The 55,635-nt window shown below is 62.2% G+C and carries 56 protein-coding genes and 1 tRNA gene (2 of these 57 only partly in view); 38 read left to right on the top strand and 19 right to left on the bottom strand.

The genetic code is table 11. The features are described 5' to 3' along the window. From M3N55_RS07265 to M3N55_RS07250, 4 genes are all read right to left on the bottom strand, one after another. Nucleotides 1-380 carry the beginning of a homoserine O-succinyltransferase gene (locus M3N55_RS07265; protein WP_249057855.1) on the bottom strand. 538 nt of this gene lie to the left of the window's left edge, so 380 of the gene's 918 nt are visible here — the first part of the coding sequence; it begins with the start codon at nucleotides 378-380; its stop codon lies beyond the left edge, outside the window. Nucleotides 381-384: 4 nt separating this feature from the next. After that, entirely contained in the window at nucleotides 385-1,239 is an 855-nt protein-coding gene (locus M3N55_RS07260; RefSeq protein ID WP_249057854.1) for an ATPase, read from the bottom strand. Between the two features lie 131 nt (nucleotides 1,240-1,370). After that, the gene (locus M3N55_RS07255; protein ID WP_249057853.1) at nucleotides 1,371-2,459 is read right to left on the bottom strand and encodes an OmpP1/FadL family transporter; all 1,089 of its coding nucleotides are present in this window, start codon (nucleotides 2,457-2,459) and stop codon (nucleotides 1,371-1,373) included. Nucleotides 2,460-2,633: 174 nt separating this feature from the next. After that, nucleotides 2,634-5,096: a penicillin acylase family protein gene (locus tag M3N55_RS07250; protein WP_249057888.1), complete on the bottom strand. Its 2,463-nt coding sequence runs from the start codon at nucleotides 5,094-5,096 to the stop codon at nucleotides 2,634-2,636. A 104-nt stretch (nucleotides 5,097-5,200) separates the two neighbouring features. Here M3N55_RS07250 and M3N55_RS07245 point away from each other — a divergent pair, with 104 nt between their 5' ends. The 12 genes from M3N55_RS07245 (at nucleotide 5,201) to M3N55_RS07190 (ending at nucleotide 18,319) form a co-directional block, all read left to right on the top strand. Next, complete coding sequence (locus M3N55_RS07245) at nucleotides 5,201-6,079, top strand: NAD(P)-dependent oxidoreductase (RefSeq protein WP_249057852.1); 879 nt, start codon at nucleotides 5,201-5,203, stop codon at nucleotides 6,077-6,079. After that, nucleotides 6,079-6,606, top strand: a complete 528-nt coding sequence (locus tag M3N55_RS07240; RefSeq protein ID WP_249057851.1) for a gamma carbonic anhydrase family protein — start codon at nucleotides 6,079-6,081, stop codon at nucleotides 6,604-6,606. The genes M3N55_RS07245 and M3N55_RS07240 overlap by 1 nt, the downstream gene beginning before the upstream one ends. Before the next feature lie 4 nt (nucleotides 6,607-6,610). Further along, nucleotides 6,611-7,768 carry a hypothetical protein gene (locus M3N55_RS07235; RefSeq protein WP_249057850.1) on the top strand — a complete coding sequence of 386 codons (1,158 nt, stop codon included), beginning with the start codon at nucleotides 6,611-6,613 and terminating at the stop codon, nucleotides 7,766-7,768. Nucleotides 7,769-7,871: 103 nt separating this feature from the next. Further along, nucleotides 7,872-8,840 (top strand): UDP-N-acetylmuramate dehydrogenase, encoded by a 969-nt coding sequence (gene murB / locus M3N55_RS07230; RefSeq protein ID WP_249057849.1) that lies wholly within the window; start codon nucleotides 7,872-7,874, stop codon nucleotides 8,838-8,840. 39 nt (nucleotides 8,841-8,879) lie between these two features. Next, nucleotides 8,880-9,794 (top strand): D-alanine--D-alanine ligase, encoded by a 915-nt coding sequence (locus M3N55_RS07225; RefSeq protein ID WP_249057848.1) that lies wholly within the window; start codon nucleotides 8,880-8,882, stop codon nucleotides 9,792-9,794. After that, a complete protein-coding gene (locus M3N55_RS07220; RefSeq protein ID WP_249057847.1) occupies nucleotides 9,782-10,960 on the top strand; it encodes a cell division protein FtsQ/DivIB in 1,179 nt (392 codons plus the stop codon). The genes M3N55_RS07225 and M3N55_RS07220 overlap by 13 nt, the downstream gene beginning before the upstream one ends. Next, nucleotides 10,960-12,291: a cell division protein FtsA gene (gene ftsA, locus M3N55_RS07215; RefSeq protein WP_249057887.1), complete on the top strand. Its 1,332-nt coding sequence runs from the start codon at nucleotides 10,960-10,962 to the stop codon at nucleotides 12,289-12,291. The genes M3N55_RS07220 and ftsA overlap by 1 nt, the downstream gene beginning before the upstream one ends. A gap of 185 nt (nucleotides 12,292-12,476) precedes the next feature. Beyond that, a complete protein-coding gene (gene ftsZ, locus M3N55_RS07210; protein WP_249057846.1) occupies nucleotides 12,477-14,189 on the top strand; it encodes a cell division protein FtsZ in 1,713 nt (570 codons plus the stop codon). Nucleotides 14,190-14,413: 224 nt separating this feature from the next. Then, entirely contained in the window at nucleotides 14,414-15,325 is a 912-nt protein-coding gene (lpxC, locus tag M3N55_RS07205) for a UDP-3-O-acyl-N-acetylglucosamine deacetylase (RefSeq protein ID WP_249057845.1), read from the top strand. A 97-nt stretch (nucleotides 15,326-15,422) separates the two neighbouring features. Then, on the top strand, nucleotides 15,423-16,265 hold the full coding sequence (locus tag M3N55_RS07200; RefSeq protein ID WP_249057844.1) for an outer membrane protein assembly factor BamD: 843 nt from the start codon (nucleotides 15,423-15,425) through the stop codon (nucleotides 16,263-16,265). A 37-nt stretch (nucleotides 16,266-16,302) separates the two neighbouring features. Then, entirely contained in the window at nucleotides 16,303-17,958 is a 1,656-nt protein-coding gene (gene recN, locus M3N55_RS07195) for a DNA repair protein RecN (protein WP_249057843.1), read from the top strand. 13 nt (nucleotides 17,959-17,971) lie between these two features. Beyond that, complete coding sequence (locus tag M3N55_RS07190) at nucleotides 17,972-18,319, top strand: hypothetical protein (protein ID WP_249057842.1); 348 nt, start codon at nucleotides 17,972-17,974, stop codon at nucleotides 18,317-18,319. Between the two features lie 13 nt (nucleotides 18,320-18,332). On the opposite strand, the gene M3N55_RS07185 is transcribed toward M3N55_RS07190, so the two are convergent. After that, nucleotides 18,333-18,542, bottom strand: a complete 210-nt coding sequence (locus M3N55_RS07185; RefSeq protein WP_249057841.1) for a DUF6324 family protein — start codon at nucleotides 18,540-18,542, stop codon at nucleotides 18,333-18,335. Between the two features lie 115 nt (nucleotides 18,543-18,657). Between M3N55_RS07185 and M3N55_RS07180 the strand changes: the two genes are divergently transcribed. From M3N55_RS07180 to dacB, 3 genes are all read left to right on the top strand, one after another. After that, nucleotides 18,658-18,734, top strand: a tRNA-His gene (locus M3N55_RS07180). Between the two features lie 80 nt (nucleotides 18,735-18,814). Then, the gene (locus M3N55_RS07175) at nucleotides 18,815-19,453 is read left to right on the top strand and encodes a nicotinate-nucleotide adenylyltransferase (RefSeq protein WP_249057840.1); all 639 of its coding nucleotides are present in this window, start codon (nucleotides 18,815-18,817) and stop codon (nucleotides 19,451-19,453) included. 132 nt (nucleotides 19,454-19,585) lie between these two features. Further along, on the top strand, nucleotides 19,586-21,055 hold the full coding sequence (gene dacB / locus M3N55_RS07170) for a D-alanyl-D-alanine carboxypeptidase/D-alanyl-D-alanine endopeptidase (RefSeq protein WP_249057839.1): 1,470 nt from the start codon (nucleotides 19,586-19,588) through the stop codon (nucleotides 21,053-21,055). 4 nt (nucleotides 21,056-21,059) lie between these two features. Here the strand turns inward: dacB and accC are convergent, their stop codons facing one another. Both accC and accB read right to left on the bottom strand, forming a co-directional pair. Then, nucleotides 21,060-22,409, bottom strand: a complete 1,350-nt coding sequence (gene accC, locus M3N55_RS07165; protein ID WP_249057838.1) for an acetyl-CoA carboxylase biotin carboxylase subunit — start codon at nucleotides 22,407-22,409, stop codon at nucleotides 21,060-21,062. Nucleotides 22,410-22,422: 13 nt separating this feature from the next. Next, on the bottom strand, nucleotides 22,423-22,902 hold the full coding sequence (gene accB / locus M3N55_RS07160) for an acetyl-CoA carboxylase biotin carboxyl carrier protein (protein WP_249057837.1): 480 nt from the start codon (nucleotides 22,900-22,902) through the stop codon (nucleotides 22,423-22,425). Nucleotides 22,903-23,079: 177 nt separating this feature from the next. On the opposite strand from accB, the gene M3N55_RS07155 reads away from it, so the two are divergent. The 4 genes from M3N55_RS07155 to M3N55_RS07140 all read left to right on the top strand — a co-directional run bounded on the left by M3N55_RS07155 (nucleotide 23,080) and on the right by M3N55_RS07140 (nucleotide 27,931). Beyond that, nucleotides 23,080-24,399, top strand: coding sequence for a helix-turn-helix domain-containing protein (locus tag M3N55_RS07155; RefSeq protein ID WP_249057836.1), 1,320 nt, complete (start codon nucleotides 23,080-23,082; stop codon nucleotides 24,397-24,399). Nucleotides 24,400-24,558: 159 nt separating this feature from the next. Continuing rightward, entirely contained in the window at nucleotides 24,559-24,927 is a 369-nt protein-coding gene (locus M3N55_RS07150; RefSeq protein WP_249057835.1) for a response regulator transcription factor, read from the top strand. Beyond that, the gene (locus M3N55_RS07145) at nucleotides 24,924-25,217 is read left to right on the top strand and encodes a hypothetical protein (protein ID WP_249057833.1); all 294 of its coding nucleotides are present in this window, start codon (nucleotides 24,924-24,926) and stop codon (nucleotides 25,215-25,217) included. Before M3N55_RS07150 ends, M3N55_RS07145 begins: the two co-directional genes overlap by 4 nt. Nucleotides 25,218-25,222: 5 nt before the next feature. After that, a complete protein-coding gene (locus M3N55_RS07140; protein WP_249057831.1) occupies nucleotides 25,223-27,931 on the top strand; it encodes a sensor histidine kinase in 2,709 nt (902 codons plus the stop codon). Nucleotides 27,932-27,935: 4 nt separating this feature from the next. Here the strand turns inward: M3N55_RS07140 and pepN are convergent, their stop codons facing one another. Further along, the gene (gene pepN, locus M3N55_RS07135; protein WP_249057830.1) at nucleotides 27,936-30,494 is read right to left on the bottom strand and encodes an aminopeptidase N; all 2,559 of its coding nucleotides are present in this window, start codon (nucleotides 30,492-30,494) and stop codon (nucleotides 27,936-27,938) included. Nucleotides 30,495-30,548: 54 nt separating this feature from the next. Next, nucleotides 30,549-30,992 (bottom strand): CAP domain-containing protein, encoded by a 444-nt coding sequence (locus tag M3N55_RS07130; protein ID WP_249057829.1) that lies wholly within the window; start codon nucleotides 30,990-30,992, stop codon nucleotides 30,549-30,551. 116 nt (nucleotides 30,993-31,108) lie between these two features. On the opposite strand from M3N55_RS07130, the gene M3N55_RS07125 reads away from it, so the two are divergent. Next, entirely contained in the window at nucleotides 31,109-32,623 is a 1,515-nt protein-coding gene (locus M3N55_RS07125; RefSeq protein WP_249057827.1) for an FAD-binding domain-containing protein, read from the top strand. Here the strand turns inward: M3N55_RS07125 and M3N55_RS07120 are convergent. Next, nucleotides 32,620-33,057, bottom strand: coding sequence for a DsrE family protein (locus M3N55_RS07120; RefSeq protein ID WP_249057825.1), 438 nt, complete (start codon nucleotides 33,055-33,057; stop codon nucleotides 32,620-32,622). The genes M3N55_RS07125 and M3N55_RS07120 overlap by 4 nt on opposite strands. A gap of 159 nt (nucleotides 33,058-33,216) precedes the next feature. Between M3N55_RS07120 and M3N55_RS07115 the strand changes: the two genes are divergently transcribed. Beyond that, a complete protein-coding gene (locus M3N55_RS07115; RefSeq protein WP_249057823.1) occupies nucleotides 33,217-33,384 on the top strand; it encodes a DUF2256 domain-containing protein in 168 nt (55 codons plus the stop codon). Here the strand turns inward: M3N55_RS07115 and M3N55_RS07110 are convergent. Beyond that, nucleotides 33,360-34,178, bottom strand: a complete 819-nt coding sequence (locus tag M3N55_RS07110; RefSeq protein ID WP_249057821.1) for a helix-turn-helix domain-containing protein — start codon at nucleotides 34,176-34,178, stop codon at nucleotides 33,360-33,362. The genes M3N55_RS07115 and M3N55_RS07110 overlap by 25 nt on opposite strands. A gap of 135 nt (nucleotides 34,179-34,313) precedes the next feature. Beyond that, nucleotides 34,314-35,210, bottom strand: a complete 897-nt coding sequence (miaA, locus tag M3N55_RS07105; protein WP_249057819.1) for a tRNA (adenosine(37)-N6)-dimethylallyltransferase MiaA — start codon at nucleotides 35,208-35,210, stop codon at nucleotides 34,314-34,316. Nucleotides 35,211-35,308: 98 nt separating this feature from the next. On the opposite strand from miaA, the gene pyrH reads away from it, so the two are divergent. The 13 genes from pyrH (at nucleotide 35,309) to lpxB (ending at nucleotide 47,522) form a co-directional block, all read left to right on the top strand. Next, nucleotides 35,309-36,046: a UMP kinase gene (gene pyrH, locus M3N55_RS07100; RefSeq protein ID WP_249057817.1), complete on the top strand. Its 738-nt coding sequence runs from the start codon at nucleotides 35,309-35,311 to the stop codon at nucleotides 36,044-36,046. A gap of 84 nt (nucleotides 36,047-36,130) precedes the next feature. Next, nucleotides 36,131-36,694: a ribosome recycling factor gene (gene frr / locus M3N55_RS07095; RefSeq protein WP_249057815.1), complete on the top strand. Its 564-nt coding sequence runs from the start codon at nucleotides 36,131-36,133 to the stop codon at nucleotides 36,692-36,694. A gap of 36 nt (nucleotides 36,695-36,730) precedes the next feature. Further along, entirely contained in the window at nucleotides 36,731-37,474 is a 744-nt protein-coding gene (gene uppS / locus M3N55_RS07090; protein WP_249057814.1) for a polyprenyl diphosphate synthase, read from the top strand. Nucleotides 37,475-37,476: 2 nt separating this feature from the next. Continuing rightward, nucleotides 37,477-38,256, top strand: a complete 780-nt coding sequence (locus M3N55_RS07085) for a phosphatidate cytidylyltransferase (protein ID WP_249057812.1) — start codon at nucleotides 37,477-37,479, stop codon at nucleotides 38,254-38,256. Beyond that, nucleotides 38,253-39,419: a 1-deoxy-D-xylulose-5-phosphate reductoisomerase gene (dxr, locus tag M3N55_RS07080; RefSeq protein WP_249057886.1), complete on the top strand. Its 1,167-nt coding sequence runs from the start codon at nucleotides 38,253-38,255 to the stop codon at nucleotides 39,417-39,419. Before M3N55_RS07085 ends, dxr begins: the two co-directional genes overlap by 4 nt. A gap of 26 nt (nucleotides 39,420-39,445) precedes the next feature. Further along, a complete protein-coding gene (rseP, locus tag M3N55_RS07075; protein ID WP_249057810.1) occupies nucleotides 39,446-40,780 on the top strand; it encodes an RIP metalloprotease RseP in 1,335 nt (444 codons plus the stop codon). A gap of 85 nt (nucleotides 40,781-40,865) precedes the next feature. Continuing rightward, complete coding sequence (locus M3N55_RS07070) at nucleotides 40,866-41,021, top strand: hypothetical protein (protein ID WP_249057809.1); 156 nt, start codon at nucleotides 40,866-40,868, stop codon at nucleotides 41,019-41,021. A 299-nt stretch (nucleotides 41,022-41,320) separates the two neighbouring features. After that, nucleotides 41,321-43,606, top strand: coding sequence for an outer membrane protein assembly factor BamA (gene bamA, locus M3N55_RS07065; RefSeq protein WP_249057807.1), 2,286 nt, complete (start codon nucleotides 41,321-41,323; stop codon nucleotides 43,604-43,606). Nucleotides 43,607-43,623: 17 nt separating this feature from the next. Beyond that, nucleotides 43,624-44,211 (top strand): OmpH/Skp family outer membrane protein, encoded by a 588-nt coding sequence (locus M3N55_RS07060; RefSeq protein ID WP_249057805.1) that lies wholly within the window; start codon nucleotides 43,624-43,626, stop codon nucleotides 44,209-44,211. A 69-nt stretch (nucleotides 44,212-44,280) separates the two neighbouring features. Continuing rightward, nucleotides 44,281-44,748, top strand: a complete 468-nt coding sequence (fabZ, locus tag M3N55_RS07055; RefSeq protein ID WP_249057803.1) for a 3-hydroxyacyl-ACP dehydratase FabZ — start codon at nucleotides 44,281-44,283, stop codon at nucleotides 44,746-44,748. A gap of 10 nt (nucleotides 44,749-44,758) precedes the next feature. Beyond that, entirely contained in the window at nucleotides 44,759-45,559 is an 801-nt protein-coding gene (lpxA, locus tag M3N55_RS07050) for an acyl-ACP--UDP-N-acetylglucosamine O-acyltransferase (protein WP_249057801.1), read from the top strand. After that, entirely contained in the window at nucleotides 45,556-46,371 is an 816-nt protein-coding gene (locus M3N55_RS07045; RefSeq protein ID WP_249057800.1) for an LpxI family protein, read from the top strand. Before lpxA ends, M3N55_RS07045 begins: the two co-directional genes overlap by 4 nt. Next, nucleotides 46,368-47,522 (top strand): lipid-A-disaccharide synthase, encoded by a 1,155-nt coding sequence (gene lpxB / locus M3N55_RS07040; RefSeq protein WP_249057798.1) that lies wholly within the window; start codon nucleotides 46,368-46,370, stop codon nucleotides 47,520-47,522. Before M3N55_RS07045 ends, lpxB begins: the two co-directional genes overlap by 4 nt. On the opposite strand, the gene M3N55_RS07035 is transcribed toward lpxB, so the two are convergent. Genes M3N55_RS07035 through M3N55_RS16700 form a run of 3 tightly spaced genes read right to left on the bottom strand, consistent with a single transcriptional unit; the run spans nucleotide 47,479 to nucleotide 50,113 of the window. Continuing rightward, the gene (locus M3N55_RS07035; RefSeq protein WP_249057796.1) at nucleotides 47,479-48,408 is read right to left on the bottom strand and encodes a tyrosine recombinase; all 930 of its coding nucleotides are present in this window, start codon (nucleotides 48,406-48,408) and stop codon (nucleotides 47,479-47,481) included. The two genes, lpxB and M3N55_RS07035, sit on opposite strands and share 44 nt — an antisense overlap. Nucleotides 48,409-48,410: 2 nt before the next feature. Continuing rightward, the gene (locus M3N55_RS07030) at nucleotides 48,411-49,982 is read right to left on the bottom strand and encodes a hypothetical protein (protein WP_249057795.1); all 1,572 of its coding nucleotides are present in this window, start codon (nucleotides 49,980-49,982) and stop codon (nucleotides 48,411-48,413) included. Continuing rightward, on the bottom strand, nucleotides 49,979-50,113 hold the full coding sequence (locus M3N55_RS16700; protein ID WP_283163901.1) for a hypothetical protein: 135 nt from the start codon (nucleotides 50,111-50,113) through the stop codon (nucleotides 49,979-49,981). The genes M3N55_RS07030 and M3N55_RS16700 overlap by 4 nt, the downstream gene beginning before the upstream one ends. 105 nt (nucleotides 50,114-50,218) lie before the next feature. Here M3N55_RS16700 and M3N55_RS07025 point away from each other — a divergent pair, with 105 nt between their 5' ends. The 4 genes from M3N55_RS07025 to M3N55_RS07010 all read left to right on the top strand — a co-directional run bounded on the left by M3N55_RS07025 (nucleotide 50,219) and on the right by M3N55_RS07010 (nucleotide 52,869). Continuing rightward, nucleotides 50,219-50,806 carry a shikimate kinase gene (locus M3N55_RS07025; RefSeq protein WP_249057793.1) on the top strand — a complete coding sequence of 196 codons (588 nt, stop codon included), beginning with the start codon at nucleotides 50,219-50,221 and terminating at the stop codon, nucleotides 50,804-50,806. Next, nucleotides 50,803-51,915, top strand: coding sequence for a 3-dehydroquinate synthase (gene aroB, locus M3N55_RS07020; protein ID WP_249057792.1), 1,113 nt, complete (start codon nucleotides 50,803-50,805; stop codon nucleotides 51,913-51,915). The genes M3N55_RS07025 and aroB overlap by 4 nt, the downstream gene beginning before the upstream one ends. Nucleotides 51,916-51,973: 58 nt before the next feature. Then, nucleotides 51,974-52,498: a DUF3833 family protein gene (locus tag M3N55_RS07015; protein ID WP_249057790.1), complete on the top strand. Its 525-nt coding sequence runs from the start codon at nucleotides 51,974-51,976 to the stop codon at nucleotides 52,496-52,498. Nucleotides 52,499-52,602: 104 nt separating this feature from the next. Next, the gene (locus tag M3N55_RS07010; RefSeq protein ID WP_249057788.1) at nucleotides 52,603-52,869 is read left to right on the top strand and encodes a hypothetical protein; all 267 of its coding nucleotides are present in this window, start codon (nucleotides 52,603-52,605) and stop codon (nucleotides 52,867-52,869) included. Nucleotides 52,870-52,884: 15 nt separating this feature from the next. Here M3N55_RS07010 and M3N55_RS07005 read toward each other — a convergent pair whose 3' ends face one another. From M3N55_RS07005 to ilvC, 4 genes are all read right to left on the bottom strand, one after another. Continuing rightward, nucleotides 52,885-53,220 carry a cupin domain-containing protein gene (locus tag M3N55_RS07005; protein WP_249057786.1) on the bottom strand — a complete coding sequence of 112 codons (336 nt, stop codon included), beginning with the start codon at nucleotides 53,218-53,220 and terminating at the stop codon, nucleotides 52,885-52,887. 3 nt (nucleotides 53,221-53,223) lie between these two features. Beyond that, nucleotides 53,224-53,568: a DUF427 domain-containing protein gene (locus tag M3N55_RS07000; RefSeq protein ID WP_346429260.1), complete on the bottom strand. Its 345-nt coding sequence runs from the start codon at nucleotides 53,566-53,568 to the stop codon at nucleotides 53,224-53,226. Between the two features lie 54 nt (nucleotides 53,569-53,622). Further along, nucleotides 53,623-55,440, bottom strand: a complete 1,818-nt coding sequence (locus M3N55_RS06995) for an aminopeptidase P family protein (protein WP_249057784.1) — start codon at nucleotides 55,438-55,440, stop codon at nucleotides 53,623-53,625. 133 nt (nucleotides 55,441-55,573) lie between these two features. Then, nucleotides 55,574-55,635: the end of a ketol-acid reductoisomerase gene (gene ilvC, locus M3N55_RS06990; protein WP_249057782.1), read on the bottom strand. 961 nt of this gene lie beyond the right edge of the window; 62 of the gene's 1,023 nt are visible here — the last part of the coding sequence; the start codon falls outside the window, past its right edge; its stop codon occupies nucleotides 55,574-55,576.

The raw sequence follows: 55,635 nt of genomic DNA, 5'->3' as shown, positions 1-55,635 counted from the left end.
ACCTCGGTCAATTCGTCCCAATAGGTGACGTCGGTGTAGTCCAAATGCTCTATCGGCGCACCGGTGATGATAAGCCCGTCGAATTTTTCATCCTTTACCGCTTGGAAGGGGCGGTAGAATTCCTCCATATGCGCGGCGGCGGTGGTCTTTGTTTCATGCTCCGTCATGCGGATGAGCGAGAACTCAATCTGCAAGGGTGTCGCACCGATCAGCCGGGCAAACTGGTTTTCAGTCTGGATTTTTTTGGGCATCAGGTTCAACAGCCCGATGCGCAGGGGGCGAATATCTTGCAAGGACGCGGCACTGTCCGACATGACCATAACGCCTTCGCGCGACAGCACGTCATAGGCGGGCAGGGTTTCGGGCAGTTTGATGGGCATTTTATCAGTCCAGCTTGGTGGCGATCAGGGCGTTGAAACTATCGCAACCGGTGATCTTGGCCACCTCTTCGGCGGTCACGGTCACGCCCCATGTGGCTGCCATGGCCCGGTAGCGCGGCGCGCGGTGTGCAAGCGCGCGCGCATAGGTCCAGCGTACGAAAGCGTCGGGGTCGACCGCGCCTTCGGGCTGGCCGGTTTGTGACAGGTAGTCGGCCCACGCGGCGGTCAGAAAATCGGGCTGATAATACATGGGCTTGGGCGCGCGATCAAAACGGCGGATCAGTTCTGCCGTATGCGCATCCGACCCTTCAATCCAGACCGGCAGCACATGCTCGGCCAACTCGTTCATCAAGGTGTCATGCGGGTCGAACGGGTCAATCACCTCGCAGATGGACCCGCCGGTGTCGCAGACGAAATTGTGATAGCCATACAGATCCTCGGCCCGCGCAATAAACGGCACCGTGTCGCGCAACGCCGCGATCTCGGCAGCGCGGTGCTGGTCTTGGCGGCGCATGTATTCGTCAAAGGGCAACCCGCCTTTGTCGGGGTCGCCGGGCTTGCCCAGATAAGTCGAGAGCGGGGCCAGGTTGTCGAAGGTGATGTTCGACGAGATATAGACCGAATCCGTCAGCAGCAATTCGCGCAGCAGCGGTACGCGCATGGCTTCGCGCTTGAAGTTGTCGGCGATATATTCGCCCATGTAGCGCGTGCCGATCCGGTAATCTACCGAGTAATGGAACCAGTCGCCGCCATCGCGCAGCAGTTTTGCCAGATGTGTCTTGCCCAAGCCCGACATGCCAAACAGCATGACGCGACGCGCAGGCGCGTGGGTCCAGTCATGGGCAGAGGGTAAGGGCATCGGGCAGCTTCCTGAACAAGGTTGCGTCTTGCTATCCCGTGCCTTGTGGCGCGTCAATCAAGCCGCGCGACGAAAAAACCCTGCCCATGCAGGTGCATGAGCAGGGCTGATGATACTGAAACACAGGTTACTCAGAAACGGAAACCGACCCGCATGCCGGCGCCGACCGCGGAATTGTCGTCGAATGTGCTGCCCAGCGTGGTGGTGGCGGACCCGATGTGGGAATACTGAACACCGGCGCTTATGGTCATGGCGTCGCGCGTGTAGGACACGCCCAACCCAATGGAATTGCGCTTGCCGACCGGGCCAAGATTGCTGGTGGGGTTGCCGGTGCCGGTGTCATGCGACACGCTGATCGACCCTGACCAGTTTTCGGTGAACTTGCGGCCCACACCAAGCGTGTAGGTGATCGAGTTCTTCGGGTAGCTGACGATGTTCACGCCAAGTGCCGGGGCCGGGATCACGAAATCCTTCCAGTTCACCCAGCGCACAGACCCGAACACCAGCGTATCTTTTGCCACGCCGCTGCGAAAATCCAGTGTCAGAGAATCGGGGATCGTGCTGCTGAAGCCGGTCGCGGGCAGCGGTGCCCCGCCAAAGCTTTCTTGCGCGGTAAAGCCATGCTCTATTTCTGATTGGTATGTCAAAGCCACGCGCAGGGCGATTTCGGGTTTTTCATAGGCCACCCCAACCAGATAGCCAAAGGCTTGATCGGTGTTGCTGGTCATGACGTAATCTGCCGCAGGGCCACCCAGCGCACTTACGACAGCCGCTGGAATGGACACAGCACCACTGGTCCAGACAGAGCGCAGACCGGCATAGGCAGACACCCCGCCGCCGAACTTGTAACGCAGGACGCCGGTTAGCGCCTTGCTCTTGATCTCACCGCTGAGCGTGGCAAGCGCGGACCCGGCGGGGTAGACGACATCCGCCCCGATGGGTTCGTCAAAGATGATCGCATAGGACAGCTTGTCGTTGATATCGGCCTTGTAACCGATGGCACCGGTGAAAAAACTTTTGGCGATGTTCCCGGTCGGGCTGCTACCGAAGCCAGCGGCAAGGTTGCCGGTCAGGCTTGGGCTGCCAAAACTTGCGCCCGCTTCCAGATAACGCCCCTCTTCGAACAGAATCGACATTGGCTGTGTCGACCGTTCTACGCCACCTGCCAACGCAGGCGACGCCACAGCACAGGCCAAAGCTGCCATCAGACCATTACGCATCTTACCTTCCTCCCACGCTCGGCGCGAATCCCCTCCCGCCGCCTGCGCATGACGCAGTGATCGCGAGTTTTACCGGTGTTACGGATTTGTCATTTTTGACTTTAGGTCAACTTTTGCGCAACGTGGCGTAAAGTTGCCTAAAAGTCACGCAAATCATGTTGCCTGCGACAAGGTTCAGCGGGGTTGCGGCACAAGCGAGATAATCCCGATCGTTCCCGCGCGCGCCAGATCCGGGTCAAGCGTCATGGGAATATATTCACCGCGCCGCCACAAATCGCCCAGATCGTCATAGTGCCGTGACAACGGATGGCCCGATTGCCCGGTCGAGGTGATGAAGACCGAACTTTCGGGATCTGCGAAATCGTAGACCCCGCGATAGACCGCGCCCAGGACATTGGCGAACGGGTCTGTCGGGTCGCCCGACTGGCGGGCCAAGTTTAGCGTGTGATCGCCGCCAGAGGTGGATTGCCGGATATTGACGACATAGCGCAGCAGCGCCGCGTCGCGTAGAACGGGGTGATCGTGACGCGCGCTGTGCGCGTCGCCCCAGCGCCAGCTTTCCAAGCTTGGACCGAACCGTTCCGACAGTCGCAACACAGCATCGTCCAAGGCGGTCAGCGCCATGTCGTCGCAAGTTTCCCGGATGCTCGACTGGATGATGTCGCACCATGCGGCGCCACCGTCATCATCGTGAAAGACGCGCTCGATGAACATCGGGTCGATATGGGTGAAACTCTCGGCCAGCGGTCCCAGTTCATCGCGGATCAAGCGCTGCTGAAGCGCGCTCATCCAGGCGGCATAAATCAGGGGTTCCGGCAGATGTTCGTTCATCTCGCCGTTCCAGTCGGCCAACAGCCGCAGCGCGCGTTGGCGCGTATGCGCGCGCGTGCCCTCGGCTGCTGCATCGCCAGAGAACCAAAGATTCGCGGCGACCAGCGGCAACAAGCGGCGGGCCGCAGGGCTGACGGTGTCCAATTGCGCCTCGATCAGGCTGTCGCGCGTGTGAACACTGCGCGCCCCAACAAGATGGTTCAGCCGCTCTATGCGCTGCGTGTCACCCCAATCATGCGCCACATGCAAGGGGTAGGGGCGCTCCAGAAGGCGGTTGCCGGTCTGGGCCACGATCCCGCTGTCAGGGGCGATGAAGCTGGGGTTGGCCGAATAGGGCAGCGGCCCCAACCAACGGTTTTCGCTGCGCCAGCCGGGGCTTGGCATGCGCCCGCGCGTCTGGGCTTCGGCACTGCGCCGAGGCATGTGCCCGATGGTTTGCTGCGCAATACGGTCTTGGGTGACAAGGGTCAGGTTCTGCGCTGGCGCGACATGCAATTCGCCGGCTGCAATCGCCTCTTCCATGGTTTCTGCGCGCATCAAGCGCATGGCGGCGGTCATGGATGTATCGTCACGGCTTAGCGCGGTGGATGCCAGCGTCACAACATGGCCGGGCGGCGTGATCCCGGCAAGCTCCAGCAGCCCGCCGGACAGCACCGGCCCATTCTCGGACCAGCGCAGCGTCAGGGTGACGGGGTCGGCATCCTTTATGCGAATAATAGACCCGCGGCTTTCGAACTCCGACCATCCGTCGGGCGTGCGGTATTGCGTGGGTGCTTCGGGGTTCAGAGCTTCGATGAACAGATCGCTGTCATCGACAAAGGCCGCCCCCATGCCCCAGCCAAGATGCGGCGAGCGCCCGGATATCACCACCGGCAGGCCCGGCACGGTCGCCCCGATCACGCCACCGGTCTTAAGTTCAAGCCGTGCAAGGTAGATCTCAGAGGGGGCGCTCAGCAGCATATGCTGGCTATTGGCCAAAAGCGCGCCATCTGCGGTCGCCCGCGCAGGCGCGGCGGCGATGCTGCTGGCAGAGCGGGTCAAGGCCGGATTGTCCAAGGATAGAAACGGCATCTCTGATCGTGGCGGCCCGCTGCCGCTTGGCAGATTGGGGAACATCTCTTCATAGGCGACCCCGGTCCGCTCCCCGGTCGGCATGACATCTGGCAGAACCGCTTCCAGCCCGGTGCCGTTCAGCGCCAGCGACAGACGCGCGCGGCGCACTTCACGGGCAATCTGGGTATTGTGCTGCACCGCAATCAGTTTGAGTATGGCAATGCTGTCGGCGGGCTGCCACAGCGGCATTTCCGCGTCGAACAGGAAGAACTCTGGCGCGCCGCGCCCTTGCGCGCCCTCATTTACCTGCATCAGCCATGCATTGACGCCATCGGCATAGGCTTGCAGTGCCGCTTGCGTGGGAGCGTCCTGCGCGGCGACCGCGTCGCGCGACAGCGTATAAATATCCAGCCGCCGCATCAGTTCGTCACTGCGCAGCGTTCGCGCCCCAAACATTTCTGACAGACGTCCCTGCGCGATCCGCCGTGACATCTGCATCTGCCAGAATCGGTCCTGAGCATGGGCATAGCCCAACCCGAAGAACACATCAGAGTCGTGTTCCCCGAAAATATGCGGCACCGCATGGGTGTTGCGCACGATTTCAACCGGGGCGCTGATCCCCGCGACTTCGCGCTGCCCGTCATAATCGGGCAATGACCGCGATACAAAGAAATACACCGCGAACAGCGCCAGAAGCGACAGCAGCGCCAGACCGGCAAACAATCTGACCAACAAGCGGAACAGGGTAAAGATGGGCACGGGGCAGACGGGCTTTACATTTTGCGTTGCGTTGGGGCTGATAGCTATGCGTCATGCGCGCAATGCGCAATCACAAGAATTCGAGAGGGAGAGAGACTATGGCAAAACTGGCATTTCTGGGCTTGGGGGTGATGGGCGCGCCGATGGCGGGGCATCTGGCCAAGGCGGGCCACGACGTGACGGTCTATAACCGCACCACCGCAAAGGCCGAGGCTTGGGTGGCCACCCATGGCGGCGCTTGGGCCGCGACACCCGCCAAAGCCGCCCAAGGGGCCGAATTCGTGATGGCCTGCGTTGGCAATGATGACGACCTGCGCGGCGTCTGCACCGGGCCGGACGGGGCCTTTGCTGGCATGTCCAAAGGCGCGCTCTTTGTCGATCACACGACAGTGTCGGCTCAGGTCACGCGCGAAATGAACGAAGCTGCCGGGGCTCTGGGCCTTGGCTTTGTCGACGCGCCTGTGTCCGGCGGGCAGGCTGGCGCGGAAAATGGCGTCCTGTCCATCATGTGCGGGGGCGATGCCGCGCATTACGACCGCGCCGAACCCGTCATGGCCGCCTATGCCCGCGTGTGCAAACGCATGGGCGACAGCGGCGCGGGGCAGGTCGCCAAGATGATGAACCAGATCTGCATTGCCGGGCTAGTCCAAGGCCTGTCAGAGGCGCTGCATTTCGGCGAGAAATCCGGCATGGATGGCCGCGCGGTGATCGAGGTCATCTCTCAGGGTGCCGCCGGGTCATGGCAAATGGCCAACCGCCACGGCACCATGCTGGATGGCGAATTCAACCATGGCTTTGCCGTGGACTGGATGCGCAAGGATCTGGCCATCTGCCTTGCCGCCGCCGATGAGGTCGGCGCGTCCCTGCCCGTGACCGCCCTTGTCGACCAGTTCTACAAGGACGTGCAAGCCATGGGCGGCGGGCGGTGGGACACCTCCAGCCTGATTGAGCGGCTGCGCAAACTGGGGGGCGCGTGATGCTTTACGCGCTGGGCGACCGCCGCCCCACCTTGCCCGAGGATGGCGATTATTGGGTCGCGCCGGGGTCGCACTTGATCGGCGACATCGTGCTGCATTCGGGCGCGTCGGTCTGGTTCAACTGCACCCTGCGCGGCGATAATGAGGCGATTACCGTCGGCCCCGGCAGCAACATTCAGGAAAACTGCGTGCTGCACACCGATATGGGCTATCCGCTGGTGATCGGTGCGAATTGCACCATCGGGCACAAGGCGATGCTGCATGGCTGCACCATCGGCGACGGCTCGCTCATCGGCATGGGCGCGACGGTGCTGAACGGCGCGAAGATCGGGCGCGGTTGCCTTATCGGGGCGGGGGCGCTGGTGACGGAGGGGAAAGAGATCCCCGACGGCTCGCTGGTGATGGGGTCGCCCGGTCGCGTGGTGCGCGAGTTGGACGAGGCCGCGCAGGCGAAGCTGCTCAAATCCGCCGAAGGCTACCGCGCCAACATGGCCCGCTTCAAGGCGGGTCTGGTGGCGTTGGAGTAGGCGGGTGCGGGCGGAGGAGATCAAGGACGCCGACAGCTTGCAGGCATGGCTGGAAAGCCTGCCGCAAGAGACGGAGGCAGAGCGCGAAACCGCCCGCCGCTGGGCGGTGACGATCGCGCATCGTGCGGCGATGCGGGTATTGCCGTTGTTCGTCGACAGCGTCCTTTTTGGACTTAACGAAGATGGCCAGGACGAGGTTCTAAAAGGCTTTCGTGCGTTACTGGTATCATCGCTTTCATCCAGTCTGGCGAAGGAAGCCGCTATTAGCGCCGCAAAAGATGTCCCTTTCGATGGCGATCCTGTTGCTGGGCGCTTTGCAGCCAAGGCGGCAGCACAGCGAGCATGCAAAGCCATGTATTCGCAAGTGATTTGGGAACCTAGTAGCCAATCAGTCGAATACTCATCTGACGCGCTTGCGGAAGAACTACTGGGTCCAACATTCGCGAGAGATGTGCAGCGACTGGTCGAGTCACAAGAACTACACAGTTTTCCTCTGTGGCCACCTACCGACGAATTGGAGGCTTTTGGTCCCGAAGAGAACGGCGATCTGATAGTTTGGCATGAAAGTGTCAAGGAGCCACTACTCGACTTCCATGAGAATTGGCGCTTCTGGGTCGAGTGGTATGAAAACGCCCTCTATGGCCGCCCGCAAGACTACGACCTGCTCACCAAGATCGCCCTCATCGACCCCGCCGACTGGGACAAAGGCGCCGACCACGTCAACGCGCTGATCCAGCGGATTGTGGAACAGCACACCCTCGCCAAAGATGCCCGCGCGTTGAAAGAGGAAATCGCGCAGCTCAAACAGCGCCTCCAATCCGTTGAGCATCGCAGCCACAACAACCCGCCCGAATTGGTCGACGAAACCGTTGCAGCGCAAAAGGAAGTCACCATCATCTGTGCGGCGCTGGAAGAGGCCGCGCAAGAACTCGAAAAGCCCGATCCTGACCCGACAGTTCTCGCGCGGATAGGCGCTTCTCTAAAAACTGCCTCTGTTACCATTGCGAAATATTGCGGTGCTTTGGCTGATCTGGCGGTCAAAACAAGCGTCAGAACTGCTGCTGCCACAGGCACGGCAATGGCGCTCGCCTCTCAAAGCGAACACCTCAGAGCATTCGGTGAAGCACTTCTGCAATTCGCCAGATCGCAGGGCGCACCCTAACCCCCTTCATCTTGCCCCAAATACTCACCCTCCCGCCGCTCGACCACAAAGCGACCGCCCCGCATATCTGGACACCCCCCGCAACCTGCGCTACCCCAGCCATATGCAACCCGACCAGATCACCATACGGGGCCAACTCACCCCCAACCGACCGCTCGACAGCCTGACATGGCTGCGCGTGGGTGGGCCTGCGGATTGGTTGTTTCAGCCTGCGGATGAAGATGATTTGTCGGGTTTCCTGCGCCAGCTTGACCCAAGCATCCCCGTCTTCCCCATGGGTGTCGGCTCGAACCTTATCGTGCGGGATGGCGGTATTCGGGCGGTGGTCATCCGGCTGGGGCGGGAGTTCAACAGCATCGACGTGGCCGAGCATATCACCGCAGGGGCCGCAGCGCTCGACGCCCATGTTGCCCGCAAAGCGGCGGATGCCGGGCGCGATCTGACCTTCCTGCGCACCATTCCCGGCAGCATCGGTGGGGCCGTGCGGATGAATGCGGGGTGTTACGGGTCTTATGTCAAAGACCACCTGATCGACATAACCGCGATCGATCGCGCGGGTGCACGCCATGTCATCCCGGCGGAAGCATTGAACCTAGCTTACCGTCAATCCGACCTGCCCGAGGGCATGGTCGTCACCTCTGCACGCTTCCATGCGCCGAGGGGTGACCCGGCAGCGCTTCATGCGCAGATGGAAGACCAACTCGCCAAGCGCGATGCCACGCAACCGACCAAGGACCGCAGCGCGGGCTCGACCTTTCGCAACCCGGCGGGGTTTTCCTCGACCGGCCAAGCGGATGACAGCCACGCGCTGAAAGCGTGGAAGGTGATTGACGACGCAGGATTGCGCGGCGCAAGGCTTGGCGGCGCGCAAATGTCGCCCAAACATCCGAACTTTCTGGTCAACACCGGTGGCGCATCCGCCACGGAACTGGAAGCCTTGGGTGAAGAAGTGCGAAAAAGGGTTTTCCAAAGCAGCGGCCATTCGCTACACTGGGAAATTATGCGTGTGGGCGAACAAGGCCCATCAGCAGACTTGCCACCGTTGCAAACAAACGGGGCAGGGGCAGAATAACGCTCTGAAAACAGGGCATAACAGGCAACGGAATTGGGCATGTCGAGCAGGGCAGCCCCCCGTATATGTGTTCTGAAAGGCGGACTCTCGGTTGAACGAGAGGTGTCGCTGTCGTCAGGGCATGAATGCGCCAAGGCGCTACGGGTGGCGGGATTCGAGGTGATCGAACTGGACGCGCGCGGCGATGTCGCGCAGCGCCTGATAGAGATTGCGCCAGACGTGGTCTTCAACGCCCTGCATGGCCGCTTTGGCGAGGATGGCTGCGTTCAGGGCATTCTGGAATGGCTGCGCATTCCCTACACCCATTCCGGCGTTCTGGCCTCTGCCTTGGCGATGGACAAGGCGCGTGCCAAGGCCGCCTATGTCAGTGCTGGCCTGCCCGTGGTCAACAGCCACATTGCAACCAAGGCCGAGGTGATGGCGGCGCATGTGCTGCCGCCCCCCTATGTGGTCAAACCCAATAATGAAGGCTCGTCCGTTGGGGTGTATCTGGTGCAAGAGGGCGCGAACACGCCGCCGCGCCTGTCCAATGACATGCCCGCAGAGGTGATGGTCGAAGCCTTCGCGCCGGGGCGCGAGTTGACCACGACCGTTTTGGGGGACCGGGCGCTGACCGTGACCGATATCCTGACCGATGGCTGGTATGATTACGACGCCAAATACAAGCCCGGCGGGTCGCGCCATGTGCTGCCAGCGGATATTCCGACCGACATATTCGACGCCTGTCTGGACTATGCGCTGCGCGCCCACAATGTTCTGGGGTGTCAGGGCATTAGCCGCACCGATTTTCGGTGGGACGAATGCAAGGGTCTGGATGGGTTGATCCTGCTGGAAACCAACACCCAGCCGGGTATGACGCCAACCTCGCTTGTGCCCGAACAGGCGGCGCATAGCGGGATTGCCTTTGTGGACCTGTGCCGTTTGCTGGTCGAGGATGCGTCATGCGACCGGTAAGGGATGACACGGATTTTGGCAGCGCGCCGGTTTCGGCGCAAGCGAATGAGCAAAGCTTCTGGGACCATCTTGGGGCCACGCGGGCCGAAGAATACGCATCCGAAGACATTCTTGATCTGTGCCCGGAACCTGTGGTCCAGCCTGTGATCTCTGCTGGACCGACACCGGACAGCAGACCCGACAGCGCATCGCAGGGTGATTTCGCGGAAATTGCTAGGGCCACGTCGCCGGCGCCCTCCGAGGCAGCGCGTGAGGCTTGGATGGCAAGGGCACAGCCGATGCCCCGACCCGCGCCCCGCAAGCCGGTTTCTGCGGCGCAATCACGGCGGGCGCGCTTGTCTTACCGGCTGCAACGCATCTGGCTGACGCCGTTCTACCGCGCGGCGCTGACACGCGGCCTTCCGCTGGCGTTGGTGCTGGGCGTTTGCGCGCTGCTTCTGGCCAATGCACAGAACCGCGCGCAGCTTGTCGCATGGGGGCAGGCGGCTTATTCCGCAGTTGTCGACCGTCCCGAATTCATGGTGTCCGATGTCACGATCTCGCCTGTCGCGCCCGAACTGGACCGCTCGATCAGAGCGCGTCTTGCCGAGGAACTGCCAAGCTCGTCTTTCCGGCTGGACCTGCCGGCCTTGCGCGCTGAAATTGAAAGCTACGATTCCGTAGAGGAAGCCGCGTTGCGCCTTGGAGCCGATGGCAAGATGTTTGTCACCGTGCGTGAGCGCGCGCCCGTTGCCTTGTGGCATTCGGGGCGCGAGATGCAGCTTCTGGATATAGAAGGCCATCGCGTGGCGCTTCTGGCACCAGATGCGCCCCTGCCGGACCTGCCCTTGCTGGCGGGTGTTGGCGCGCAAACCCATGTGCGCGAGGCGTTGGCGCTGCTGGATGCCGCACTTCCCTTGGGAGACCGTCTGCGGGGACTGGTGCGGGTCGGTGCGCGGCGCTGGGACGTGGTGCTGGACCGCGATCAACGCATTCGCTTGCCTGAAGAGGGCGCCATGCAGGCGCTGGAGCGTGTGCTGGCGCTGAATCAGGCTCAAGATCTTTTGGCGCGCGACGTGTTGTCCGTCGATTTGCGTAACCCTTACCGTCCTGTCCTGAACGTCAGCCCCGGCGCGCTGGAAACTTTGCGCGCGATCCGCGGCAATCAATCGGAGGCTTTGCAGTGATACCCGACCCTTACGCGTCTCAACGCGCCATGCGCCAAATGCGGCGGGCTGCCATCCAGCGCGGCGTGATCGGCGTGATCGACATCGGCAGCTACAAGGTGGCGGCTCTGGTTCTGAAGCTGGAACAAGGCGATGCACGCAAAACTCCGGGTATCGGCAACATGGCTGGGCAGGCCGGGTTCCGTGTTATCGGGGCCGGCACCACGCAATCTTGCGGCGTGCGCTTTGGCGAAATTGCCGCCATGGCGGAAACCGAAAGCGCGGTGCGCACGGCGCTTCAGGCGGCGCAGAAAATGGCGCGGATGCGTGTCGATCATGTCATCGTCTGCCTGTCGGGCGGCGCGCCGCGCTCCTATGGGCTGGCGGGCGAGGTGGCGATCGACGGGGCCACGGTGACAGAGGATGACATTGCGCAGGTCATGGCGAATTGCGACATGCCCGATATCGGCCGCGGGCGCGACGTCCTGCACGCGCAACCCATCAATTTCGCACTCGACCATCGCAGCGGGCTGTCGGACCCGCGCGGCCAGTCGGGTCGCGCGTTGTCCTGTGATATGCATATGGTAACAATCGACACGGCGCTGGTCCGCGACATTTGCAACTGTCTGCGCCGCTGCGACGTGGAAGTTGCGGGCGTGTCTGCCAGCGCCTATGCCACCGGCATGTCTGCGCTGGTCGAGGATGAGCAGGAACTGGGCGCGGCTTGCATTGACCTTGGCGCGGGCGTGTCGGGCGTGTCTATCTTCATGAAGAAACACATGATCTACGCCGACAGTGTCCGCATGGGGGGCGCATTGGTGACATCCGACATCAGCCAGGGCTTGCAGGTTGATTTCGCGACCGCCGAGCGGCTGAAAACCATTCATGGCGGGGTTCAGGCCACATCCATGGATGACCGCGAGATGATCGAGATCGGGTCCAATACCGGCGATTGGGACAAGGATCGCCGCACCATCAGCCGATCAGAGCTTATCGGCATCATGCGTCCAAGGATCGAGGAGATACTCGAGCATCTGCGCGCGCGTCTGGATGCCGCCGGGTTCAGCCATCTGCCAAGCCAGCAGGTTGTTCTGACCGGGGGCGCGGCGCAAGTGCCGGGGCTGGACGGATTGGCCGCGCGGATTTTTGGCCAGCAGGTGCGCCTTGGCCGCCCGGTGCGCGTGCGCGGCCTGCCGCAAGCCGCATCTGGCCCGGCCTTTTCCAGTGCGGTCGGCCTCTGCGTGCTGGCCACACATCCGCAAGACGAGTGGTGGGATTTCGACCTGCCCATCCAGAGCTACCCGGCGCGCTCGTTGAAACGCGCTGTCAAGTGGTTCCGGGACAACTGGTAGCCGCTAGATATACGGTTGCTGTGGAAATGCGGCAGTTTTACAACAAGATCAGTGCAGATTTGGTGGGAAAACGTGACTTTTTTAATGACCTCCGCAGGCAAGACCTGTAGGATTCAATAAAAATCGGCAAATTCGGCGCGCAGGGTTATCTGTATTGCGCTGTATAAAAAGAGGCGGAGTAGGCAATGGCATTGAATTTCGTGCAGACAGAGCAGCGCAACGAACTGGCCCCACGGATCACCGTGTTCGGTGTGGGCGGCGCGGGCGGCAATGCTGTCAATAATATGATTGAGCAAAGCCTCGAAGGCGTTGATTTCGTCGTGGCAAATACCGACGCGCAGGCATTGCAGCAAAACCGCGCGCAGGGCCGCATCCAGATGGGTGTCAAGATCACCGAAGGGCTGGGCGCCGGCGCGCGTCCGTCGGTCGGGTCGGCTGCCGCCGAAGAAACCATAGAAGAGATCATCGACCATCTGGCCGGGGCACATATGTGCTTTATCACAGCCGGTATGGGTGGCGGCACTGGCACGGGCGCTGCCCCGATCATCGCGCAGGCCGCGCGCGAATTGGGTGTGCTGACCGTGGGTGTCGTGACCAAGCCATTCCAGTTCGAAGGCGCCAAGCGCATGCGCCAGGCAGAAGAAGGGATCGACGCGCTTCAGAAGGTTGTCGATACTCTTATCATCATCCCAAACCAGAACCTGTTCCGGCTGGCGAATGAGCGCACCACCTTCACCGAAGCCTTCGCCATGGCCGATGACGTCCTGTATCAGGGTGTCAAGGGCGTGACGGACCTGATGGTGCGCCCGGGCCTGATTAACCTTGATTTTGCCGATGTTCGCGCCGTGATGGACGAAATGGGCAAAGCCATGATGGGCACCGGCGAAGCCTCCGGCGAGGATCGTGCGGTGCAAGCCGCTGAAAAGGCCATTGCCAACCCGCTTCTGGACGAAATCAGCCTGAACGGCGCACGCGGTGTTCTTATCAACATCACCGGCGGGCACGACCTGACGCTGTTCGAATTGGACGATGCCGCAAACCGCATCCGCGAAAAAGTGGACCCCGAGGCGAATATCATCGTCGGTTCCACGCTTGATCCGTCCATGGAAGGCATGATCCGCGTTTCCGTTGTTGCAACCGGCATCGATGTTGAAGCAGATCACAAGGTCGAAGCGCCGCGCGAAACCGCAGCGTTCATGGATCGTCCTGCTGCGCAACCGCTGCGCATGGCAGAACCTGTTGCCCGTGCGCCACAGCCCGAACAGCGTCCTGCGCCGCAAGCCGAACCGGAACAGCCCAATTTGTTCGCGTCCGAGCACGCGGCCCCCGCGCATGATCAAGCGGCGGCCTACCAGCCGCAGCAACTGTCGGCGCCACAACGCGCCTATGCGCCAGAGCCGCAACGCTCGCGCTTTGGCGGCCAGCCTGCCGCGCAACAGCCGCAGCATATGGCCGAAGAGCGTTTCGACCTGGACGAGGTGTTCGAGGAACCGGCACAGGTTGCGCATGAACAGTCTGGCCCGTCCGGGTTCACGGCGCCGCGCCGCGCCGCGCCCGGCACGCCCTCGCCGGAAACCTTGGCACGTCTGCAACAAGCTGTTCAGAAAGCACCGGAAAGCCGTGGCGGCTATGCGCGCCCCGCAGCCCCGTCTTTTCCCAGCCGCACTGCGCCAGCCGCCAGCCGTTCAGCACCTGCGCCACAGCCAGAAGCCGAAAAGGCGGGCCGGTTCGGGATTGGGTCGTTCATCAGCCGTATGGCCGGGCAATCGCATGACAGCCACGCGGCAACCGCGCGCCATCCGGCCCAGCATGCACCCTCTTATGAAGAGGAAGCCGAGCGCGGGCATCCCGATGATCGTATCGAAATTCCGGCATTCTTGCGTCGTCAGGCGAATTGAGACACAAATTACGATCACATTGTTAAATTGGAATGGGCCGGTTCTTCCGGCCTTTTTCATTTAATATCATAGGGTTAATCGCGCGTTTTCAATATGTGCGGATTTCCGCCGCTCCTGATGCAGGTTGTTACATTGGGTCACAATCTGTGAATTGCGAATGATGCCCTTACAATATTACGAACGCGTAAACAGGCCCGCAGAGGTCACAGGCGTAGGTGGTAAAAATGCAAAGAACCGTTGCACGGGATATCGCGATCAATGGCATTGGCCTGCATGGCGGCAAACCCGTTCGCATGATCGTGCGTCCGGCGGCTGCGAATGCCGGCTTGTGCTTTGTTCGGACCGATCTTGGCGGCACCATTGCCGTAGACCCTGAAAACTGGGTCGAGGCCAGCCTGTGCACCATTCTGCGCAATGATGATGGTCATGAAGTGCGCACTGTCGAGCATTTGTTGGCCGCGCTGCACGGCTGTGGTGTGCATAATGCGCGGATCGAGATTGACGGCCCGGAAGTGCCTATCCTGGATGGGAGTGCTGCCCCATTTGTGCGCCGCATTCTGGAAGCGGGCCTGACGGAAAGCACTGTGCCGGTAACCGTTCTGCGCGTGCTGCGGGACGTGTCGGTCAAGCGCGGTGATGCGCGCGCAACGCTGCGCCCGTCCGCGGAATTCCGCATGTCCTTCGATATCGATTTTGCCGACCCGGCCATTGGGCATCAATCTGCCAGCATGGAGCTGCGTAACGGAACCTTCCTGCGCGAGCTGAGCGATTGCCGCACGTTCTGCATGCGTGGCGATGTCGAGATGATGCAGGCCAATGGCCTTGCCCTTGGCGGCACTCTGGACAACGCTGTGGTGTTCGACGATGGACAGGTGCTTAGCCCCGGCGGTTTGCGCCGCCGTGATGAGCCCGTGCGCCACAAGATGCTGGACGCCATGGGCGACCTGTATGTGCTGGGCCGCCCGCTGCTGGCGCATTACGAAGGTGAGCGTGCGGGCCACGCCTTGACCGGCTTGTTGCTGCGGACGCTTTTGGCTGACCCACGGAACTACCGCATTGAGCCTTGCGATGACCGCTTGCAGGCGCGACTGCCCGGCGCAGGAACCAGCTTGCGCGACCTGCCGCTTACAGCTTAAGCTGAACCGGGGCCGACAAGGTTAAAAGGCGTTTTGCGCACCTGTTTTTTATGTGCTACGACCTTCAATGATGCTGACGGGATAGGGTGCTGCCGACATGATCGCTGGTCGTGGATTTCTGCGTTTTGGGCTGACATGCGCCATTGTTGCGCTGCTTTCCGCGTGTGCGCCCGAAGACGCACCCGACGAATCCCTCGCGGGTTTCTCTGCCGAGGAGATTTACAAGCGCGGCGAATATGAACTTGAAACTTCGCGCCGGTCTGCCGACTCGTTGCGCTATTTCAAGGAAATAGAACGTCTTTACCCCTATACCGAATGGTCGCGTCGCGCGCTTATCATGCAAGCATTTGCGCATCATCGCGCCCGCGAATACGAAGATAGCCGGGCCGCCGCGCAGCGGTTCCTTGACACCTATCCGGGTGACAAAGACGCGCCCTATGCCGCCTATCTGTTGGCATTGTCCTTCTACGATCAGATCGACGAAGTGGGGCGCGATCAGGGTCTGACCTTTCAGGCGTTGCAACATTTGCGCCGCGTGATCGAGGAGTATCCCGACACCGATTACGCGCGCTCTGCCGTGTTGAAGTTCGAGCTGGCTTTTGACCATCTGGCCGCCAAGGAAATGGAGATCGGCCGCTACTACTTGAAGCGGGGCAATTACAAAGCTGCGATCAACCGGTTCCGCGTGGTGGTAGAGGATTTCCAAACCTCCACCCATACACCCGAAGCCTTGCACCGTCTGGTCGAAGCGTATCTGTCGCTGGGCTTGCGTGACGAAGCGCAAACGGCGGGCGCAGTGCTTGGTTACAATTTCGAAGCCAACCCCTTCTATGAGGAAAGTTTCGCGCTGCTGACAGGGCAGGGCTTGTCGCCAGAGGCGCAAGGCGAAGGCTGGTTGCAGGCTATTTATCGGCAATCGGTTCTGGGGAGATGGCTCTGACCGCGCAGCAAGTTGCGCGGCTGGGCTGACCGCACCCATGTTAGTGTCGCTAGACATCCGCGATGTTCTGATCATCGACCACCTGGAACTCACTTTCCAGCCGGGGTTGAACGTGCTGACCGGCGAAACCGGTGCCGGAAAATCCATTCTGCTTGATTCGCTTGGGTTCGTTCTGGGCTGGCGTGGCCGCGCGGAACTGGTGCGGCAAGGGGCGGCGCAGGGCGAGGTGATTGCCGAATTCGTGCTGGCGCCAGACCATCCGGCCCATGCCATCCTTGCCGAGGCGGGCTTGCCATCGGGTGACACGTTGCTGTTGCGCCGGGTCAACACGCGCGATGGGCGCAAGACCGGTTGGGTGAATGACCGCCGCGTGTCTGGCGAGGTGCTGCGCGCACTGTCCGAGACGCTTGTTGAACTGCACGGGCAACAGGATGACCGGGGTTTGTTGAACCCGCGCGTGCATCGTGACCTGCTGGATGCGTTCGCGGGGCTGGACCTTGGGCCGTTGCGCGCGGCGTGGTCGGCTTTGGCCAAGGCGCGCAAGGCGCAAACACAGGCTGAAAGCCAGATGCAGTCGGTGCAGGCGGAAGAGGAGTTTTTGCGCCACGCCGTGGCCGAGCTGGACGTGCTGGCCCCTGAACCGGGTGAAGAGGCGCAGCTTGATGCGCAACGCCGTCTGATGCAGCAGGCAGAGAAGGTCTGCGCCGATATCGCACGCGCTGCGACCGCCCTGTCGGATGACGGGGCCGAGCGTCTGGTGGGCGATGCCACTCGCTGGCTGGAAGACGTGGCCGACGCGGTCGAAGGGCGTTTGGACCCGGCGCTGGATGCGCTGTCGCGCGCGATGGACGCCCTGGGCGAAGCGCAAATGACCGTCGCCGCCTGCATGGACGCGCTGGAGTTTCACCCCGGCGCGCTGGAGCAGTTGGAGGACCGGCTGTTCGCCATTCGCGGGCTGGCGCGCAAACATGGTGTGTTGCCCGATGACCTGAGCGGTTTTGCAGATGATCTGCGCGCGCGACTTGACCGGCTGGACAATTCTGCCCGCGATATGGCATCGCTGGCGCAAGCTGTCAGCGATGCACAAAGCGCGTATGACAGCGCCGCCGCCACGGTTTCCGACGCGCGCGCGCAGTCTGCTGCCCGGCTTGATGCAGAGATGGCGGGCGAGCTGGCCCCCTTGAAGATGGAGCGCGCGCAGTTTTCCACCGCGATCACCCGATCCGATGCCGGGCCAGAAGGCTGGGACGCCGTGACGTTCGAGGTCGCGACCAACCCCGGCGCTCCGAAAGGGGCGCTGTCGAAAATTGCTTCGGGCGGGGAATTGTCGCGCTTCCTGCTGGCGCTGAAAGTGTGCCTGACGCGGGGCCAACCCGGCATGACCATGATCTTTGACGAAATCGACCGGGGCGTGGGCGGGGCCACCGCCAATGCCGTGGGGCGGCGTCTGCGCGCGCTTGCCGAAGGCGCTCAGGTGTTGGTGGTCACACATTCGCCGCAGGTCGCGGCATTGGGCGCCCACCATTGGCGGGTCGAGAAAAGTGTGACGGACGGGCAGACCCTGTCGCGCGTTGTGCCACTTTCCGCCGAAGCGCGGGTGCAAGAGATTGCGCGCATGTTATCGGGTGATAAGGTCACAGATGCGGCGCGTGCGGCGGCGGAAGACCTGCTATCTGCGGTGCCCCAAAGTTAACAAGAGGTTCGCCATGTCTTTGCCCCGCAGCCTGCGTGTTGTCACCCTGCTTCTTGCCGCAGCCAGCCTTGGTGCCTGCACCCTGACCGCGATTCCGCGCCCCATGCCAATCGTTCCGGCCCCCGGCGCAACCCCTGCCACACCGGCCGCCGGCATGGCCGGGGCCGAAGCGGCTTGCACCGCAGCAGGACGTGAGCGGGGTCTGGATGTGCTGGGCGTGGCCAGCGCGCGCGACGTGATGGGCGCGGATGGTGCGCCGGAACGCGATGTGATGTTGCAGGTTGCGCGCAACGGAACCCGGCTGGAAGTGCGGTGCAACTACCAGCCGGTGACCGGCGTCGCGCGGATCATGCTGATCTGACGCAACGCGAGGCTTAGCCCTTGCGGCCTTTTGGGGCGCCGCCCAAGCCGCGTGCGGCCTGCGCTGCCACGCGCAATTCCTCGGCAATTTCGTCGGCTTCGTCGGGATCGAAATCCATCGGAAGTTCAACGCCGTTCCCGGCCACATAGATGCGGACCATACCATTTTCGGTTGGCCCGATCTGCAAATCCGCCGCGATGTCGGTTTCTGAATTGATGCTCATGTGTCTGCCCTTTCCAAGCCGCAAATTCTGATGTTGCGATACGCTGCACGCCGTGCATTTTCAAGCGCGGCCCCTCTTGCAATCGCCCGCGCGCGGCGCTATCCCCGCACGCAAGGCCGCCTTAGCTCAGTTGGTTAGAGCGCTGGATTGTGGATCCAGAGGTCCCCCGTTCAAGCCGGGGAGGCGGTACCATTCCCTTTATGTTATATCTTTTCTTTCTGTTGGTTGTCACTATGGCGCGCAGCTTGTAGGTGCGTGGCTATACAAGCTGCATGACAAAAGGGTTTACGCTTGTGCCGGTTCTGCCGCGTTATCTGTTGCCGCACGCGCCGGACGGGGCGAGTGTTGGAGTGTTCGGCGGCTCTTTCGACCCGGCGCACCACGGGCATGTGCATGTCACCCGCCATGCCTTGCGCGCCCTTGGACTGGACCAGCTTTGGTGGCTGGTGACGCCGGGAAATCCGCTCAAAGCCAATGCGCCCGCCTCTCTGTCGGCCCGGATTGCCCGTGCAGAAAGCCTTGTTGACGACCCGCGTGTGACCATCACCGGGGTGGAGGAGCAACTGGGAACCCGTAAAACCTACGACACGCTGGCCGCGCTGCAATCGCATCTGCCGCGTCTGCGCTTTGTCTGGATCATGGGGGCCGATAATCTGGCCGCTTTTCATCATTGGGAAAACTGGCGCAGCATTGCGGCGCGCGTGCCCATTGCGGTAATTGCCCGGCCCGGTGCGCAACAGGCCGCGCTTGGGTCGGTTGCCGCGCGCACGCTGCGCGGGCATCGCGTGCCACAGTCAAACGCCGCCGGGCTTGCCATGATGGCACCGCCCGCATGGTGTTTCGTGACGATCCCGATGCGGGCGATTTCCTCGTCCGATCTGCGTGCCGAAGGCCGCTGGCCGCAGCGCTGAGTGTGCCGAAACGAAGTGTTTCGCAATCTTCACCTATCAAGACCCTTCTCGGATTGCTCGAATCACGGTTAAAACAAAGGTGGCCGTTTGTTGCCGATGTGAAGTGGAATTTGAGTGCAGGACGATTTTCAAATGAGGTTGCGACGGCGTGATGTTCTGACCGCTCTGGCTGGCGCGGGTGTTACCTTGGCGCTGCCAGCTTGCGCCAATGCACCGGAACGCTCGCTGATCCCACCTGCCAGGCCCGCCCAAGCGGCGGATGCCATTGTAAGCCGTGCGGGGCTTGGCGGGGACATTGCCTATACTTTGCTGGACATGTCGCGCGGCACGCTTTTGGAAGGGCGTGGCGCCAATACGGGTCTGCCCCCGGCCAGTGTTGGCAAGACGATCACGGCGCTATACGCGCTAGAGCATCTGGGGCCGCGGTTCCGGTTTTCGACGCGTGTTCATGCGACCGGCCCGGTGCAAGATGGCGTGCTGCGCGGTGATCTGGTGCTGGCGGGTGGGGGCGATCCGACGCTGGATACTGACGCATTGGCCGGGCTTGCAGAACGGTTGGTGCAAGGTGGTATGCGCCGCGTTGACGGGCGCTTCCTTGTCTGGGGCGGAGCATTTCCCGCAATCGACCAGATCGCTGACGACCAAGCGCCACAGGCCGGGTATAACCCCTCGGTTGGCGGCCTGAACCTGAATTTCAACCGGGTGCATTTCGAATGGGCGCGGCAAGCGAATGAGTATCGCGTGACCATGGATGCCCGCTCGGACCGGTTCCGGCCCGAAGTGCGACTGGCGCGGATGCAGATCGCCAATCGCGCCAGCCCGGTTTACACCTTTCGCATGGCGCGTGGGCGCGAGGAGTGGTCGGTCGCGCGCGGGGCGCTTGGCAATAGCGGATCGCGCTGGTTGCCAGTGCGCCAGCCCGATCTTTATGCGGGAGAGGCATTTCAGGCATTGGCGGCGGCTCAGGGACTGGCCTTGCCCGCCCCGCAACGGGTGAATGCCGCCCCGCAAGGGCAGGTCTTGGCCGAGCACCGGTCTGACCCGCTGGAAGACCTGTTGCGCGCTATGTTGCGGTTTTCGACCAATCTGACCGCAGAGGCGGTCGGGCTGCGCGCGACCGTCGCCAGCGGCACCATGCCGGGCAGTTTGCGGGCTTCGGGCATGGCCATGAGTGACTGGGCGCGCCGACGCTACGGCATGACCAGCCTGAGCATGGTCGATCATTCCGGGCTGGGGGCCGCCTCGCGCGTGTCGATGAGCGATCTGGCCAACATGTTTCACCGGGCTGCGCGCGATGGGCAAATCAGGCCGTTGCTACGCGAGCACCCGTTCCGTGACGGCAATGGGCGCCAACTGCCCGCGCAACCCTTCGAGGTGTTGGCCAAGACTGGAACGCTGTATTTCGTCTCTGCGCTGGGGGGGTATATGCGCAGCCATTCGGGCCGTGATCTGGCATTTGCGATCTGCTCGTCAGACCTGTCGCGCCGCGCGCAGGTGGTCGGAGAAGACCTGGACCGCCCAGAGGGCACCGCAGAATGGGCACGCGCCGCCCGCACCATGCAGCAGGACTTGCTGCATCGGTGGGCGCGGACCTATGCGTGACGCCTTATTCGGGCGCAGGCGTTTCCAAGAACTTTTCAAGCCAGTGAATGTTGTAATCGCCGGTCAGGACCGCAGGCTCGTTCAGAAGCGCGTGGAATAGCGGCACAGAGGTATCGACCCCGTCGATGATCAATTCGCCCAAGGCGCGGTGCAAACGAGCGAGCGCTTCGGGCCGGTCGCGGCCATGCACGATCAGCTTGGCGATCAGGCTGTCGTAATAGGGCGGAATCGTATAGCCCGAATACAGCGCGCTATCCATCCGCACACCCAAGCCGCCGGGGGCGTGATAAGTGTTCACACGACCGGGGCAGGGGGTGAAATTCGGCAGCTTTTCGGCGTTGATGCGCACTTCAATAGCGTGGCCGTTCACCTTCAAGTCGTCTTGCGCAATCGACAGCGGCAAACCGGCGGCCACGCGGATCTGTTCGCGCACAAGGTCAACACCGAAGATGGCTTCGGTCACGGGGTGTTCGACCTGTAGGCGTGTGTTCATCTCAATGAAGAAAAACTCGCCGTTCTCGAACAGGAATTCGATCGTGCCGGCACCGCGATAACCAATGTCTGCGACCGCCTTTGCACAGGTTTCGCCAATGCGCGCGCGGGTTTCGGCGTCAATCTCGGGGCCGGGGGCTTCTTCCAGAACCTTCTGGTGGCGGCGTTGCAGCGAGCAGTCGCGCTCGCCCAGATGCACGGCATTGCCACGCCCATCGCCAAAGACCTGCACCTCTATGTGGCGCGGCGTGCCGAGGTATTTCTCGATATAGACCTCGTCATTGCCAAAGGCAGCCTTGGCTTCGGCGCGCGCGGTGCGAAAGGCGGTTTCCAGCTCTGCGGCGTTGCGCGCCAGTTTCATGCCGCGTCCGCCACCGCCGGCCGTGGCCTTGATGATGACCGGATATCCGATGTCGTCTGCCACCGTTTGCGCGGTTTGCAGATGCGCGACCCCGCCTTCGGAACCGGGCACACACGGCACGCCCAGAGCTTTCATCGTGTCCTTGGCAGTAATCTTGTCGCCCATCATCCGGATATGTTCGGCCGACGGCCCGATAAAGGCGATGCCGTGATCTTCGACCACTTGCACGAATTCGGCATTCTCGGACAGAAAACCATAGCCCGGATGAATGGCATCCGCGCCCGAAATCTCGCAGGCCGAAATGATAGACGGCACGGACAGGTAGCTATGTGTCGATGACGGCGGGCCGATGCAGATCGCCTCGTCTGCCATGCGGACATGCATGGAATTCGCGTCAGCTGTGGAATGCACCGCGACAGAGGCGATCCCCATCTCGCGGCAGGCGCGGATCACGCGCAGCGCGATCTCTCCGCGATTGGCGATCAGGATCTTCTTGAACATGCCGGGTCCGCCCTTATTCGATAATCATCAGCGGCGCGCCGAATTCCACGGGCGAGGCATCGCCCACCAGAATGCGCTTGACCACGCCCGCGTGCGGGGCCGGAATGTGGTTCATGGTTTTCATGGCTTCGATGATAAGGAGCGTGTCGCCCTCTGCCACCTGCGAGCCGACACTGACGAAATTTGACGCGCCGGGTTCCGGTGCCAGATAAATCGTGCCCACCATGGGAGAGGTGACAGCCCCCGGATGGTCTGCCGGGTTGCCGCTGGTGACTGGCGTGTCCACTGGCTGTGGAGCACCGGCAGGCGCTGGGGCAAAAGCGGCCGGCGCGGCCTGCAGGGGTGCGGCTTGCGGCACCATTTTCGACACGCGCACATTCAGGCTGTCATTCTCGCCATATTCGCGCTTGACGTTCACCTCTGTCAGGTCGTTCTCGTTCAGCAATTCTGCGAGGGCTTTGATGAAGGCGACGTCGGCATCGTTGCGGGACATGAATACCTCTATAACTGGCGAAGGGCTGGGCAATTTGCACCCGGTGTTTAGCCGCGGCTTATACTGGCTATGGCAGGTGGTGTGAAGCGGCGTTTTTGGCCCAAATGCATGCCACCCGTCTGTCTGATCTTCACAGGCTGGTCAAATTCTGTAAATTGAGCCTTCGGAGGATCGTAAATGTCGCGCAGCGCCCTGACAGGCACCCGTATTCGCGCCCGTCGCACTTTGCGCGGCATACGCCAGACTGACCTTGCGCGCGAGGTTGGTGTCTCGCCCTCTTATCTGAACCTGATCGAGCATAACCGGCGCAAGGTCAGCGCCCCGCTTCTGGGCGCGCTGGCGCAGGCACTTGGCGTGTCTTCCGATGCGCTGGTCGAGGATAGCGACGCCCGGCTGGTCGAAGGCGCGCGCGCCGCGGCACTGCGCTCTGACACCGAGTTGGGCGATCTGGAGCGGATCGACGACCTGATCGGGCGTTTTCCCGGTTGGGCCAAGGTGCTGGCAGACACGCACGCGCGCGTCGAGGGGCTGGAGCGCGTGGTCGAGCAGCTTAGCGACCGCATGACCCATGACCCCTATCTGGCTGACGCCTTGCATGAGATCATTTCTGCCGTGACATCCGTGCAATCAACTGCCGCAATTCTAAATGATGACGAAGCGCTGGCCCCGGAATGGCAGGACCGGTTTCATCGCAATATCCTGACTGATTCCGGCCGGTTGGCCGAAGGGGCGGTGGCGTTGGTCAACTACATTGACAATGCCAAGACCGGAGAGACGGGGATCGCGTCACCGCAGGAAGAGGTCGAGGCGTGGCTGGCCCGCGAGATGTATCACTTGCCTTTCATCGAAACCGCCAGCATGGACGCCGCGGAAGCCTATCTGGCTGGGCAGGTGGACCTTGCGTCAAGCGCGTCACGACAGCTTGCGCTTGCGTGGCTGGCGCAGATGCAGGCCGATGCCCGCGCCATACCGCACGCTGCCCTTGATGCGGCGCTTGGGTTGCATGGCGTGACCCCGGATTTGCTGGCCGCAGAGTTCGGCTGCGACCTGGATGCAGTGCTGCGTCGGCTGGCCCATTTGCCGCCCGATCTGGCCGAAGCGCATGGCGTGCCGCCCCTTGGGCTGGCGATTTGTGACATGTCGGGGACCTTGTTGTTTCGGCGCCCGGTCGAAGGGTTTGCCTATCCGCGCTTTGGCGGCGGGTGCCCGCTTTGGCCGTTGTATCAGGCGCTGCGCCAGCCGCATGTTCCGTTGCGCGCCAGTCTTGTGACCGCCGGGCGCATGGGAAGGCGCTTCACCGCTTTCGCGGTGGCGCGTGTCAGCGGCCCCGCCCGGATGGACCTGCCCCCGGTGCTGCGCGCGACAATGCTGCTTGTGCCGCAGGCCGAACACAGCGGCGACAGTGCCGTGCTTGCTGTCGGGGCCAGTTGCAGAACCTGCCCGCAGCTGGAGTGTGACGCGCGGCGCGAACCGTCTATTCTGGCGACGGGCGGATAAGGGATGATATGCGGCTTTGACAGAATTGTCATAATGCTGAATAAAGTATCTGCGCGGCGTCGGGAGGAGCGATGACGTCCGCGCATTTGATGGCCGCGTGCGCAATGCGCACGCGGCAGCTGCCAAGAACTGGCCTTTGACCGGGAGGGGTGGCCTGTGGTGCAAAAGCGCATTCTGGTGATAGAGGACGAGCCGAACATCTCGGAAGCGATCCGCTTCATCTTGACCCGCAATGGCTGGCAGGTCGAGGTTGAGGCCGATGGTCTTGCCGCGTTGTCTCGTTTGCGGGCCGATCCGCCGGATGCTCTGATCCTTGATCTGATGCTGCCGGACATGGATGGGTTCGAGGTGTTGCGCAATCTGCGCGCCGATGCGCCAACCCGTGACCTGCCGGTGTTGATGTTGACAGCCAAGGGCCAGAGCGCCGACCGCGATCTGGCCGCACGGCTGGGTGTGACGCGGTTCATGACCAAGCCTTTCGCAAACGCTGAAGTGGTGTCGGCCCTGCAAGATATGGTCGGTCCGTGAAGTCGCCGCGCACACCGCCCTTCCTTGCGCGTGACAGCTACCGCCTGCGCCGCCTGATGGATGCCGCGCGCTTCCTTCCGATCTTTGGCTTCGTGCTATTGCTGTTGCCGTTGATGCGCGAAGACCCCGAAACCGGCGCGGCCTCTACGGCCAGTGAAGGGGTTTACCTGTTCGCGATCTGGCTGGCGCTGATTTTTGGCACATGGCTGATGTCGCGCGGGTTGCGCAAGGTGTTCGATGAGCCCGAAAAGACCCCGCCAAAAACCCTGGATGCAGGCCGCAAGGATTAGCGCCCATGTCCTTTAACCTGCTTGTTCTGACCTGTCTGGCCTATGTGGCGCTGCTGTTCGCTGTCGCCTCATTGGCCGAGCGAAGTGCAGAGGACGGACGCGCGGGCTGGTTGCGGTCGCCGCTTGTCTACACGCTGTCGCTGTCGGTCTATTGCACGGCCTGGACGTTTTATGGCGCGGTCGGCTATGCTGCGCGTTCGGGGTTGGAGTTCATGACGATCTACCTTGGCCCGACGCTTGTCTTTGTGGGCTGGTGGGTTGTCCTGCGCAAACTGGTGCGTATCGGGCGGGAAAACCGGGTCACATCCATCGCCGATTTCATCTCATCGCGCTATGGCAAATCCAACCTGCTGGGTGTGATCGTGACCTTGTTGTGCATCTCGGCAGGCACGCCCTATATCGCGCTGCAACTGCAATCCATTGCGCAATCCTTCACGGTGTTCGTCACCGACATAGACAGCGCGCCAGTGGCGGGCGACCGCACCCTGATCGCGCTTTGGGTGGCGATGGGGCTTGCGTTTTTTACCATTGTTTTTGGCACGCGCAACCTGGATGCCAATGAACAACACCACGGTGTTGTCACCGCCATCGCGCTGGAAGCCGTGGTCAAGCTGGTGGCGCTTCTGGCGGTGGGTGTTTTCGTGGTCTGGGGCGTGGCCGATGGCCCCGCCGATATGCTGGCCCGGATCGACGCGCAAGCGCTGCCTGAATGGCAGATCCAGCCGGGGCGCTGGACCGGGCTGATTTTGCTGTCCGCCATTGCAATCATCACCTTGCCGCGCATGTTCCAGGTGCTGGTGGTCGAGAATGTCAATGACAAGCATCTGGCCACCGCAAGCTGGGCCTTTCCGACCTATATGTTTGCGATCAGCCTGTTCGTGCTACCGATTGCGGCCATTGGCATGGAATTAATGCCAGCGGGCGCCAATCCTGACATGTTCGTGATGACCTTGCCACTGGCGCTGGGGCGGGACGATCTGGCGCTGCTGGCCTTTCTGGGCGGCTTTTCGGCGGCGACGTCTATGGTGATCGTGGCGTCGCTGGCGCTGGCCACGATGGTGTCGAACCACATCGTTGTGCCGCTTTGGCTGCGTCTGCGCACCGCGCAAGGGCAAGACACCGGCGACATGCGGCTGCTGGTGCTGAATGTGCGGCGATTGTCGATCAGCATCGTGCTTGGGCTGGGGTATCTGTATTACACGCTGTCGGGCGGGTCCGAAGCATTGGCGGCCATCGGCCTGATCGCCTTCGTGGGGGTGGCCCAAATCCTGCCAGCGCTTCTGGGCGCGCTGTTCTGGCGCGGGGCCAGCCGGACCGGAGCCGCGCTGGGCTTGGTCGCGGGCGCTGCAATTTGGGCTTATACATTGCTGCTTCCAAGTTTTGGTGCCGGCATAATCCTGCCCGCGCATGTCATGGCGGACGGGCTGCTTGGCCTGCCTTGGTTGCGGCCCTACAGCCTGTTTGGTCTGACCACGCTCGACCCGCTGCTGCACGCGCTGTTCTGGTCGCTTCTGGTCAATGCGCTGGCCTTTTGTCTGGGGTCATTTCTGAGCTTTCCCAGCCCGATCGAACGCGTCCAGGGCGCGCTTTTCGTCAATATCTATGACCGTCCGGGCCTTGCGCGAAGCTGGTCGCGCCCAATGGCGCAGGCCGAAGACCTGTTGTCCATGGCGCAGCGCATCATCGGTGTGAAATCGGCGCAGGGCTTTTTTCAGGCGCAAGCGGCGGCACAGGGCAAGGCGGGTTTCTTGCCCGACATTACCCCGGAGTTTCTGGAAGCGCTGGAACTGAAACTCGCCGGGTCCGTGGGCGCGGCAACAGCCCATGCCATGATCGCGCAATCGGCGGGCACTGCGGTCGTTTCGGTCGAAGACCTCATGGCCGTGGCGTCGGAAACCGCGCAGATCATGGAATATTCCAGCCAGCTGGAAGCGCAGTCCGAGGAGCTATCACGCACCGCGCGCAAACTGCGCGAAGCCAATGACAAGCTGCGCAAGCTGTCGGTTCAGAAAGACGCCTTCTTATCCCAGATCAGCCATGAATTGCGCACGCCGATGACCTCGATCCGCGCCTTTTCAGAGATCTTGATGGAGGCCGATGGCTTGTCGGCCGAGGAGCAAGCGCATTTCGCCGAAGTCATCCATGACGAATCCATCCGTCTGACCCGGCTGCTTGATGACCTGTTGGACCTGAGCGTGCTGGAACATGGTCAGGTTCAACTGGATGTCGCGCCCGCCAATCTGCGCAAGCTGATCGACCAGGCGATCACATCGTCAAAATCGGTTCAGGCGCAGCGGCACTTCCGTATTTTGCGATCGCGCGATGACGAAGAGGTTATGATTACAACCGATGGTGGCCGCCTGACGCAGGTCTTCATCAATATCCTGTCGAATGCGCGCAAATACTGCACCAGCGAGACACCCGAAATGCACATTCAGGTCCGCCGCGCGCAGGACCTGATAGAGATCGACTTTACCGACAACGGCTCTGGTATTCCCACAGCAAGCCAATCGTTGATTTTCGAGAAATTCTCACGCCTGACCGATTCCCTGCAAGCGGGTGGCGCGGGGCTTGGCCTTGCGATCTGCCGGGAGATCATGCAGAATCTTGGCGGCGACATTATCTATGTGCCGGGGCAGGGCGGAGCATCCTTCCGGGTCAGCTTCCCGCGGGTGCTGAGCCTGCCCGCACCCCGGAAAGACGCAGCGGAATAGCGCGTCAGCCCAACATCCGCCCCACCATTTCGCCCATATCCCGGCTGCAATCGGGGCGGTCCAGAATCCGCGTCAGTTCGGCGCGGATCAGCGCCTGTCGTTCGGCATCGTAACGCGACCATGTCTCGAACACGGTCGAGATGCGCGCGGCAGCTTGCGGGTTCGCCGTATCCAGCCGGATTAACCAATCCGCAACAAGCCGATAGCCTGCACCGCTGGATTGATGGAACCCCGCCGGATGCGCCCCAAGGCTGCCGATCACGGCCCGGAAGCGGTTGGGATTTTTCCAGTCAAACCCGGCATGGCGAGTCAATTCCTCTGCCACGGCGGGGGCCAGATCGGGCTGGGCAAACGCGACCTGCGCGCCGAACCACTTATCCATGACCAGCCTGTTTGCCTGCCATTGGCGGTGGAACTGCAGGCTTTCCGCGCTGCCTGCGCCCACGGCCAGAAGTGCGCACCAGGCGCCGAATTGTTCGGTCATATTGTCGGCCTGCGCAAAAATATCTCGCGCTTTTGTCCCGCCATCAGCATGGGCCAGCAGACCTGCGGCCGCAAGGCGCAGCGCGCGGCGGCCTGCATCGCGCGCGTCGGGGTTGTAGGCGCCGGGTGTTGCCATCGCGTTGACCATGCGCGTGAGATCCGGGGCCAGCGCCTCGGCGAGGAGGCACAAGGCGCGTCGGCGTGCGGCATGGATCGCGTCCGGGTTCGGCGTATGGCCTGCCGCGTGCAGGCTTTGGGCCAGCTCGTCCTCTCCGGGCAGGCGCAGCACCAAGGCGCGGAATGCCGGGTCAAGCCTATCATCCACCAGCACAAGTCGCATGGCGTTCAGATAGTCCGGGTTGGGGGGCGCGCCGTCCAGGATCATCCCGTGCAGGATGTGCCGGGCCAGGTTGCGACCAGCCTCGAACCGGGCGAAAGGGTCGGTGTCATGGCCCAGCAGGACGTTGCTTTCCGCGCTGGATTGTGCATGCTCCAACACCACGGGGGCCGAGAACCCGCGCAGCGCCGACACGACCGGCCGCGCGGGCAGGTCGGTGAAGGTGAAGACCTGTTCGGGGCTGTCCAACTCCAGCACTTGGGTTGGCATCAGCTCTGCCCCGTCAGGTCCGACCAGCCCCAGCGCCACGGGGATAAGCAGCGGTTCCTTCAATGGCTGGCCCGGCGTTGGGGCCGAATATTGGCGCAATGTCAGGGTTAGCGTTCCATCCTCCCAGTGTTCCAGCAGCGTTACCTTCGGCGTGCCGGCCTGTTCATACCAGCGTTTGAATTGTGACAGGTCGCGCCCGGCCGCTTCTGCGAACACCGCGATCCAGTCCTCGATCGTGCAGGCCTGCCCGTCATGCCGTTCGAAATACAGGTCGAGCGCCGCGCGATAGCGATCTTCCCCAACCAGCAGACGCAACATGCGGATCAACTCCGCCCCTTTTTCATACACCGTGGCAGTGTAGAAATTGTTAATCTCGACATAGCTTTCTGGGCGGACGGGGTGCGCCAGCGGTCCCGCATCTTCGCGGAACTGGCGCGCGCGCAGCGTCAGCACATCATCAATCCGTTTCACGGCATGGCTGCGCATGTCGCCCATGAATTGCTGATCGCGAAACACGGTCAGCCCTTCTTTCAGCGACAGTTGGAACCAATCGCGGCAGGTGATGCGATTGCCTGTCCAGTTGTGAAAATATTCATGCGCAATGATGCGTTCGATGGCGGCGAAATCGCCGTCGGTCGCGGTCTCGGCAGAGGCCAGAACGCAGCGAGAGTTGAAAATGTTCAAGCCCTTGTTTTCCATCGCGCCCATATTGAAGTCATCGACGGCTACGATGTTGAAAATGTCTAAGTCATACACGCGGCCATAAACCTGTTCATCCCAGAGCATAGACCGTTTCAAAGCATCAAGCGCGTAGGCGGTTTTATCTTCGTCGCCGGGGCGCACCCAGATATTCAGCGTCACATCGCACCCGTCCATCGTGGTGAAATGGCCTGTCGTGGCGCGCAGATCCCCCGCGACCAAGGCGAAGAGGTAGCTGGGCTTGGGGTGCGGGTCGTCCCATTCGGCCCAGCCGGGACCGCTTTCCACCGGGTTGCCGTTCGACAACAGCACCGGCAGATCGCTCTCGACCCGCACGCGGAACGGGGCCATGACATCGGGGCGGTCCGGATAGTAGGTGATCTTGCGAAAGCCCTCGGCCTCGCATTGGGTGCAATACATGCCGTTCGACATATAAAGACCTTCCAGCGCGGTGTTGCCTTCGGGCGCGATTTCAACTTCGGCCTGAAATGTGAACGGGGCATCGGGAAGCGATGCGGCCTCCAGCGTCAACCCGGTTGCGTCGGGGGTTGCTGTCAGCGGGGTGCCGTCGATGCTGGCGGCGATTAACCGCAGCCCCTCGCCATCAAGGTGCAAGTCTTGGCCGGGCACCGCCGCCGGGTTCGGTGCAAACCGAATGCGGCTAAGGACACGGGTCGTGGTCGGGGCGAGTTTGAAGGTCAGCTCCACCTTCTCTACCAAGAAGGCAGGCGGTTGATAATCGGCAAGGTAGATCGGCTGGGCGGCGTCGCGCATCATATCCTCCATGCGGTTTGGCCCAGAGGTAGTGCAGTTGCAGCACAGGTGCAATCAGCAGCGCCCGCCGAAGACCTGAACCCAATGCGGTCCCGCTGCACGGCCAAACCCGACATGGGTCAGGTTCGGGTCCAGCAGATTGGCCCGGTGGTCGGGTGAACGCAGCCAAATGCCCATGACGGTCGGGATGTCACGTGGCCCATGTGCGATGTTTTCGGCCAGTTGACAGAACCCGGACAGGCCGGTTTGCCGCGCGCGGTCGAACAGTCCGCTGCCATCGGGGGCGGTATGGTCGAAATACCCAAGCGCGGCCATGTCACAGGCGTGGCCTTGCGCCATGCGAGACAATCCGCTGTCCAATGCGATAGGAGCAAGCCCGGAACGTGCCCGAGCAGAGTTGACACTCGACAGATGCACGGCAGACTCGACTGGTTCAACGGGCGAGCACGCCAGTGCCGGAGGCGCAAGAAGAAGAGCCAGAAAAGCAAGAAATCGCATTCCTTGTCGATAGCAGACCGCATAGCAGCGGCCAGTCACAATCTTGCGCGCAAACCATGAACATAGTGTGAACATATCGCTTGACGCCACTTGGCTGGACGATACATCTGATCGTTATGAGCGCCCCTGTTCTTCTTTGGTTCAAACGGGATCTGCGGATCACCGATCATCCCGCACTGGCCCAAGCCGGGGCGCGGATTTTGCCGGTCTATGTGATAGAACCGGAGTATTGGGCGCTGCCCGACACATCGGCGCGGCAATGGGCCTTTACCGCAGAGGCGTTGGAAAGCCTGCGCGCGGAATTGGCCGGGTTGGGCCAGCCGCTCATCATTCGCAAGGGCGATGCGGTGGCGGAGCTCGGGCGGCTGTGCCGCCGGTTCAAGATTACTCAAATGATCAGCCATGAAGAAACCGGCAATGCCTGGACCTATGCCCGCGACCGGCGGGTGGGGGCTTGGGCGCGGGCGAATGGTGTTGCATGGCAGGAGGTGCCGCAGTGCGCCGTTATGCGGCGGTTGCGCAGTCGTGACGGGTGGCAGGGCGGGCGCACAGCGTTCATCCGGCAAGGGCAGGCCATGACACCCGAAGCCTTGGAGCCTGTCTGCACGTCCGACCTGCCCGACCGGTTGCCAGAGGCGCGTGCGCTTGGGTTGGCCCCAGACCCCTGCGCACATCGGCAGCGGGGGAACCACGCTGCGGCGCGTGCAACGCTCGACAGTTTTCTGACCTCTCGGGCTGAAGGGTATCGCGCGAAAATGTCCTCGCCACTCACGGGAGAGCGGGCATGTTCGCGGTTGTCGCCCTATTTGGCGCTGGGCGTTTTGTCGGTGCGCGAAGTGGAGCTTGCACGGCAAACGACCCCAATGGAGCGCCCCGGCTGGAAGGCGAGCATGACCAGTTTTGCCAAACGGCTGGCATGGCGGGATCATTTCATCCAGAAGCTGGAAGATGAGCCTGCGCTGGAACACCGCTGCCTGCACCATGCGCATGAAGGGTTGCGGGGGCCCGACGCAGCGCGGCTTGCGGCTTGGGCCGATGGCCAGACGGGCGTGCCTTTTGTCGATGCGTGTATGCGCTACCTGACAGCCACAGGCTGGCTGAATTTCCGGATGCGCGCCATGCTTATGAGCTTTGCCAGCTATCACCTTTGGCTGGACTGGCGCGAGACGGGAGCGGTGCTGGCCCGGCGCTTTACCGATTATGAACCGGGCATTCACTGGAGTCAGGTTCAGATGCAATCGGGGACCACGGGCATCAACACGTTGCGCATCTATAACCCGGTGAAGCAGGGCTATGACCAAGACCCCGAAGGCCGGTTCATCCGTGCTTGGGTGCCGGAGTTGAAGGGGATTGCGCCTGCGCATCTGCAAGAGCCGTGGACTGCGCCGAACGCGGGGGCGGTGCTTGGCAAACGCTATCCCGAGCCGGTGGTCGATCTGGCTCAAGCCGCGAAACACGCCCGCGATGTGATGTGGGGCTTGCGCAAGCAGACGGGGTTTGGCGATACCGCACGCGCGATTGCCGTGAAGCATGCATCGCGCGCGCGGGATACCGACAGAAGCAGCGCCGGGTCCAAGCGCGCGGCGACTCGCAAACGCCCCGACCCGGCACAGCTTAGCTTCGACCTTTAGGGCCGCAGATAGGCGTAACCCTCATACTGCAATTCCATCAGCCGCACCGCGCCAGAGGGCACGACATTTGCTTCGGATAGCAGCGGAATGTCGGTCTGTGCACGTTGCTGCATAGCTTGCACCGTGTTCAGGCAGGCCGAGAAGCTAATGTTGTCATGCGTCAGCGACATGGTGGCAATCCGGTCCGACACCGGAGAGGTATCTGCGCGCAACATGTGCAGGCCGGGGCCATAGGTCACGATTTCGACCGTGACCTCTTGCCCAAGGTCTTCGTAATGCTTGATGATGTTGGCGGCATTGTTCAGCGCCATGTTCATGGTCTGAATGCTCTCTTCGTCGACATGGATGGCGACCTTGGCGGCCTCTGCCCAAGCGGCCAGTGGGGCAAGCGCCAGAACGGTCGCGGCAAACCCCGCGCGGATTAGTTTTTGCATGGTGTATCCTCCCGAAAACCGGGCCATCCTCTTGTAGCCCGTCGCACCAAGATGCGCGGCAATCCGTCGCAGAGCAAGCGGAACATTCGAATATTGCAATGAAGGCGGCTTTGACATGTGTGGCAGCGGAGCTAATTTTCGCCACGTCAGGAAATGCACATGCCCAAACAGTTGAAAAAAGCCGATCTGCCCAGCAAGACATGCGCCACATGTGGGCGCCCGTTCGTTTGGCGCAAGAAATGGGCCAAGGTCTGGGACGAGGTGCGCTATTGTTCGGACCGGTGCCGGGGCGCGCGTAATGCTCAGGCCACGCGGCCTTTGCGATAGACGGACGGTGCTTTACCGGTGCGGGCCGCGAAGGCGCGAGAGAAGTAACCCGGAGTCGAATAGCCCAAATCGCGCGCGATCTGTTGCACTGGCACATCGGTTTCCGTCAGCAGACGCCGGGCCTCGAACAGGCGGCGTTCCTGCATCAGTTGCAGGGCGCTGCGGCCGCAACTGGCGCGGCAGGCGCGGGTCAGGTGGGTCGGGGTCACACCAAGCGCTTTAGCATAATCGCTGACATTCAGGGCAGAGCCGTATTCGCGCTCCAGCAGGGCCGCGTAGCGGGCGGTCAGCCGTTCGTTGGCGTTTTTGGAAGAGATGCCGCGCGGGCTGTCATCCCCGGCGCTGCTGCGCTGGCGTTCCAGCCAGATCGCCAGCAGCCCAATTTGATGCCGCGCAGCGCGGTCTGCGTAGGCTTGGCCACCGTCCAGTTCACGCTGGATTGCGTCGATGATCTGCGCCACCTCGGCATGTTGCGCGCCGTCACGCAAGCGTAGGTGCAGCGGTGTGTCGGGCAGGTCCAGACCGGACGGGTCGCCCATGTGCAGCGCCACACCTTGAGCGCGCGTGATGGCCTGAAACCCATACATTGTGCCGGGCGGAATGAAGATTGCGTTATGCGGATGAAACCCCCGCGTGCTGCCCCCCAACGTGATGCGCCCTTGGCCTGCCGTGAACCACAGGAATAGCGGTTCTTGCAGCGCGCGCATGGTTTCAAGCTGCCATTTCGGCGCGTTGGTCAGCTTCGAGATTGGAACAAGGCGCAGGCGTTTTGGTTGCTCTGGAATTCGTGTCATGCGTATTTCATCCCCCCGGACAGTGGCAAGATTAGGACAGGGCTGCGGCAGGGGAAGTGTTTTCGCTCACGGGGGCGTGACTCTGCATCGCGATTCCGGGCAGGCGTGGCAATTCGGTGACTCTGCGCAGCCGCATTACAGCAGCCGCGCCCAGCCCGACATGCGTGCCCGGAACCATGTGCGCTGACGTTTCGCATATTGGCGTGTGGCAAGTGTTGCGGCGGCAACCGCATCGGGTAACGACATATGCCCTTGCAAATGGGCAATCAGCTCTGGCGCTCCGATGGCTTTGGCCCATGGCGCGCGCGGATTCCAATAGGGCAGCACCGCGCGTGCCTCGTCCAAGGCCCCTTGCGCAATCATGCTGTCGAAGCGTGTGGCGATTCGCTCTGCCGACCAGTCGGGTTGGGGCAGCATCACAAAAGCTGATGTCTGCGCGAGCGGCAAAAGCGGGGGCGGTGTGGTGTCCTGCCATGCGGCCAGCCCTTGGCCTGTTGCGCGCTGCACCTCCCACGCCCGCTGCACACGGGCCGGGTTTTGCGTGTCGATGCGGCTGGCGGTGTCTTGGTCGAGTGTCGCCAGAAGCGCGTCAAGGCCCGACTGCGCCAACAGCTTGTCCCCCTCGGCGCGGAGTCTTGGCGGGGTCGGCGGAATCTCTGCCAGCCCTTCGGTCAGCGCGCGGAAATACAGCCCTGTGCCGCCCACGATGACCGGGTTGGGATGCGCGGCCAGCACATCGCGCATCGCGCGCAGCCAATGCCCGACCGACCAATCCTGCCCGGCGCCCACGCCGCCATATAGCAGATGCGGCGCACGCGCACAGTCCGTGGCATCGGGTCGGGCGGTCAGCACTTGCCACATCTCATAGACCTGCAACGCGTCGGCATTGACCACCACGCGCCCTTGCGCCTGCGCCAAGGCCAGCGCCAGCGCCGATTTTCCGCTGGCGGTCGGTCCGGCCAGCAGCACCGGGCGCCCGGCATCGGGGGGCTTTCTGAGCAGCGCATCCCGCGCATCGTCTATTTCGGGCATGACCCTCGCTTTCACATTGAACCTTGCGCGGTTTTCCGACATTTTTGCGCCGGAATAAAGCGGCCCTGTCGCCGGGCGCGCAGATGGAAGGAACCCCGATGACCGATCCCGCCCATGCCGACGGCCCGCAGTATAAGCGTGTCATGCTCAAAGTCTCGGGCGAGGCGCTGATGGGCGATCAGGGATACGGGCTGCATCCGCCGACCGTGGCGCGCATTGCCGAAGAGGTGAAATCGGTTCACGACATGGGCGTCGAGGTCTGTATGGTCATCGGCGGCGGCAATATCTTTCGCGGTCTGCAAGGCTCTGCCCAAGGCATGGAACGCACCACCGCCGATTATATGGGAATGCTGGCCACGGTCATGAATGCGCTTGCCATGCAGGCCGCGCTGGAAAGCGTTGGGGTTTTCACCCGCGTGATTAGCGCCATTCCGATGGACCAGATCTGCGAGCCCTACATTCGCCGCCGCGCTGTGCGACATCTGGAAAAGAAGCGCGTCTGCGTTTTCACCGCGGGCACCGGCAACCCGTATTTCACCACTGACACAGCCGCAGCGCTGCGCGCCAGTGAAATGGCCTGCGACGCGATCTTCATGGGCAAGAATGGCGTGGACGGGGTTTACGATATGGACCCGCGCACCAACCCTGATGCCAGGCGTTACGACCGGATCAGCTATGATGAGGCTCTGTCGCGTAACCTGAAGGTCATGGATACCAGCGCATTGGCGCTGGCGCGCGACAATAACCTGCCCATCATTGTATTTGGGCTGGATCAGCCGGGCGGCTTCCGGGGCATCTTGGCGGGCGAAGGGCCACATACCATCGTCCACAGCTAACGCGGGCTACCATAGCTTGCATATTTTCTGTATCAAAAGGCGTGGCGAAACCGTGTTGCGCCTGAAAAGAGGAACCTAACAGGCATGTCTGACGAAATCGAGATTGATCTGGACGATCTGAAGCGCCGCATGGAAGGTGCCATGGGCGCGCTGAAAACCGAATTTGCATCGCTGCGCACGGGGCGCGGCTCTGCGTCCATGCTCGATCCGATCATGGTTGATGCATATGGCCAGAACACGCCCATCAACCAGGTTGGCACCGTAAATGTGCCAGAGTCGCGCATGGTCACGATCAATGTCTGGGACAAGTCGCTTGTCGGGAAGGTTGAAAAGGCCATCCGCGAATCTGGTCTGGGGATTAATCCGCAACTGAACGGCACCATCATCATGCTGCCAATCCCGGAACTGAACGAGGAGCGCCGCCGCGAGCTGAGCAAGGTCGCTGCGCAATACGCCGAACATGCCCGTGTGGCCGTCCGCAACATCCGCCGCGACGGTATGGACCAGCTGAAAAAAGCCAAGGCCGCTGGCATGTCCGAGGATGAACAGAAGCTTTGGTCAGAGGAAATTCAGGAATTGACCAATGCCTATATCGGCAAAGTGGATGCCGCACTCGACAACAAGCAAGAAGAGATCATGCAGGTCTGACGGCCGCGCGACCATTTCGGCAACAGGCATTTCTCCATGACATTCGACCAACGCAGCGACGACTCCGAAGATCCTGCCATGCAGAACCGGCTGCATGTCGCGGTCATTATGGATGGCAATGGCCGCTGGGCGCAGAACCGTAGCTGGCCACGCCTTGTGGGCCACCGCAAAGGGGCCGAGCGTGTGCGCGAATTGGTTGATGCCTGCCCGGCGATCGGCATTCGCTACCTTACGCTTTACGCGTTCTCGACAGAAAACTGGAAACGCTCGACCGAAGAAGTGCTGGGGCTGATGTCGCTGTTCGGGCGCTACATCAAGCGCGAGGCGGGACGGATGAACCGCGAAGGCGTGCGAATGCGCATCATCGGCGACCGCAAGCGGCTTGATCCGAAATTGCAGGCGCTGTTTGACTGGGTCGAAAAAGATACAGCCAAGAATGACCGCGTGCACCTGACGGTTGCGATCAATTATGGCGGCCGGGATGAGATAACGCGGGCCGTTCGCGCCGCCGCGCGCGACGTGGCGGCCGGCCAACTGGACCCGGCCACGATCACCGATCAGAATTTTGCGCAGTATCTCGACACGTCCGAACTTCCGGACCCTGACCTGGTTGTGCGAACCTCTGGCGAAACGCGGGTGTCGAATTATTTGCTCTGGCAAGCGGCGTATTCGGAATATGTATTCACGCCCACGTTATGGCCGGATTTCACGCCACAGGCGATGGCCGATATTCTGCACGAATACGGGCTGCGGGAACGTCGCTTTGGCGGGGTGAAATAGCGGTGGCGGAGTTTAACGATCTGCGCGCGCGGGCTTTGTCCGGTGCGGCCATGGCCGGGCTTGGCGCCGGGGCAATCTGGCTTGGCGGGCCGATCTTCATCGGGCTGGTCTGCGTGCTGTCGGGGCTGATGGTGTGGGAACTGACCCGTATGCTGGACACTGACGCACCCTTCGGCAAGGCCGAGGCCGCTGGTTTTACAGCCGCCGTGGTGCTGGCAGTGTTTGCGTGGCGCTTTGATGGTGCTGCCCTTTTAGGGCTGACATTGCTGGTTGCGGCGCTGATGGCCTGGCGCTTTCCCAAAGATCGCGCGGTTGCCGGTGCCTATATCGTGCTGATCCTGTTTGCGGGCTTGGGGCTGATCGTGCTGCGCGGAGACTATGGCGCGCTCTGGGTGCTGTGGTTGGTCGCGCTGGTGGTCGGCTCTGACGTGGCGGGCTATTTCGCCGGCCGTATCTTTGGCGGCCCTAAATTGTGGTCACGGGTCAGCCCCAAGAAAACTTGGTCGGGCACGGTAGCAGGCTGGGTGGTGGCAGTTGGCATCGCGTTTGTGTTCATGCCGCTTTTGGGGGCCGGGGCAGGGCTGATTTTCGCGTCCGTCCTTATCACGATGGCCGGGCAAGCAGGTGACATTGTCGAAAGCGCGATCAAGCGGCACGCAGGCGTGAAGGACAGTTCTAACCTTATCCCCGGCCATGGCGGCGTGATGGACCGGTTCGATGCGCTTGTTGCTGCGGCGTTGGTAGAATTGGTGCTGGCGCAAACCGGCTTGCTGGGGGTCTGATGCGGGTTTCGGTTTTCGGGTCCACCGGGTCGATTGGCGAAAGCACGTTCGACCTGTTGCGCGCGCGCCCCGACATTCAGACCGTGGCCCTGACCGGCGGGCGGAATGTGGCGCGGCTGGCTCAGCAAGCGCGCGAGTTGCGCGCAGAACTGGCCGTGACTGCCTATGACGACTGCCTTGATGATTTGCGCGCTGCACTTGCGGGCAGCGGCACAGAGGTCGCGGCAGGCACCCAAGCGCTGATAGATGCCGCAAGCCGCCCCGCAGACTGGGTCATGTCCGCAATCGTAGGCGCGGCGGGGTTGGAGCCGGGCTTTCGCGCCCTCGCCCAAGGGGCGACGCTGGCGTTGGCCAACAAGGAGTCGCTTGTCACCGCCGGGCCTTTGCTGATGTCCGAAGCCGCCCGTCACGGAGCGCGCATCCTGCCGGTCGATTCTGAGCATTCGGCCGTGTTTCAGGCGCTTGTGGGCGAAGATATGGCGGCGGTCGAGCGCGTGATTATCACCGCCTCCGGGGGGCCGTTCCGCACATGGAGCAAATCGCAGCTTGAGGGCGCAACGCTGGCGCAGGCGCAGACGCACCCGAACTGGTCGATGGGGCAGCGTATTACCATCGACAGCGCGACCCTGTTCAACAAGGCGCTGGAACTGATCGAAACGCGCGAATTTTTCGGGCTAAACCCCGCGCAGATCGAAGTCCTGGTGCATCCGCAATCGACCATCCATGCGCTGGTGGGGTTTCGGGACGGGGCGCTGATGGCGCATCTGGGTGTGCCAGATATGCGCCACGCCATCGGCTATGCGCTGAACTGGCCCGAGCGCGCCGCGCTGCCCGTGGCGCGGCTGGACCTTGCCGCCATGGGGCAACTGACCTTCGAAGCCCCGGACCCTGCCCGCTTCCCCGCGCTGCGGCTGGCACAGCAGGTCATGGACTTGCGGGGCCATGCCGGGGCCGTGTTTAATGCCGCCAAAGAGGTGGCCCTTGATGAATTCATCGCCGGTCGGCTACGGTTTTTGCAAATGGCAGAGCTGGTCGACCGTACGATTGACACGCTTTTGACCGATTCTCGCCTGACTGCGCCGGTATGCGCGCTTGAAACCGTGCAACAGATGGACCACTTGGCTAGGGTGACAGCGCGCGATATCGCGGCGCGACTGGCCTGATACGACTAGATTGAAGGACATTCCTCTTGGACGCACTCGGCCTCTTGCCCGATTTCGGCAATTTCTTTGCAACCATCGCGGCCTTCGTCGTGGTGCTATCCATAATCGTGGCGGTGCACGAATACGGCCATTACATCGTTGGGCGCTGGTCGGGTATTCATGCCGATGTGTTTTCCATCGGTTTTGGCCCGGTGTTGGCCAAGCGCACCGATAAGCGCGGCACGGTCTGGCAATTCGCGGCCATTCCTTTGGGTGGCTATGTCAAATTCGCAGGCGATTCCGGTGCGACATCCGGCAGGGATGACGACGCCATGTCGGGGCTAAACGCGGCGGAGCGTCGCCGCACCATGCATGGCGCGCCGCTTTGGGCGCGCGCGGCGACCGTGGCAGCAGGGCCGGTGTTTAACTTCATCTTCGCCTTCGTCGTGTTCGCGGGGCTGTTGCTTTACGAAGGCATCGCGGTTGATGAACCCGTGGTGGGCGAGATCACCGAATTGCCCGCCGCGCCATTTGGTCTGCAACAGGGCGACCGAATTCTGTCGGTGGGCGGTATTCAGACCGAAACCCTCTCGGATTTCCTGCGCGCGTCGGAAAATCTGCCCGCGCAAGCCGTGCTGGACTACACGGTCCTGCGCGACGGTCAGCAACTTCAGGTCACTGGTCCGCACCCAATGCCGCCACTCGCCGGGGCAGTCGCCATGAAATCGGCGGCGCGCGATGCGCGAATGCAGCCGGGGGATGTGATTACCGCGATCGACGGGTCCGACATCGCCACCTTCAACGAATTGCGAGAGAAAGTCGCGGCCTCCGAAGGCGCGGCGCTTGACCTGACGGTCTGGCGCAGCGGCAACGAACTGGCCCTGACGCTGGTGCCACGCAGCACCGACCTGCCTTTGCCCGAAGGCGGGTTTGAAACGCGCTATCTGATTGGCCTGAGTTCTGGCGCGGTGTTCGACTATGGCACGCGCACGCCCGGCCTTCTGGAAACCGCAAGCATAGCGGCCAGCCAACTCTGGACAATCACCCGCACCTCTGTCGAGGGGCTGTATTACATGATCGTCGGCCAGATCAGCACCTGTAACTTGTCCAGTCCCATCGGTATTGCCGAAGCCTCGGTTGCCAAAGCCTCGGACGGTCTGGTCGAATTCATCTGGTTCCTGGGCGTCATTTCGGTGGCCATCGGCTTTCTGAACCTGTTCCCGATTCCGCCGCTTGACGGGGGGCACTTGATGTTCCACGCCTACGAGGCCGTGGCTCGCCGGCCCGCCAGCGATCAGGCCGTGCGCGTGCTAATGACGCTGGGCATGGCGCTGGTTCTGACCTTGTTCCTGTTTGCGCTGTTCAACGACTTGACCTGCTAAGGGGCGTGCCCTTGAAAACGCCACGCGCTCGCCACATTCCTGCCGAGATTGCCCAGCATATCCAAGGCTCTGAATGGAGGCGCACATGGCTTATCTGGATGCAGAGTTCAACAATATCAGGCTGCTTTGGTCGCGGATCGGCGACCGGGTTCTGGTCTCCCTATTGGTCGCGTTGGCGATGGGTTTGGCCAGCTTCATTGCTATCCAGCTTGGGCATGGCCCGATCATGATTACCCCCTGACGCGCCAGTCTGTCGCCGTGCTTACACACGCCGCACCGTTCAGGTGCGGCTTGCGTATTCCAAGGGCAGGTTTCGGTGCCGCATGGTCACTCCGCTTTCACGCCCGGCCCTTGGCCGGGTCTTTGCTTTGACAACCCCGCGCTTAGTCGCTAGTCACAATGCCAAAATAATGCGGTAAAACGGGGCCCGAAATGCGCGGAATCTTTAGGATGCTGCCATCGCGCAAGGGGGGTATGGCACAGCGCCTGCGCTTCTTCTCTGTGATGGTTTTTTGTTTGTTGTCAGTAGGTTCTTTCACGGTGCCCAGTGCTGCCGTGGCCCAGAGCTACCAGTTTTCCAGCATTGAAATCGACGGAAATGTCCGTGTAGACGATTCTACCATCCTCAGCGTGGCAAGAATCGGTGTGGGCCAAACCGTGACCGCAGCCCAAGTCAGCGCCGCCTTTGGCAATCTGACGGCATCGGGCCTGTTTGAAAGCGTAGAGCTTACGCCGCGCGGCAACAGTCTGCTGATAGAAGTTGTGGAATACCCCGTTATTGGTGTGGTGAATTTCGAGGGCAACCGCCGCATTGATGACGAAGTTCTGGCCGAGGCGGTGCAAGTGCGCGCGGGCCGTGTGCTGTCGCCCAACGTGATTGAAGCAGATGCCCGCGCCATCGCAGAGCTTTACGCTCAACGCGGGCGCACCGCCGCCGAAGTCACGCCCCAGATCCTGCCGCGCGGCAACAACCGTGTCGATCTGGCCTTCGTTGTGCGCGAAGGTGACGTGGTCGAGATCGAGCGCCTGTCCTTCGTCGGCAACCGCGCCTTTTCAAGCTACCGGCTGCGTAATGTGCTGAACACAAAGCAAGCTGGCATTCTGCGCCGGGTTATCCAGCGCGACACATTCGTGGCCGAACGCATCGCGCTGGACCGTCAGCTACTGTCGGATTTCTATCTGGCGCGCGGTTACATCGACTTCGAGATCCTGTCGGTAACGCCGGAACTGGCGCGCGAACGCGACCGGTTCTTCCTGACGTTCAACCTGCGCGAAGGGGAGCAATTCCGCTTCGGAGAGGTTTCTGTCGTCAGCGAAGTCGATGGCATTGACCCGGCCGATTACGAACGCGAGCTGCGCGTGCGCCCGGGCGATATCTTTGCGCCAAGCACGTTGGAGATGAACATCGCCCGAATGGAAAGTCTGGCTGAAAGCCGTGGGCTGCGGTTTATCCGCGCCGAACCGCGCTTTACCCGTGACAACACCAATGGCCGCGTTGACGTGGAATTCGCCATCGTGCGGGGCGAGCGTATCTTTGTCGAGCGGATCGACATTCAGGGCAACACCACCACGCGTGACGAGGTGATCCGCCGTCAGTTCCGCGTGGCAGAGGGTGACCCTTTGAACCCGCGCAAAATTCGCGAAGCCGCAGAGCGTATTCGTGCGCTGGGGTATTTTGCGGACTCGTCGGTTGAACCGCGCGCAGGCTCTACGCCGGATCAGGCCATTGTGGATGTCGAGGTGGAAGAAACCACCACAGGGTCTTTGGGTTTCTCTGTCAGCTACGGCGCGCAGCAAGGCATCGGTTTTGGCATCTCCTTCGCCGAGCAGAACTTCCTTGGCCGTGGGCAGCAGTTTGCCGCCAGCTTCAACACGGTCAAAGGATCGCGCGACATTTCGGTGTCCTTCACCGAACCGGCGCTGCTGGGCCGCGACCTTGCCTATTCCTTCTCGCTTGGCTACCGCGAAACCTCTAGTTTCAACGCGAATTTCGACACGCGCGAAGCGTTCCTGAACAATTCGCTCGGCTTCCCGGTGAGTGAATACGGGCGCTTGACCGTGCGTCAGGGCTTGTTGGCGGAGAAACTGACGGGGCTACAAGAGTTTGAGGCTGATGGCGTGACCCGCAAGGACTCCCTTCGCCTTATCGACGACCAAGTTGGCGGCACAAGCATTACCGGCACGTTGGGGTTCACCTACACCCACGACACCCGCAATCGCGGTGTCGATCCGTCGCGCGGCTGGATCTTTTCCTGGACGCAGGATCTGGGCGTCGGCAACCAAAACCGTCGCTTCCTGAAGTCAGAGGCGCGCGTTGGCTACGAAATGGCCGTGCTGAATGAAAACGTGACGCTGAAGGCCGATGGCCGGGTCGGTTTGTTGCATATGATCGACGGGCAGTCGAGGTATCGCGACCGGTTCCAGCTGGCCAATGTCATGCGCGGTTTTGCTGCCGGTGATTCCGGTCCGCGCGACTTCGCCTCTGCTGCCAATGACGTGCTGGGTGGCACGCGCTACGCTGTCGTGTCGTTGGAAGCGCAATTCCCACTGGGCCTGCCCGAAGAATACGGGCTGAGCGGTGGTGTTTTCGCCGATATCGGCAGCGTCTGGGGCGTGGATGGGATCAATGGTCGTCCAATCACTGATATTAACACATCAGACGGAACCAGCGATTCTGCCAGCCGTCACCTGCGCGCCACGCTGGGCGTGTCGCTGTTCTGGGACAGCCCGCTTGGTCCGCTACGCTTCGACGTCTCGCGTCCGCTAAAGAAGCAGCCATATGACGAGTCGCAGAATTTCGACTTCTCGATCGTGTCCACTTTCTAAGGATGCATCGGCTGCGGATGATGATACTCAGCGCGGTCGCAGGGTTTGGCCTTGCGACCGCATCTATGGCGCAGCAAGGACCGGGCTTTTCGTTGGGCGAAACGGTTGGCGCCGCGCTCGGGGACGGGTTGGTTCTGCGCAGCGTCGATGAAGAACGGCTGTTCCGCGATTCGCGCTTCGGGCAGCGTGTTCAGGCAGAGATCGATGCCGCCTCGCGCGCGTTGGAGGACGAGAACGCGGCCTTGCTGGCCGAGTTGACCGCGCGGGAAGAGGAACTGACCGGATTGCGGGAAACGCTCTCGCCGGAAGAGTTTCGCGCGCAGGCCGAAGCATTCGACCAGCGCGCAGACACGATCCGTCAGGATCAGGCCCAAAAGCTCGCACGCTTCTCTCAATTCGAGGAATCCGAGCGTCGTCGCTTTTTTGCGCGGACCGGCGCTATTCTTCAGCAGGTCTTGCAAGAGGAAGGCGCGCAAATCCTGATCGCAGCGCGTGCGGTGATTATCGGCATTCCCGAAATGGACATGACCGGTGCCGCGATAGAGGCGATAGATGACGCCTTGGGGGACGGCGGCGCGCCGCCATTCCCGCTGACCGTGCCGTGACCACGCCTTGCCAGCCGCGCCCCAGCTTGCTAAGCGCGAGCACCCGTGCCGTTTTGCCAAAGGATGACCATGTCTGAGACCCCGCACGCCACAGAGGCCGATCTGGCCACGATCATGAAAATCATTCCGCACCGCTACCCGTTTCTGCTGGTGGACAAGGTGCGCGACGTAGTGGCCCGCGAAAGTGCCGTGGGCATCAAGAACGTCACCTTTAACGAGCCGCATTTCCAAGGCCATTTCCCCGGCGCGCCGATTATGCCCGGCGTGACCATTGTGGAAGCGATGGCACAGACTGCCGCCGTTCTGGTGGGCCTGACTATCGGTTTCGGGGAAAAAGCCCCGTTGGTGTATTTCATGTCCATCGACAAGGCGAAGTTCCGGCGCAAAGTGGTGCCCGGCGATGTGCTGGAATTGCATGTGAAAGTGCTGCGCGGGTCGACCAAGATCTGGAAATTCGAAGGCACGGCAATGGTCGACGGACAGGTCGCGGCCCAAGCCGAATTCGCGGCGATGATCGACGCCTCGGCGACGGCATAAAGGCAAAGCCATGTCAGCAATCGACCCAAGTGCAACGGTTCACCCGATGGCGGTGGTGGAAGAGGGCGCGCGTATTGGCGCGGGCTGTGCTATCGGCCCCTTCGCCATCATTGGCCCAGAGGTTACGCTTGCAGAGAATGTGACGGTCAAACCCCACGCGCATGTTACCGGCTGGACCGAGATTGGCGCGGGCTGCACGATCTTTTCTTTCGCGTCGGTTGGCGAGGTGCCGCAAGACCTGAAATATGCCGGAGAGCGCACGCGGCTGGTCATCGGGCGCAATTGCCGCATTCGCGAAAATGCCACGTTGCATACCGGAACAGAGCAGGGCGGCGGCGTTACACGGGTTGGCGACAATTGTCTGGTCATGGCGGGGGCGCATGTCGGGCATGATGCGCAGGTGGGCGATAACGTGATTCTGGCCAATTATGCCGGGGTCGCCGGGCATGTGGTGATAGAGGACAACGTGATCGTTGGCGCGCTGTCGGGTATTCACCAATTCGTCCGGGTGGGTGAGGGCGCGATTATCGGCGGGGTCAGCCGCGTGACGCATGATGTCATGCCGTTCGGGATGGTCGCCGCAAGCGATGGCACGCTGAACGGGCTGAACCTGATCGGGTTGAAACGCCGTGGCATGTCGCGCGAGGATATCGCAGCTTTGCGCGAGGCGTATCGCATTCTGGCCGAGAGTGACGCCCCGTTGGTGGATACCGCGCGTAACCTGGGCACACAGAGCAGCTCTGATGCTGTGCGGAAACTGGCCGCGTTCTTTACGGAAACGTCTGGCCGCAATTTCCTGCGTCCGCAATGATCCGGACGGTTCTGATCGCAGGGCGCGGGGCGTTGCCAGAGATTGTGGCCGCCCGGCTTTCGCTAGAGGACGCGCCGCCGGTGCTGGCCGAGATGGAAGGCTTTGAAAGCCTGTCTTTGGCGCGTGACGGGGTAGAGCGCTTTCGGCTGGAACGCCTTGTCCCATTTCTGGACAGGCTGGTTGACCTTGGCGTGACGCGCGCTGTGTTTGCGGGTGGTGTGCATCGTCCGCGTCTGGACCCGGCTTTGCTGGACCCTGCGACGATGCAGCTTTTGCCGCGGATCATGGCAGCGATGGGCCAAGGCGACGATGGCGCGCTGCGCGAAGTGATCGCGCTGATGGACGAATGGGGCATCACGGTGGTCGGCGTGCAGGATATTTGCCCCGAGCTATTGCCCGATCCGGGCCAGCTTGGCGCCCATGCCCCTAACGCGCAGGACCGCAAGGACATTGCGCGCGGGTTTACCATACTGAATGCCATGGGTGCCGTAGATGTTGGTCAAGGCTGTTGCGTTGCCCGCGGTCAATGTCTGGCTATGGAAGCTTTGCCCGGAACCGATGTGATGCTGGCGCATCTGGCCGATTTGCGCCCCGGTGCGTTGCCCGAAGGTGGCGTATTCTGCAAAGCGCCCAAGCCAGAGCAAGACCGTCGCATCGACCTGCCCGCGCTTGGCGTGGCCACGGTCGAGGGGGCGCACAGGGCCGGGTTGCGCGGGATTGCCGTCAAGGCCGGTGGTGTGCTGATGATTGACGCGCCTGCAATGATCGCCCGTGCAGACGAATTGGGACTGTTCCTGCTGGCAGAGCCATGAAAATCTTCCTGATCGCGGGTGAACCATCAGGCGACGCACTTGGCGCGGCGCTTATGGCAGGGCTGGCGGATCTGGCCCCCGGTTGCGAATTTGCGGGGGTCGGCGGCGAGGGGATGACGGCGGCGGGCCTGGCTTCGCTTTTCCCGATGTCCGACCTGTCGGTCATGGGGTTGGCCGAGGTGCTGCCGCGTATCTCCCTGCTCCGCCGTCGCATTGCGCAGACCGCGCAAGCCATAGCCGACACCCGCCCCGATTTGGTCGTGACCATCGACAGCCCGGATTTCTGCCTGCGCGTGCTGAAGCGCGCCCGCGCCGCGCGGCCCGATTTGCCCGTGGTGCATTATGTGGCGCCCTCGGTCTGGGCATGGCGGCCGAAACGGGCCGCACGCATGGCGCCCTTGGTCGATCATGTGCTGGCCCTGTTGCCGTTCGAGCCGCCTTATATGCAGGCCGCCGGCATGTCTTGCGATTTCGTGGGCCATCCGGTTGTCGCGGCCCCTCGCGCATCCGAGGCCGAGGCGCGGGCCATCCGCCAATCTGAAACGGTGGTTCTGGCGTTACCCGGTTCTCGTGGTGGGGAAATTGCCCGGCTTGCGCCCCGGTTCGGGCAGGCTTTGGGACTTGCGCTGCCAAAGGGCGCGCAGGTGCTGGTGCCCACGGTCGCAGCCCAAGCGGATCAGATGCGCGCAGAAGTGGTCAAATGGCCGATCCCAGCCCAAGTTCTGACAGACCCGGCGCAAAAACGCGCGGCGTTTCGTGCGGCGGATGTGGCGTTGGCCGCGTCCGGCACGGTCAGTCTGGAACTGGCGGCGAATGATACGCCCATGGTCATAGGCTATGATATGGCGTGGCTGACCCAACGCATTGCCGAGCGCTTGATTAAGCTGGATACCGTGACGCTGGTGAACCTTGTGTCAGAAACCCGTGCCGTGCCCGAATACCTAGGCCGCGCCTGCACGGCCGAAAACCTTGCACGCGCGCTGCGCGACGTGTTGACAGACCCCGCCCGCCAAGCCGCCCAACGTGCTGCCATGCGCCTGACTATGGAGCGCTTGGGGCAGGGGGGCGACCGCCCCGGCCATCGCGCGGCGGCGTCTTGTCTGGCCTTCATGAATCGGAGAGCGGGTGGTGGTCCAACACCAACGCCTTAAGGCGTTCTTCCAGAACATGGGTGTAAATCTCTGTTGTGCCAATGTCGGCATGTCCCAGCAGCGTCTGGATGGCGCGCAAATCGGCCCCGCCTTCCAGCATATGCGTGGCGAAAGCATGGCGCAGCACATGCGGGCTGACACGCGCCGGGTCCAGCCCTGCCGTGATCGCCATGTCCTTCAGCAGCAAAAAGAACCCCACGCGGCTTAGGTGGCCCGCTTTGCCGCGCGACGGAAACAGCGCCTTGGGTTCGGGTTTGCGCGCGGCGCGCAGCTTGCTTGCCTGCCGGTCCCATTCCGCCAGCCATGCGGTCAGCGAGGTGCGTGCAGGGTCTGACAGGGGCACCATACGGTCCTTGTTGCCCTTACCGTTCACCATGATCATGCGCGGATCGCCGCGCACGGCATTGACCGGCAGGCTGACCAATTCGGTCACGCGCAGCCCGGTGGCATAGAGCAATTCCATCAGGCAGATGTTGCGCAGGCGGTCGGCATCCGTGCGCCCGGTGCGGCGCGCAGCATCCAGCAATGCGGTCACTTCGGACGGGGACAAGGTTTGCGGTAACTTGGCGGCTTTGCCCGGCCCGGCAATCCGCGAGGCCGGGTCATTGTCGCGCCAGCCTTCGGCATAGGCGAAGCGGAACATTTGCCGGATGGACGCCAAGCGCCGCGCACGGGTTGCGCGGGCAAGCCCTTGCGCGTCAAGGTCGATCAGGTAGGCCTCGATCTGGTCTTGCCCAAGGGTCGCGAAATCCAACTGCTTGCGCCCGCACCAATCGGAAAAGTCGCGCAGGTCTCTGCCATAGGCCATCAGTGTGTTGCGCGCCGCCCCGGCTTCAGCCGCGGTGGCTTGCAGAAAGGTCGAGATCCAGCGAATATCGTCCTGCATGCTTAACCGCGCCGGTCGAGCAAAAGCAGTTCAAGGGCGATCTGGCGCGCATCCTGCGTCAAGCCCAGCGCCAACAGCGTCGCCAAGCCGCGCTCGGCGGCCAGCATATCGCCTTGTGTTGCCCCGGCAATCTGGGCCAGTGCATCCAGCACCAGACGACCGCGCTCGTCATTGCGCAGCCACAGGCTTTGCGGCTGGGGCAGGGCAGGTTCTGCAAAGGCCGCTGCGATCACGGGACCAATGCTGCCCACGCTTACGGTGGGCAAACTGTCCCCCAAGGCCAAGGCCATCGCTAACCTGCTTGTGGCTGTGTCGGGTGCGATCTGTGCTGCACGGTCCAATCGCTCTTCGGCCAGCAACAGGACGGTCCATTGCAACATGACGGCCGTGCCAGTCAGGTTGTGGGGCGCAATCCGCTCTGCAACAATCCGGGCAAAGGCGCTGTCCAGTTCGATCTGCTCGAACAAGGGCCAAGCGCGTATCAGCGCCGCACTGATGGCTGTTGTGTCGCCTTGGTCCAAGGCGTCATCCAGGGCCTGCACGGCGCGCACCCGGTCCCACACGCCGCCCGAAGCAGCGGCGCGCCGATGCGTGTAAATTCCCATCAGACGGCCCGGTTGCATGACGCCGGTGCGGGTCAGGCGTTCGGCTGCGTCAATCTGCGCCCGCCATCCGCTGGTGCCGCGCAAATCCGCATGGGCAAACGCCACGGGAAGCGTGCCGGTGCCAACCGGTTCGCCCAAGGCTTCCAGAATGCGCCAGCCCATCGGTGTCAGGTCTTGGGGCGGGGCAAGACTTGGTGTCCCGTCCTCTTCTTCCAGAAACCGCGCGAGCAAATCCGCTTCGCTGTGGTCCAGCCCGCCCAAGGCGCGGGCGGCCCCAAGGGCGGCATAAGCAGATTGCCACTCTCCTTGACGCGCAAAGCAGAAAATGCGTGCCGCCTCGCCGTTTTCGGCAAAAAGCTGTCCTTGCAGGCGTGTGCAGGCGCGATCCTCTTCGCCCAGCAGCAACGCGATATCGAAGGCGCGGGCATTCAGGGCCGCGGTCTGCCCCGACGCGGTTTCCAGCAATTGGGTGGCTTGTTCCAGCGCGCCAATCTCGATCAGCTTGTCCAGCCGCGCGGCCAGAAGCTGCCCGACCATATCATCGGCGTTAAGCTGTGGCGGTGCAAATTCCGCCAGCAGCAGCCGCAGCAGAAGCCTTTGTGCGGCTGGCACCATATCCGGGGTTTGGCGGGCAATTGCGGCGATCACGTTGTCGAGCGTGCTGCCGCCCCAGACATCATGCGGCAGACCAATGCGTGCGGCGGCAAACAGACCCGTGCTGTCCAGCGTCGATTTTGTCAACGGTCGCGAGGTGATCTGGCCGCTCTCGGCTTCGGCTGGCATGTCTGTTTGCGCGCTTGGTTCCGGCAGCGATTGCGGCATCGTTTGGCGTGGCGGGGCAGCGGGGCCGATAGGTTGTGTCAGCGCCTGTTCCAGCCAGTCGATGGCCGAAAGGGGCGCGCCCTGCTGGCCCTGCGCCGCGACCGGCAGACAGGCCGCCAAAACAAGCGCCCCGATGCGGCAGGTCATCCGGCCTCCAACTCCAGCGGGGTAGAGACCGGCGCGCGCTCTGGCGACAAGTCTCCGACATAGGCATAGGCCACCACCGCAATCACGGCGAGCAGCACAAGGATAAAGATCAGTCGCAACAGATATTTCATGAGCCTGTTCTTGCCTTCCGGTTGCCCCCTCATTGTCGTGCGGTGCACCGTGGGGGGTTTTCCTTTTGTCTTGGTGGCAATATCACGATCCCGCAAGGGCAGGCCATGAAAACTTGGACCTGTGCGGATGACAAAGGCGTATTCGGCATGAAACTGCACAAGACCGTGGTACTGGTCGGCATGATGGGCGCAGGCAAGACCGCCATTGGCAAGCATGTCGCGCAAGTGCTTGGCGTGCCGTTCCGCGATTCGGACGAAGCGATTGTCACCGCCGCACAGATGAGCGTGACCGAAATTTTCGAACGCGACGGCGAAGCGTTTTTCCGCGACCGCGAGGCCGAGGTGATCGCGCGCCTGTTGCAGGCGACCCCCGGCATATTGTCGGTTGGCGGGGGCGCATTTTTGCGGGCCGAAACCCGCGCGCGCGTCCATGAAGACGGGGTGTCGGTCTGGCTGCGGGCTGATCTGGAGTTGTTATGGTCGCGGGTGCGCGCCAAGCCCACGCGCCCATTGCTGCAAACCGAAGACCCGCGCGGCACGTTGGCGCGGCTTCTGGAAGAGCGCACGCCCTGCTACGCGCAGGCCGATCTGATCGCCGATGCAGACCCGACCTATTCCATTGCCGATATGGCGCAGGCGGTGTTGCGGGAACTGGCCACGCGCCCCGATGTTCTGGAAGGATACCAAGCATGACTGTTCAAACCGTCCATGTGCCGTTGGGCGACCGCGCCTATGACGTGGTGATCGGGCGTGGCTTGTTGGCGGATGCGCCCCGTTACCTTGCGCCACATCTCAAGCGCGACCGTGTGGCGATCCTGACCGAATCTCGCGTGGCGGCGCTGCATCTGGAGACAGTGAAAACCGCGTTGGCGGATATTCATAGCAGCGCGCTTGTGCTTGAACCGGGCGAGGGCACGAAGAACTGGGGCGGGCTGGAGCAATCGGTGGAATGGTTGCTGGACGAAAAGGTCGAGCGCCGCGATCTGGTCATGGCCTTGGGTGGCGGTGTCATTGGTGATCTGGGCGGCTTCGCGGCGGCCGTGCTGCGCCGGGGTGTGCGCTTCGTTCAGGTGCCGACCTCGCTTCTGGCGCAGGTGGACAGCTCTGTCGGTGGCAAGACCGGGATCAACACGCGCCATGGCAAGAACCTTGTGGGGGCGTTCCATCAGCCAAGTTTGGTGCTGGCGGATATTGACCTGCTCGACACGCTGCCCAGCCGCGATTTTCTGGCCGGTTACGGCGAGGTCGTGAAATACGGTCTGTTGGGCGATGCCGCGTTTTTCGACTGGCTGGAAACCAATGGCCCCGCGCTTGCTGCGGGGGACCACGCCTTGCGTCAATATGCCGTGTTTCGCTCGGTGCAGATGAAGGCTGAAATCGTGGTGCGCGATGAAACCGAACAAGGCGATCGCGCGCTGCTGAACCTTGGTCATACCTTCTGTCACGCGTTGGAGGCTGCGACCGGCTATTCCGACCGCCTGTTGCATGGCGAGGGTGTGGCGATTGGCTGCGCGCTGGCCTTCGAGCTGTCGGCGCGGATGGGTCTTTGCCCACAGGAAACGCCCAGCCGCGTGCGTGCGCATCTGCGCGCCATGGGCATGGCAACCGATCTGGCCGATATACCGGGCGACTTGCCAGACACGGACGCGCTGATCGCACTAATGGGGCAGGACAAGAAAGTGCAGGACGGACGGCTGCGCTTTATTCTTGCGCGCGATATTGGTGCGGCCTTCGTCTGCGACACCGTGCCGGGCGATGCGTTGCGCGCGGTGCTTGACGATGCCTTGGCAGCACGGCGCTAAAGCTGGTCAAACTGGCCGCGCGCCTTAGCTTTGGTCAAACCGAGGAAAGGTCGCCCCCATGTTGCTGACACGTCGTTCGCTTATTGTTGGATCGCTGGCTCTTGCAGGTTGTTCGCGCCTGCCCGCCAGCCCCGATGGTCCGTTGCAACCAATTACACTGGAACAGGCTTTCGCGGGCCGCGCGGTGGGCGCGGGTGTGTTCCGGGTGGATCTGACCGGGTCCGAACGCCGCTTCCGCGCGCGGCTGGATGGGCAGTTGCAAGGCGATCGGCTGACCGTGGTCGAAGATTTCATCTATGACGATGGTGAGGAAAATCGCCTGACATGGGTGTTCGACCGTGCGGGACCGGGCCGCTGGACCGGACGGCGCGAAGACACAGTGGGCGTGGCAGAGGTGGTCGAGACCGGCACCGAGATTCGTCTGTCCTACACGGCCGATTTCGACGCCAGCGGCGAGGTCACGCGGCTTGGCTTCGAGGATGTGATCTATTTCGGCCCGAATGGGCGCGTTATCAACGATGCAGTGGTGACGCGCTGGGGCTTGCCCGTCGCGCGGGTGCGGTTCGAGATGCTGAAAGTGTGACCATCACAGCCGCTCGAAGGCTTCTGAAAGGTCTGGCACTTGTTTCAATGCAATAGACTGCATATGTATATTGACTGAAAGAATTGACCAGCACCGGAGACGACTTGAAACACACAAAGCCCAAACGCCGCGATCCGTTCGAGATGCTGGAGGATGGGATTCAATCCGGCTGGCAAACGCTCGACACGATCCCGCTGAAAGGCGAGGGTGAGTTTCTGGTGCTGACAGTGTCCGGGCTTATCCGGTTGGCGCGGAACGGAAAATCCGAACGCAAGCCGCGCCGGGCCGATGCTTACGGGCCAGAACGAATGACGGTCAATTCCGTGAAAACCGGCAATTACCTTGGTGCTATGGCGTGGCGCTGGCCCTGACGTTCTAAGGACTGCCTAGCGGACCAGATTGTAACGGTCCGCTTCTTCAAACACGTCGATCACACGGGTTCCAGACTTGATGCGCGCGCTGTGGATCACTCCTGCCGGGATGGTGTAACTGTCGCCGGGGCGACGGGTTGCTGTTTCCTCACCAATTGTCAGCTCGATCTCCCCTGCGATCACAGTGCCCCATTGCGCGCCATGGGCATGGGCGGGCAGGTCAATGTCTGCCGCGAAGGTGAAGAACACCACCAACCCTTCGGGCGACTGCACCGCGCGGGCCTGCACCACATCTGCCGGGAAGGGAATATCCAACCCCGGCAGCGCGTTTATGAACTCGGGAAACGCCACCGCTCAGACCCGTTCGACAGTGACCTTGCCGGCATCGAAGGCAAGGTAATCCTTCAACTGCGCGGCTTCCTCGGTTGGGTCGGTGATGGAATAGGCCGCATTCTCGATCAACCCTTCGGGGCTAGAGACATGGTAAAACGCGCCCATACCCCTGTCGTCACATTCGAGTTTGCGCGCGGAGGCGTCCAGCACCGCGCCTGCGATATCCTCGCGCGGGAAGTAGATGACAAAGGGCCAGTCACGCTGCAAAAGTTCCAGCGCGCGGGTGCTTTCGCCAATGACAGAGCCACCAGCGCGGACAACCCAAGTGCCTTCGGCCGGATATATCTTCAGAATGCTCATCGGCATGTCGTATTCCCTTCAGTCAAATGCGCGTGTGGCGCAATGTCAATTTCCGGTCGTTCAGGCCGCCAGTGGGGCGCAGGCCATTTCCAGCCACGCACGGGTTTTAGATGTAACAAGCGGCGACACGGACATGCGAACGCGCGCGTGATAGGCATCTAGCCAATCGCGGGCGCCCGCGCTCAAGTCAGCCGTTACTATAAGCCTGCGGTCGATGGGGGCAAGCGTCAAGGTTTCGAAACCCAGCCAGTCGCGCGGGTCCGCCCCGTCTGGCACTTGCGCTTTGCGCACCGCAACAAGGTTTTCAAGCCGGATGCCGAAAGCTCCTGCGCGGTAATATCCCGGCTCGTTTGACAGGATCATGCCTTCGGTCAGCGGCACATGGCTGATGCGCGACAGACGCTGCGGCCCTTCATGCACCGATAGGTAAGCACCCACGCCATGCCCGGTGCCATGGTCGTAGTCCAGACCTGCCAGCCAAAGCGGGTAGCGCGCCAGCGCGTCCAGATGCCCGCCCGCCACACCGCGCGGAAACTGCGCCCGTGAGAGGGCGATCATCCCGTCCAGCACACGGGTGAAACACTGCGCTTCCAGCGTGCCAACCGGGCCAATGGCGATGGTGCGGGTAATGTCGGTCGTGCCATCCAGATATTGCCCGCCGCTATCGACCAGCATCAGATCCCCAAGGCTCAGACGGCGGTTTGTCGCTTCGGTGACCCGGTAATGCACAATGGCCCCATTCGGGCCGGACCCTGCGATCGTGTCAAAGCTGATATCGCGTAAACTGCCAGTCGCGGCGCGGCACGCTTCCAGATGCCGCACAATATCAATTTCGGTCACGACATGGGTGGGGTCGGTCAGCATCTTTTGCGTCTGGACGTCCAGCCAGCACAGAAATTCTGCCATGGCCGCGCCGTCGCGCAAATGAGCTGCGCGCGCGCCATCCAGTTCGGCGGCGGTCTTGCGCGCTTTGGGGGCAAGGCAGGGGTCTTGCATCGGAACAACCGTAACGCCAGCTTCGCTCAGAATATCGCATACCGCAAAGGGCACGGTCGCGCGGTCCACCCGCACTGGCCCGGTCAGGCTGCGCAGCGCCGGCTCGAACGCCTCATGCGGGCGCAGGACGACTCCGTCTTCCAATGTGGTTCCATGGAACTTGGCGGCATCCGTGAACAGGTCCACCCGCCCGTCATCATGCAGCACCGCCAAAGCCTGCACCACTGGCACGCGCGGCAAGTCGGCCCCGCGCAGGTTCAGAAGCCAGCAAATACTGTCGGGTTGGGTGAGCACCGTGGCTTTTTGCCCGTTCTGCACCAAGGCTTGAGCCGCATCGCCGCGCTTCGCACGACTTGACAGGCCCGCAAGCGTTTCAGGATAGGCCATGACAGCCCCCATTGGCGGGGCAGGGCGTTCGGTCCAGAGCGGGTCGACCGGGTTCGCGATGCGTTTCAGCGTCACGCCACTGGCCGCCAAACCGCGTTCCAGCGCGTCAATCTCATCGGGGGTGTGCAGCCATGGGTCAAAGCCGATCACCGCGCCATTGGGACAGGCCGCGCGCAGCCAGTCGGCGGGGCGGGTTTCGGGCCAGGGCACAATCTCGAACACATCGGCACATTGCCCGCGCGCCTGCACACGGTAGCGCCCATCCACGAACAAACCCGCACGGCCCATCAGCGCAATGCAGAACCCCGCCGACCCGGTAAACCCTGTCAGCCATGCCAGCCGGGCATCGCAATCTGCGACATATTCGCCTTGGTGCAGGTCGGCACGTGGAACGATGACCCCATCCAGCCCTTTGGCCGCCAGCGCGTCACGCAGCGCGGCCAGCCGTGGCGGCCCGTCTTGCGGGTGCGAGGGGGTGGTAAAATTCTGAAACATCGGGGCCAGTCCTGCGCAGCAATCTTGCGTCTGATTGGTAGACAGGCCGCGCGCCTCGGTCAATGCCGCGCTTGCAAAAGACTGCCCCCCGCGCAGGGGCGCGAGGGGCATTGCTTGGTAGCACTCACAGCGCTTAGTTGCGATCCTTGTCCACCATCTTGGATGCGCCGATCCACGGCATCATCGCGCGCAGCT

The sequence above is a fragment of the Roseinatronobacter domitianus genome (genome assembly GCF_023336755.1).
Classification (GTDB): domain Bacteria; phylum Pseudomonadota; class Alphaproteobacteria; order Rhodobacterales; family Rhodobacteraceae; genus Roseinatronobacter; species Roseinatronobacter domitianus.
This window is presented reverse-complemented; position numbering and strand designations above follow the sequence as displayed.

What these genes read in the sequence shown, in the direction of transcription:
- M3N55_RS07260 (WP_249057854.1), bottom strand. Translation starts at nt 1,239, where the DNA reads ATGCCCTTACCCTCTGCCCATGACTGGACCCACGCGCCTGCGCGTCGC.
- M3N55_RS07255 (WP_249057853.1), bottom strand. Translation starts at nt 2,459, where the DNA reads ATGCGTAATGGTCTGATGGCAGCTTTGGCCTGTGCTGTGGCGTCGCCT.
- M3N55_RS07245 (WP_249057852.1), top strand. Translation starts at nt 5,201, where the DNA reads ATGGCAAAACTGGCATTTCTGGGCTTGGGGGTGATGGGCGCGCCGATG.
- M3N55_RS07240 (WP_249057851.1), top strand. Translation starts at nt 6,079, where the DNA reads ATGCTTTACGCGCTGGGCGACCGCCGCCCCACCTTGCCCGAGGATGGC.
- murB (WP_249057849.1), top strand. Translation starts at nt 7,872, where the DNA reads ATGCAACCCGACCAGATCACCATACGGGGCCAACTCACCCCCAACCGA.
- M3N55_RS07225 (WP_249057848.1), top strand. Translation starts at nt 8,880, where the DNA reads ATGTCGAGCAGGGCAGCCCCCCGTATATGTGTTCTGAAAGGCGGACTC.
- M3N55_RS07220 (WP_249057847.1), top strand. Translation starts at nt 9,782, where the DNA reads ATGCGACCGGTAAGGGATGACACGGATTTTGGCAGCGCGCCGGTTTCG.
- ftsZ (WP_249057846.1), top strand. Translation starts at nt 12,477, where the DNA reads ATGGCATTGAATTTCGTGCAGACAGAGCAGCGCAACGAACTGGCCCCA.
- lpxC (WP_249057845.1), top strand. Translation starts at nt 14,414, where the DNA reads ATGCAAAGAACCGTTGCACGGGATATCGCGATCAATGGCATTGGCCTG.
- M3N55_RS07200 (WP_249057844.1), top strand. Translation starts at nt 15,423, where the DNA reads ATGATCGCTGGTCGTGGATTTCTGCGTTTTGGGCTGACATGCGCCATT.
- recN (WP_249057843.1), top strand. Translation starts at nt 16,303, where the DNA reads ATGTTAGTGTCGCTAGACATCCGCGATGTTCTGATCATCGACCACCTG.
- M3N55_RS07190 (WP_249057842.1), top strand. Translation starts at nt 17,972, where the DNA reads ATGTCTTTGCCCCGCAGCCTGCGTGTTGTCACCCTGCTTCTTGCCGCA.
- M3N55_RS07185 (WP_249057841.1), bottom strand. Translation starts at nt 18,542, where the DNA reads ATGAGCATCAATTCAGAAACCGACATCGCGGCGGATTTGCAGATCGGG.
- M3N55_RS07175 (WP_249057840.1), top strand. Translation starts at nt 18,815, where the DNA reads ATGACAAAAGGGTTTACGCTTGTGCCGGTTCTGCCGCGTTATCTGTTG.
- dacB (WP_249057839.1), top strand. Translation starts at nt 19,586, where the DNA reads ATGAGGTTGCGACGGCGTGATGTTCTGACCGCTCTGGCTGGCGCGGGT.
- accC (WP_249057838.1), bottom strand. Translation starts at nt 22,409, where the DNA reads ATGTTCAAGAAGATCCTGATCGCCAATCGCGGAGAGATCGCGCTGCGC.
- accB (WP_249057837.1), bottom strand. Translation starts at nt 22,902, where the DNA reads ATGTCCCGCAACGATGCCGACGTCGCCTTCATCAAAGCCCTCGCAGAA.
- M3N55_RS07155 (WP_249057836.1), top strand. Translation starts at nt 23,080, where the DNA reads ATGTCGCGCAGCGCCCTGACAGGCACCCGTATTCGCGCCCGTCGCACT.
- M3N55_RS07140 (WP_249057831.1), top strand. Translation starts at nt 25,223, where the DNA reads ATGTCCTTTAACCTGCTTGTTCTGACCTGTCTGGCCTATGTGGCGCTG.
- pepN (WP_249057830.1), bottom strand. Translation starts at nt 30,494, where the DNA reads ATGCGCGACGCCGCCCAGCCGATCTACCTTGCCGATTATCAACCGCCT.
- M3N55_RS07130 (WP_249057829.1), bottom strand. Translation starts at nt 30,992, where the DNA reads ATGCGATTTCTTGCTTTTCTGGCTCTTCTTCTTGCGCCTCCGGCACTG.
- M3N55_RS07125 (WP_249057827.1), top strand. Translation starts at nt 31,109, where the DNA reads ATGAGCGCCCCTGTTCTTCTTTGGTTCAAACGGGATCTGCGGATCACC.
- M3N55_RS07120 (WP_249057825.1), bottom strand. Translation starts at nt 33,057, where the DNA reads ATGCAAAAACTAATCCGCGCGGGGTTTGCCGCGACCGTTCTGGCGCTT.
- M3N55_RS07115 (WP_249057823.1), top strand. Translation starts at nt 33,217, where the DNA reads ATGCCCAAACAGTTGAAAAAAGCCGATCTGCCCAGCAAGACATGCGCC.
- M3N55_RS07110 (WP_249057821.1), bottom strand. Translation starts at nt 34,178, where the DNA reads ATGACACGAATTCCAGAGCAACCAAAACGCCTGCGCCTTGTTCCAATC.
- miaA (WP_249057819.1), bottom strand. Translation starts at nt 35,210, where the DNA reads ATGCCCGAAATAGACGATGCGCGGGATGCGCTGCTCAGAAAGCCCCCC.
- pyrH (WP_249057817.1), top strand. Translation starts at nt 35,309, where the DNA reads ATGACCGATCCCGCCCATGCCGACGGCCCGCAGTATAAGCGTGTCATG.
- frr (WP_249057815.1), top strand. Translation starts at nt 36,131, where the DNA reads ATGTCTGACGAAATCGAGATTGATCTGGACGATCTGAAGCGCCGCATG.
- uppS (WP_249057814.1), top strand. Translation starts at nt 36,731, where the DNA reads ATGACATTCGACCAACGCAGCGACGACTCCGAAGATCCTGCCATGCAG.
- M3N55_RS07070 (WP_249057809.1), top strand. Translation starts at nt 40,866, where the DNA reads ATGGCTTATCTGGATGCAGAGTTCAACAATATCAGGCTGCTTTGGTCG.
- M3N55_RS07060 (WP_249057805.1), top strand. Translation starts at nt 43,624, where the DNA reads ATGATGATACTCAGCGCGGTCGCAGGGTTTGGCCTTGCGACCGCATCT.
- fabZ (WP_249057803.1), top strand. Translation starts at nt 44,281, where the DNA reads ATGTCTGAGACCCCGCACGCCACAGAGGCCGATCTGGCCACGATCATG.
- lpxA (WP_249057801.1), top strand. Translation starts at nt 44,759, where the DNA reads ATGTCAGCAATCGACCCAAGTGCAACGGTTCACCCGATGGCGGTGGTG.
- M3N55_RS07045 (WP_249057800.1), top strand. Translation starts at nt 45,556, where the DNA reads ATGATCCGGACGGTTCTGATCGCAGGGCGCGGGGCGTTGCCAGAGATT.
- lpxB (WP_249057798.1), top strand. Translation starts at nt 46,368, where the DNA reads ATGAAAATCTTCCTGATCGCGGGTGAACCATCAGGCGACGCACTTGGC.
- M3N55_RS07035 (WP_249057796.1), bottom strand. Translation starts at nt 48,408, where the DNA reads ATGCAGGACGATATTCGCTGGATCTCGACCTTTCTGCAAGCCACCGCG.
- M3N55_RS07030 (WP_249057795.1), bottom strand. Translation starts at nt 49,982, where the DNA reads ATGACCTGCCGCATCGGGGCGCTTGTTTTGGCGGCCTGTCTGCCGGTC.
- M3N55_RS16700 (WP_283163901.1), bottom strand. Translation starts at nt 50,113, where the DNA reads ATGAAATATCTGTTGCGACTGATCTTTATCCTTGTGCTGCTCGCCGTG.
- M3N55_RS07025 (WP_249057793.1), top strand. Translation starts at nt 50,219, where the DNA reads ATGAAAACTTGGACCTGTGCGGATGACAAAGGCGTATTCGGCATGAAA.
- aroB (WP_249057792.1), top strand. Translation starts at nt 50,803, where the DNA reads ATGACTGTTCAAACCGTCCATGTGCCGTTGGGCGACCGCGCCTATGAC.
- M3N55_RS07015 (WP_249057790.1), top strand. Translation starts at nt 51,974, where the DNA reads ATGTTGCTGACACGTCGTTCGCTTATTGTTGGATCGCTGGCTCTTGCA.
- M3N55_RS07000 (WP_346429260.1), bottom strand. Translation starts at nt 53,568, where the DNA reads ATGCCGATGAGCATTCTGAAGATATATCCGGCCGAAGGCACTTGGGTT.
- M3N55_RS06995 (WP_249057784.1), bottom strand. Translation starts at nt 55,440, where the DNA reads ATGTTTCAGAATTTTACCACCCCCTCGCACCCGCAAGACGGGCCGCCA.